A 55,787-nucleotide genomic window follows, 5' to 3' on the forward strand; every position below is an offset into this window, starting at 1 on the left:
TTTGTCCGGCCCGTCTCTGCAGGCCCTTTTTCATATGGTGTAGCCGATTTTCAGGGGAAAGACCATAGATCCGCGTCGGCGGCGCGGCGCCGGTCCGCGCTTTCCCGCCGGTGGCGCGCTCAGTGCACGTGACGGCGCAGCGCGGCCGGCAGGCGCACCGGGTGGCCCTCGGTGGTCACGCAGACGGCGGTGACCTCGGCGCGGAACACGCAATCCTCGTCGCGCATGACCTCCTGTCCCATGACCAGCCGCACGCCGGTCAGGCTGCGCACCGTGGTGCGGACTTCCAGCGCCTCGTCATATTTCGCGGGCAACAGGTAGTCGGCCTCGATCCGGCGCACGACGAAGACGATGCCGTCGCGCTCGCGCATGGCGTTCTGGTCGAGCCCCTGCGCCTTGACCCAGTCCGAGCGCGCACGCTCGATGAATTTCAGGTAGTTGGCGTGATAGACGATCCCCGCCATGTCGGTGTCTTCGTAATAGACGCGGATCGGGAAACGATGGGTCATGGCGCTCTCCGTGCAACACGGCCGCGACCCTATGCGTACGGGGCCGGACGGGCAACCAGAGGGGCCGGCCGTGGACCTCACACCACCTCGATCACCGATGTGTCGATCGCCTGCCCACCGCGTCCGGCAAGTCCGATTACCACGGGTATGCGGGCAACACGGCCACGGAGAGCTGGGACCGGTTCGACCGGGAAATGGCGCGCATCTTTCCGGGCTGAACGGCCAGGTCCGGGCCGCAAGCCGCTTCGAAGCGGCTTGGATCAAGCGGCTTCGAAGCCGCTTTCCACGCGATTTGCAAATCGCGTCAGTCAAGACCTTTCGAAAGGTCTTGCCGCCCCGTGCCACGGTCCTGCCAGGCCCCGCCCGCTCAGGCCAGCGCGCCGATGACCGCGTCGGTGCGGGTGACGAGGGCGACGTTCTGCATGGCGTAGTCGATGCTGGCGCGGTGCCAGTCGGCATTCATGGTCGAGCAGCCATCCTCGGGGATGACCATGACATAGCCCTTGTCGGCGCCGGTGCGGGCGGTGTGCTCGATCGACATGTTGGTCCAGGCGCCGGTCTCGATCAGGATGTCGCGGCCTTCGGCGCGCAGCACCGTCTCGAGCGAGGTGCCCTCCCAGGCGCTCATGCGCATCTTCTCGACCACGTGGTCGCCGGGCTGGGGCTCCAACCCCTCGACAGGCGCGCCACCCCAGGTGCCGCGCACCAGCGCATTCTCGTCGATCACCCCTTCGAAAAGCGGCGCGTTCAGGGTGAAGCCCGGCGCGCCGGGATGGACGAGGAAATGCACGTGGATCACCGGCACGCCAAGCTCACGGCAGCGCGCCGCCAGCCGGGCGATATTGGCGATGGCGTTCTGCTCGCGGCAATGGGCCGGGCTGCCGGAGGCGGCAAAGGCGCCGCCCTCGATCACCACGTCGTTCTGCATGTCCTGGATGATCAGCGCGCAGCGCGATGCGTCCAGCCGCAGCGCCTCGTCGCCCCCCGATGGCGCTGGCGCGCGGGCGGGCGGACGGGCGCGCATGAAGGGCTCGCCCCGCGGGCCGATCTTTACCGGGATCGCGTAGACGCTGGTCGAGGCCGCCACGTAGAGCGTGCGCCAGTCCGCCCCGCCCCAGTGCAGGTTGGCGGATTTCTCGGGGATCGCCACCTTGCCGATCAGCCGCCCCGACGGCGCATAGACCCAGAGCCCGCCGGGCGCGGTGACCCAGACATTGCCGGCCTGGTCGCATTTCATCCCGTCGGGCACGCCCTCTTTCAGGCTGTCGCGGATGCCGCTGGCAAAGATGCGCCCGTTGGACAGCCGGCCGCCCGCGCCCACGTCGTAGACGCGGATATTGGCCTGCTCGGTATCGTTGACATACAGCAGCGACTCGTCCGGCGAAAAGCACAGCCCGTTGGGCATGGTAAAGAGGTAGCGGTCCACGACCAGCTGCGGATCGTCGCCGGGGCGGTGGTTCGGGGGCAGGCGGAACACGCCCTGCCAGCCCAGATCGCGCGGGCGCTCGATGCCGAAGCCGGGCATGCGTCCGTACCACGGATCGGTGAACCAGACCGAGCCGTCGGATTTCACCACGATGTCATTGGGCGAGTTCAGCTCGCGCCCCTCGAAATGCGAGGCCAGCACCTCGCGCGTGCCGTCCGGGCGAAAGCGCGTCACGCTCGAGGTGGAGTGCTCGCAGACCAGCAGGTTCAGATCGGCATCATAGGTCATGCCGTTGCCCTTGTGCGAGGGGCGCAGCACCTCGCGCACGCCGGACGTGTCCAGCCGCCGGCGCACGTCACCCGGCATGTCCGAGAACAGCAGGTAGTGATCGGTCGGATGCCAGATCGGGCCCTCGGTGAAGGTGAAGCCGGACCCGGCCTGCCGGACGGGGGCATGTTCGTCGATCAGGTCGCGGAACGCGGGGTCGAGCGCCTCATGTGCCATCTGCGTCCTCCTCAGGCCGGGAACCAGTCGCGGCGCGGCACCGACTGCACCACCGGGCCGGGGATCTCCATGCCCAGCCGGCCGGTGACCCGGCCCTGCTCGACCCGGGCGGGCGCATCATGAATGGGCAGCAGGAATTTCGCGCCGGAATACATCAGCTTGCGGATCGCGCCCTTCTCCATCCGCTTGGAGTTCCCGTGATTGCCGGTGACCTGGTATTCCTCGGGGCCGAAGGTGCGGACGGGCTCGATGATCTGGTCGTTGAAATCGTAGATCACGTCGCCGCAGATCGTCGCGCGGCCCTCGTCTGTGTCCACATGCACGTTCATCGAGCCCTCGGTATGCGCGCCCGCCTCTTCGAGATAGACCCCGGGGATCAGCTCCACCGGCCCCGAGATCGCCAGATCCTCCAGCCGCAGCGCGCCGGGGTGGTGCAGCCGCTCGACAAGGTGGATGATGTCGGGCTTGGGATATTGCGGGTGCATCAGCCCCGAGACGGAATATTCCAGCTCGCGCCGGTTGATGACCACGGTGGTGTTCATCGGGAAATGGTCGTCCTTGCCGGCATGGTCGATATGCAGGTGCGTGTGCAGCACGTAGCGCACGTCGCCCGGCTTGACCCCGTGATTGGCCAGCTGGCGTTCGATCATGTTCTCGTGGAACTGCAACCCGCGCATGCCCAGCGTTTCCATGATGGCATTGTCGCGATAGCCGGTGTCCACGACGATGGGATAGGTCCCGCCGAGGATCAGGAAGCCGTAGACCGGCACGCGGCGGGTGCGCCCGCAATCCCGGCCGAGCACGAGAAAGCTGCTCTCCAGCTCGATATCCCCGTAGTCGAGTATCTTGATTTCCAGTCCCATCATGTCCTCCCCTTCAGGTCAGCCGGTAGACCCGGCATGCCGTATCGTTGAAAATGGCCTGCCGCTCGGCCGCGCTCAGACCGCCCGCGGCGGCGCGGTGCGCCGCGATCAGGGCGTCGTAGCCGGTCCAGAGCTTCTCGATGGGGAAATTCGATCCCCAGAGGCAGCGCTCGGCCCCGAACAGCGTGACCGTCTCGGTGGTCAGCCAGGCGATCAGCTCGGGATCCAGCCGGTGCTGGAAGGTGCCGAAGCCCGAGAGCTTGCTGACCACGTTGGGCCGCGCGGCCAGCTGCGCCATCGCGTCCCGCCAAGCTGCGCGGCCGGGCTCGGAGGTATCCTCCAGCATGCCGGCATGTTGCAGCACGAAGGTCACGTCCGGGCAGGCCGCGGCCAGCTCGGCGGCACCGTCCATCTGCCCGGCAAAGACCTGCAGGTCGAAGACCAACCCGTATTCGGCCAGCCGCCCGATATTGCGCTGCACCCGTGGATCGCAGCACAGGTCGGGATCGCTGGCAAAGCGGTACTCGGGCACCGCGTGCCAGTGGAATTGCTGGCGGATGCCGCGCAGATGCGGGAAGCGCATCAGCCGGTCCAGCGCCGGGCGCACATCCTCGGCCGTCATGTCGGCATAGGCCACGATGCCATGCGGCCAGCCGGTCTCGACGATCTGCCCCTCGATCCACTCGGCCTCGTCCTCGGCGCGGTCGACCGGCCAGTTGGCCTGGACGTAGACCGCCCGGTCGACGCCCGAGCCCGCGATGTCTGCCAAGTATTCGTGGATCGGGTAGTCGCGGCGGATCGCCTCGTAGGGGCCGAAGATGCGCGGCTGCATCGGGCCCGTGAGCCAGGGCAGGTCGTCCTGCCGCCAGACGTGGAAATGCGCATCGACGGTCACGGCCGGGCCCCTTTCGAGAAGTCGAGGATCTCGGCCGCCAGCGCGGGCGGCGTGTGGCCCGCGCCCAGCCGGTCGAGCATGGGCAGGATCGCCCGCATCGCGCCGGTCTCGGGCCGATAGGCGGGATCGGCCGCCAGCGGCGACAGCCACAGCACCGACCAGGCCAGCGCGGACAGGCGCATCATCGCCGCGGTCAGCGCTTCGGGCCCGCCGCGTTCCAGCCCGTCCGAGACGACGATCACCAGCGCGCCGCGGGCATGGGCGGCAAAGCGCGGCACCGACAGGAACATGGCCAGCGCCTCGCCCAGCCGCGTGCCGCCATCCCAGTCCGCCACCAGACCCGAGGCCAGCATCAGCGCCTGGTCGCGGTTGCGATGGCGCAGCGCGCGGGTGACCCGGGTCAACCGCGTGCCGAGGGTAAAGCATTCGGCCCGCTCGGCGCCCTGCACCAGCGCATGGGCCAGCCGCAGCGCGCCGTCGGTGCTGTCCTTCATGCTGCCCGAGACGTCGATCAGCAGCAGCACCCGGCGCTGGCGGGCCAGCCGTCGCCGCGTCGGCAGGCGGGTGACCTCGCCGTCACGGCGCAGCATCTCGCGGAAGGTGCGCCGCGCATCGGCCAGCCGCCCCTTGCCCGGCGCCATCCGGCGCGAGCGACGCCGGGGCAGATGGGACGGCAGCGCCCGGCGAAAGCGGCGCAGCACCGCATCCTCGTCCCCCGCGGCCAGCTCGCGCGCGAAGAGCCGCTCGGCCGCCGTCGCCTCGCCGCCCGAGGGATCCTCGTCCTCGGGGAGGATCTGCTCTTCGAGCCCGGCCGCGTCATAGCTCGCGGGCAGCTCTTCGGGCTCGCCCGCGGCGGGGGCCGGCAGGGCGCGCCCCAGAAAGACCATGTCGAACACCGCATCGAACATCTCGGCCCGCTCGGGGCCCGGGCCATAGACCGCGTGGGCGGCGCGGCGGATGTCACCGATCGCGCGCGGACCCAGCAGGCCCACGGCGGCGAGGAAGGTCTCGGTCCGGTCGGGCGAGGCCGGGTAGCCCGCCGCCCGCAACGCCTGCGGGAAGGCCAGGAAGGGGTCGAGCGCGCGCGGGATCATGCCACCCCCTCGGCCAGCAGCGCCTCGAGCCGCGGCGCGATATAGTCGAGATCGTCCTGATCCTTGAGCACCACCCCGATGGCGCGGGCAAAGGCGCGCGGCCAGGCCACGCCCTGGCTGTTGAGCAGCGTCGCCGCCTCGGCCCATTCCACCGTCTCGGCCACGCCGGGCGGCTTGGCCAGCGGCTTGGCCCGCAGCGCGCCCACGGCCCGCACCACGCGGCGCGCGGTGTCCTCGGCCACGGTCGAGGCGCGCATGGTCACGATCCGCGCCTCGAGCGCCGGGTCGGGATAGTCGATCCAGTGATATATGCAGCGTCGCCGCAGCGCCTCGTGCAGCTCGCGCGTGCGGTTCGAGGTCAGCACCACGATGGGCGGCGTGCCGGCGCGCACGGTGCCGCGCTCGGGGATGGACAGGGTGAAATCCGACAGGAATTCCAGCAGGAAGGCCTCGAACTCGTGATCGGCGCGGTCGATCTCGTCGATCAGCAGCACCCGGTCGCGCGGCGCCTCGAGCGCCTGCAGGATCGGCCGGGCGATCAGGAAGCGGTCCTCGTAGAGATTGACGTACTCGTCCCCCGCCTGCCGGATCGCCAGCATCTGCCGGGGAAAGTTCCACTCGTACATGGCCGCGGCCGCGTCGATCCCCTCGTAGCATTGCAGGCGCACCAGCTCGCGCCCCAGCACCGAGGCGATGGCCTTGGCGGCCTCGGTCTTGCCGACGCCGGGCGCGCCTTCCAGCAGCAGAGGCTTGCCCAGCGCAAGCGCAAGGTAGGCGGCCGTGGCCAGCCCCTCGTCGGCGATGTACTGGGCATCGCCCATGGCGCGGGCTAGCGGATCGGGCCCGTCGATGCCCTGTATCTCGCGCCGCACCGCCATCAGAGCGCCTGCCGCGGCCGCGCCCCGCCCTGCGCCTGCAGGCCGCGCAGCACCTTCTCCGGGGTCACGGGCAATTCGTCGATGCGCACGCCGACGGCGTCGTAGACCGCGTTCACCACCGCGGGCAGGACGGGGTTGGCGCACATCTCGCCCGGGCCCTTGCCGCCATAGGGGCCGTCCTCGGCCGGGCGTTCGAGGATCGAGATATGGTGCGGCGCGAGGTCTCCGGGCCCCGGCATGAGGTAGGTGTTGAAATCCTCGGGACCGTGATCGCGCGACGGGTAATAGGGCTCGGTCGTCTCCCATGCCGCGTGGCTCATCCCCATCCACGCGCCGCCGCGCAGCTGCTGCTCCACCAGCTTGGGGTTCAGCGCGCGGCCGACCTCGTAGGCCGATTGCATGTCGGTCACCGTGACCTCGCCGGTCTCGTCGTCGACCTCGACCGTGACCAGCATGGCGGCATGGGCAAAGGTGGTGACGGGCGACATCTCGCCCGTCTCGGGATCGACCTCCGACAGCGGGATCAGGAAGATGCCGCGCCCCGCGATGGTGCGGCCCTGCCGGAACTGCGCCGCTTGCGCCGCGGCCATGGTGGTGATCGTGCGCGACGGCGCGCCCTTCACGTGGATATTGCCGCGGCCGTCGGTCACGAGGTCGCCGGCGTCGACCTCCAGTTCCTCGGCGGCGGCCTCGAGCATGACCTGCCGGGCCTCCTCGCTGGCGCGGATCACCGCGTTGCCCATCCGGTGCGTGCCGCGCGACGCGAAAGAGCCCATGTCATGCGGGCCGGTATCGCTGTCGGCGGTGTCGACATAGACATCCTCGATCGGCACGCCCAGCGTCTCGGCCGCGATCTGGCGGGTAACGGATTTCATCCCCTGGCCCAGGTCGATAGCCGACAGCGCCACGGTGAACTTGCCGTCGGGGTTGGAATGCACCAGCGCCTGGCTGGGATCGCCGCCAAGGTTCATGCCGATGGGATAGTTGATCGCCGCGAAGCCGCGGCCGCGATGCACGGTCATCAGCGCCTCCGGAAGCCGGACAGGGAGGAAAAACGCATCGCCCCGCTGCGCGCCGGCTTCTTTGTCGCTTGCTCGGGCGCAGGCTCGGGCCGCGCGGACGCGGACGGGGCCGGCTGGGACGGGGCGGGCGGCGAGGGCCGGGACGCCGCCGGGGGCGGGCTGGCCGGGCGCGGCGGCGGCGCGGTGGTGGGCGGGCTGTCGCCGCCCCCCTTGCGGGCATAGCTGGTGGCGGTGAACCCCTCGACCCGGCCCTCCTGATCGGTGGCGGTGTGGCGCGGCAGCTCGGCCCGGGCGCCGCCGCCGTCGCGCAGCGACGAGGCCGCCTTCATCTGCGGCGACAGCGTGACGCCCGCCTTCTCGGCCACGACCTGCGCGCATTCGATCAGCGCACAGTTCTTGGCCAGCCGCCGATGCGCCTTCATGTCGCCGTCACGATAGGCGTTGAGGATGCGTAGCTCCACGGGGTTGAGCCCCACCGTCTCGGCCACCTTGTCCATATGCGCCTCGATCGCGAAATCGACCCCGGTGATGCCGAAGCCGCGCATCGCCGTGGCCGGCGTGCGGTTGGTGTAGACGCAGTAGACATCGGCATGGACGTTGGGGATCGTGTAGGGCCCGGGCAGGTGCCCCACCCCCTTGATGATCGCGTAGGAGGACAGCCGCGTATAGGCGCCGGCATCGAAATAGCCGGTGAACTTGCGCGCCACGATGCGCCCATCGGCCATCACGCCGTCGGTGATGTACCAGCGCTCGGCCCCGCGCGGCGCGCCGACCTGCATCTCCTCGGCGCGGTCCCAGGCGTATTTCACCGGCCGCCCCGTCAGCATGGCGCCGAGGATCGCCAGCGGCTCATGCACCGAATCCACCTTGCCGCCAAAGCCGCCGCCCACCGTACCGCCAATGAAATGCAGCCGCGAGGACGGCATGGACAGCACCTTGGCCGCCGTGCCCAGCGAGAAGAACAGCGCCTGTGTCGAGGTATAGCAGACATAGCGGTCGTTTTGCTCGGGCGCGGCGATGGCACCGCAGGTCTCGATCGGGGCCTGCTCGATGGGCGACATCTGGTAGCGCCCCTCGACCACGTGATCGGCCTCGGCCAAGGCGCGGTCCACGTCGCCATAGCGCAGCTTCTGGTGGTCGTACTTGCCGTGATAGACGAACTTGTTCTCGGGGTAGATCTCCAGCACCGCCGGAGCACCGGGCTTGATCGCCTCTTCCACGTCCAGCACGTGGGGCAGAACCTCCCAGTCGACCTGCACCGCGGCGGCGGCGGCACGGGCTTGGGCCTCGGTCTCGGCGATGACGGCGGCCACCGGCTCGCCGCGATAGGCGGTCTTGTTCTCGGACAGGATCGGCTCGTCATCAAGGCCGAAATCCAGCAGCGACAGCAGCGTGTTGAGGTTCACCGGCACGTCGCGCCCGGTCAGCACGCGCACCACGCCGGGCATGCGCTCGGCGGCCGAGGTGTCGATGCGCCGGATGCGCGCGTGGTGATGCGGGCTGCGCGCGCAGCGCAGGTGCAGCAGCCCGTCGAAGAGATGGTCGTCGAAGAAGGGCGAACGCCCCGTCACATGGCCGAGGATATCCTGCCGCCGGGTCGGCTTGCCCACCTCGTTGAGATTGTCGTCCCGCTCGTCGGCAAAGAGATCCTTGCGGAACTCGACCATGGGACCGTCTGACGTCATGTCCCTCATGCGCGGGCCCTCCCCTCGGCCACCGACAGGATCGCGGCGATGATCGGTTCGTAGCCGGTGCAGCGGCACAGGTTGCCCGAGATCGCCTCGACCACCTCGTCGCGCGTGGGCCGCGGGTTGCGGTCCAGCAGCGCCCGCGCCGAGATCAGCATCCCGGCGGTGCAATAGCCGCATTGCGCGGCGAAATGGTCCATGAAGGCCTCTTGCAGCGGGTCCAGCTGCGCCCCCCGGGCCAGCCCCGAGGCGGTGCCCACATCGCGCCCCTCGACCGTCTGGGCCAACACAAGGCAGGCCAAATGCGTCTCGCCATCGACGGTGACGGTGCAGGCGCCGCAAGTGCCCTGCCCGCAGCCGAACTTGGGGCTGAGATCGCCCACATCGCGGCGCAGGAACTCCAGCAGGTTCTGGCCAGGATCGGCGAAGGCGGCGCGCGGGCTGCCGTTCAGCGTGAAACTCACCGGTGTCTTTGCCATCAGCCTTGCTCCATCCGGGTCAGAAGGCGCCGCAGGTGCACGCCCGCCACCTCGCGCCGGTACCATTCGGTGGCGATCTGGTCGGTGAACGGGGCCAGCCCCTCGCAGGCGGCGGCGGCAGCGCGGTCGATCGTGGCGGTGTCCAGCGCGTGGCCCTCAAGCGCGCGCTCGGCGCCACTCGATCGCAGCGGCGTGGGCCCCATGGCGCCGAAGACGACGCGGGGATCGCGGATGCGGCCGCCCTCGCGCGGCAGGTGCACCGCGATGGACAGGACCGAGACGCCCTTGGGCTTGACCCGGCTGACCTTGTGAAAGGCAAAGGCGCGCGGATCGCGCGGGCGCGGCACCTCGATCGCCTCGACAAGGCCGGCACTGTCGCGCGCCTTCAGCACGTCCTCGACGGGCCGGGCGCTGCCCTGCCCCGCCAGCACCACCAGCGCGCCCAACGCCAGAAGCGCCGCGGCGAAATCGCCGTAAGGATGCGCGGCAAAGAGATTGCCGGCCACGGTGCCCATGTTGCGCACCTGCGGGCCGCCGATCAGCCGGGCGACCGGGTGCAGCACCTCCAGCTCGCGGCTGGCCAGCACCCCGGCCATGGTCACGCCCGCGCCCAGCCGCACGCCGTCGCCGGTGGTCTGCACGCGGGTCAGGCCCGGATCGCTGACCCGGATCAGCCGCGCGGGCCCGGCGCCCTCGTTGACATCGCGCATCAGCAGCGTGCCGCCCGCCATGTAGGCCGCGTCGCGCCCCATGGCGCGGGCCGCCTCGGCCAGGGTCGGATAGGTCTCGACGATGGTCATGCCGCCTCCAGTCCCATATGGGCGCGGATCGCGTCGAACCCGCCCTGGTAGATGTTCTCGGCCACCATGGTCTGCAGCTCCGTCTCGCGCCCTTTCGGCGTGTCGAAACGGCTCTCCCACAGCCAGAAGGTCCGGTCGCCATCGGTGACCGGCGCCAGCCGCACATGCGCCACGTAGTTGAGCAGCGGCACCGGCGTCTCGAGCAGGCAATAGCTGAAGGCCATGTCCGCATCCGACAGCGTCAGCAGCTGCTCGCGCAGCTCCGAGCCGTCGACGAGGTGGAAGCGGCGCACGCAACCCACCTTGTCCGAGGGCTGGCGGCGGTCGATCACGCTGTCGGCCACGGCCGGGTGCCACTGGTCATGGCCGTTGAAATCGCGCAGCACCGCCCAGACCTCCTCCACGGGGGCGTCCAGAACCGTGCTCTTGACCACCTTGACCATCTCAACGCACCAGGCTGCGTTGCAGCGCGGCAAAGCCCGCCTGGAAGACATCCGTGCCGATGCCCGTGACCAGCCCCTCGGCATCCTCCTCGGCGCAGTCGAACTCGGCCGTCCACTCGGCAAAGGTCCGGTCGCCATCGGTGATCGGCGTCAGCCGCAGCGTGGCCACGTAATCGGTCAGCGGCATCGGGCTTTCGAGGATCGCGTAGGTGCAGAACAGGTCGTAGTCGGACAGGCCCAGAAGCTGCTCGCGGATGCGGTCGCCGTTCTGCAGGTGGAAATCTCGGATGCAGCCCACCTTGTCCGACGGCTCGCCATTCTCGATGCGGCTGTCGCGGATGCGCGGATGCCAGCGCGGCAGGGCGTTGAAGTCGCGCACTCGGTCCCAGACCTTCGCGGCCGGTGCGTCGATCACCGATGAGATATACACGCGGGGCATCTATTTCTTGTCCCCGCTGTCCTGGCCGCCCTCGGAGCGGGGCGCATCGCCCCCGCCGCCCGCATCCTTGCCTGCAGATTTCTCCACCGCGCCGGCGATGCGCTGCATGTCCGAGGCCTCGCGGATCAGCCCGCCCTGCTTGGCAAGCCCGCCCCCCTCGATGCCGATATCCGACAGCAGCGAGTCGATCAGGGGCGCCTGCACGCGGTAGCGCAGGGCCGAGTTGATGACCTCGTCCGTCGGGCTGCCATCGCTGGCGCCACCGCCGCCGGTGACACCGTCCAGCTGCATGATGCGGATGTCCTGGATCTTCTCCAGAGGCTTGACCGAGGCGGACACGATCCCCTCGACATGCTCCAGCAGCTTGCGACGGAATAGCGAGGCGCGCGCCGGGTCGGTAAGCACGTTCTCGGCCTCGTTGATGAGCTTCTGGGCCTCGGCCTCGACGGCGGTGCGCACCTTCTCGCCCTCGGCAATCGCCTTGGCCTCGGCCGCGGCCTTCTCGGCCATGGTCACGTCGATCGACTTGCGGCGGTTGGCGGCCTCGGTCTCGCGCACGGTCTTGACCTTTTCCTCGGCCTCGGCGGCACGGGCGCGGGCGGCATCCGCCTCGGCCCGGGCGGCGCTCTCCTCGAGCGATTTCTGGTAGAGCGCGATGGCCTTGTCCATCTGCGCGGTCTCGACCTCGCGCTCGCGGCCCACTTCCAGCCGCCGGCGCACGGTCTCGTGGTCGATCCGGATCTCGTCCAGTCCGCGTTCCGAGGCGACGCGCGCGCGCTCGATCTCTTCCTGGCTGGCGATCTCGGCCTCGCGCAGGGTCTGCACGCGGGCGACCTCGAGCTGTTCCAGCGCGCGGCGGCGTTCCACGCGGGCAGCTTCCAGCGCGCGCTCGCGTTCGATCTCGGCCTTCTCGACGGCACGCCGGGCCATGACCTCGGCCTCCTGCACGTTGGCCTCGGCGGCGGCGCGCTCGGCCTTGGTCTCGGCCAGCTGGATCACGCGGGCCTCCTCGGCCGCCTCGACATTGCGGCGCCGCTCGATATCGGCGACCTCGCGGGTCTTCTGGCTGGCGATGCGCTCCTGCTCCAGCGCCAGTTCCGAGGCGACGCGCGCGGTCTCGACCGCCTCGCGCCGGGCGATCTCGGCCGCCTCGAGCTCCTGCTCCTTGGCGATCTCGCGGGCGCGCGTGTCCTGCTCGGCGGTGATGCGCTCGGCATCGAGCGCGCGCTTCTGCGAGATGCGCGCCTGCTCCACCGCCTCGTCGGCGGCGACACGCGCCTCGTCGATGGCCTTGTTGCGGGCGATCTCGCGCGACGAGGTGGCCTCGTCGGCCTCGATCCGCGATGCGGCGATCTGCTTCTCGCGGGCGATGCGGGCGGATTCCACCGCCTCGTGCGCGGCGATCTCGGCCGCCTCGACGGCCTGCTTGCGCGAGATTTCCAGTTCGCGGATGCGCTGATCCTCGGAGATGCGCGCCTCGCTGATCTGGGCGTCCTGCAGCACGCGCATGCGCTCCACCGCTTCGCGCGCGGCGATCTCGGCCTCGTCCAGCGCCTTCTGCCGGGCGATCTCGCGCTGGCGGATATCCTCCTCGCCCTTGATGCGGGTCTGCGCCAGCACGAGGTCCTGCGCCATGCGGCGGCGTTCATTGGCCTCGTTCGCGGCGATCTCGGCATCGCGGATCGACTGCTGGCGCTCGATCTCCAGCGCCTGCGTCTCGCGCTCGCGGGCGATGCGCGCCTCGGCCAGCGCCTTCTCCTGCGCGATGCGGGCGCGTTCGGTGGCTTCGCGCGCCTCGATCTCGGCCTCTTCGATGGCCCGCTTGGCGGCGATGTCGCGCGCCTCGGTCTCCTGCTCGTTCTGGATGCGCGCCTCGCGGACGGTGCGCTCCTGCAGGATGCGGGCGGTCTCGGTCGCCTCGCGGGCCGAGATCTCCTCGGCCTCGATCTCGCGCTGGCGGGCGATCTCGCGGGCGCGGATCAGCCGTTCCGAGGCGATGCGCGCCTCGGAGACCGCCTGTTCATTGGCGATGCGGGCGCGCTCGATGGCCTCCTGGCTGAGGTAGCGCGCGGTCTCGGCCTCGGTCTCGCGCTCGGCACGTTCGCGGGCCAGCTCGGCGCGCTGCTGGGCGCGGCGATACTCGATGTCGCGCTCCTGCAGCAGCTGGGCCTCCTCGCTCTCGCGCTCGATATCCAGCACCTGCTTCTCGGCCTCGAGATTGCGCGAGCGGATGCGGATCATCGAATCCTGCTCGATGTCGTTGCGCAGCTTGCGGCGCTCCTCGATATCCTTGATCAGCGAGGTCAGGCCCTCGGCGTCGAACCGGTTCGAGGGGTTGAAGAATTCCAGCGCGGTCTGGTCGATATCCAGGATCGCGACGCTTTCCAGCTCCAGCCCGTTCTTCTCGAGATCCTCCTGCGCGCGTTCCTGCACCCGCGCCACATAGGCGCTGCGGTTCTCGTGCATCTCGCCCATGGACATCTCGGCGGCGACGCCGCGCATGGCGCTTTCGAACTTGCCGGCCAATAGCCCGTGCAGGTTCGAGGTCTCCAGCGTGCGCCGGCCCAGCGTCGAAGCCGCCCGCGCCACCGACACCTTGTCCGACCGGACGCGGACATAGAACTCGGCCTCGACATCGACGCGCATGCGGTCCTTGGTGATCAGCGCCTCGTCCCGGCTGCGCTCCACCGTCAGGGGCAGCGTGTTCATGTTCACCGGCGTGATGTCGTGGATGATCGGCCAGACGAAAGCACCGCCGTCGATCACCACCTTCTCGCCCAGGAACCCGGTCCGGACAAAGGCGATTTCCTTGGTCGAGCGGCGGTAGAGCCACTGCATCACCCAGTAGATGATGGCGATGGCGACGACCGCCACGATGAGCCACAGGATCAATTCCCCGATCAGCTGGCCTGTCATCATGTCCTTTTCCCTCCCCGCGTGGCGTCAGCGGCCCGTGATGGCCTTGAACGCCCTTGTCTGTTCCGTCAGCGCCACTTCCGTCGGCAGCCGCTCCATCGAGGAGGCGCCGTAGAACCCGTGGCACCGGGACGTGTTCTTCAGTACGAATTCGGCATCTTCGGGCATGGCGACCGGCCCGCCATGCACCAGAACGATGGCCTCCGGATTGACCTTCAGCGCCGCATCGGCCCAGGCATCGACCAGCGCCGGGCAGTCCTGCAGGGTCAGCGCCGTCTCGGCCCCGATCGAGCCGCCGGTGGTCAGGCCCAGGTGGCAGACGATGATGTCGGCCCCGGCCTCGGCCATCGCCGTGGCGCTGGCCTCGTCGAAGACGTAAGGTGTCGTCAGCAGCCCCTTCTCGCGGGCCAGCCGGATCATGTCGACCTCAAGCGCGTAGCCCATCCCCGTCTCTTCGAGATTGGCGCGGAAGGTGCCGTCGATCAGCCCCACCGTGGGGAAGTTCTGCACCCCCGCAAAGCCGATGTGCTTGAGGTCGTCCAGGAACCTGTCCATCAGCCGGAACGGGTCGGTGGCGCAGACCCCGGCCAGCACGGGGGTGTGGCGCACGACCGGCAGCACCTCGGCGGCCATCTCGACCACGATGGCATTGGCGTCGCCATAGGGCATCAGCCCGGCGAGGCTGCCGCACCCGGCCATGCGGTAGCGGCCCGAGTTGTAGATCACGATCAGGTCGATCCCGCCGGCCTCTTCGCACTTGGCCGAAAGCCCGGTGCCGGCGCCGCCGCCGACGATGGGCTCTCCCTTGGCGACCATGTCGCGGAACCTGGCCAGGATGGAGTCGCGGTCGGTCATCGGCGTGCCCTTCTTCGGTTGCTGGGTCGGTCGGTGGGTCGCGCGCCGTGCAACTCGCGGAAGGCGTCGGTCACGGCGGCGGCGAAAGCGGGGTCGTTGATGTTCCCGGGCAGGCGGATCAGCTTGCGCGTGGCGGTCTGGCGCACCGTGTCCTCGAGCGCGGTGAACAGCGCATGGCTGGCCTGCGCATCCTCGAAGGGCTGGCCCGGCGCATCCAGCGCCGAGACGCCGCCCTCGGGCAGGAAGAAGCGCACCGGCCCCTCCATCCGGTTCAGCCGCTCGCCGATCCAGCGCCCCATCTGCGCGTTCTCGTCGGGCGTTGTGCGCATCAGCGTGACCTGCGGGTTGTGCTGGTAGAACAGCCGGTCGGCATAGCGCTCGGGCACCGTCTCGGGCGCGCCGAAATTCACCATGTCCAGCGCGCCCACCGAGCCGATATAGGGCATGCGGCAGCGGATCACGGCGCCGAACCGGTCCTCGGTCGCCGGGAAGACGCCGCCGAAAAGCATGTCGCAGACCTCGGTCGTGGTCAGGTCGAGCACGCCGCCGATCTTGCCGCTGTCGATCAGCTTCTCCATCGACTGCCCGCCGATGCCCGTGGCGTGGAAGACAAGACAGTCGAAATCCTCGTGCAGCGCCGCGGTGACCTGCTGCACCGCGGGCGTGGTGACGCCGAACATGGTCAGCCCGATGGCGGGCTTGGCGGCGGCGGCGCGCGGTGCGGCCTCGCGCCGGGCGCGGACCATGCCCACCATGGCGTGGGCGGCGTTGGACAGCACCTCCTCGGTGATGGCGTTCAGCCCCTGCACGTCGGCCACCGAATGCATCATCGTGATGTCCGAGGGGCCCACGTATTTCGACACCTCGCCCGAGGCGACAGTCGAGACGATCAGCTTGGGCACCCCGACGGGCAGCGCGCGCATGGCCGGCGAGACGATGGCCGTGCCGCCCGAGCCACCGGCCGAGAGCACGCCCAGGATCCCCTCCTGCCGGGCCATCCAGCGGGTGAAGGCGGTGGTCATCCCCGCGACCGAGGCACCGCGATCGCCGGTGAAGACCCCGGCCGCGCCGCGCGGGTGGAAGGCCGCGATGTGATGCGCCTGCACGTCGGCGCCGGAATGTCCGCCGGTGGTCGACAGGTCGGCCAGGCGCACCGGCAGCCCGGCGGCGCGCACGAGGTCGCGCATGTAGCGCAGTTCCACCCCCTTGGTGTCCAGCGTGCCGGCGATCAGCACCACGGCCTGCCCCGAGGGCGCCAAAGGACGGATCTCGGCCTGCAGGTCGGCGGAGGCCGGCGCGGTCGTGGTCACGACGCGGGCCGCGCGTTCCAGCTGCGGCACCGGGACCGGTTTCGACCAGCGCGTCGGCGGGGACGGGTTGGACATGTAGATCTTGACCGGCGCGGCGGTCTCGGCCGTGGCGGGGCCGTCCTGTGGTTCGGGCGCGGCCTCGGGCGTGTCGTCATGGGCGTGGCGGCCCACGCCCAGCAGGCGCTGCTGCAGGTCGCGATCGGCGGCCAGTTCGCGCGCGGGCACAAGGCGGTTGATCTGGCCGTTGACCATGATCGCGACCCGGTCGGCCACGGCGCAGGCCACGCCGATATTCTGCTCGATCACGAGCACGTCCATGTCGCCCTCGTCGGCGAGGCGCAGCAGCATCTCCTCGACCTGGGCGACGATGACCGGGGCCAGCCCCTCGGTCGGCTCGTCCATGATCAGAAGGCGCGGATTGGCCAGCAACGCCCGGGCGATGGCCAGCATCTGCTGCTCGCCGCCCGACAGCTGCGCGCCGCCGTTGCGCCGCCGCTCGGCGAGACGCGGGAAGGTGGAATAGATCCGCTCCGAGGTCCAGGCGCCGCCCTTCTGCTCGACCATCTTGAGATGCTCGTCGACGCTGAGCGAGCGCCAGAGCCGCCGCCCCTGCGGCACGTAGCCCACGCCCATGCGCGCGATCTCGGCCGCGCTGCGGCCCAGCACCGGCTGGCCGCCCACGCTGATCGACCCGGACGAGGCCGGCACCAGCCCCATCACCGCCTTGCAGAGCGTCGTCTTGCCCATGCCGTTGCGGCCCACGACCGACAGCACGCCCTTGCCCAGCGTCAGGTCCACCCCCTGAAGCGCGTGGCTGGCACCGTAATAGACGTTGAGCCCGCGGATCTCGAGCGCGGCCGGCCCGGCGCGCGATGCCTCGGCACGATCACGCATGGCCGTCCCCCAGGTAGAGTTCCTGGACCTCCTGGTCGTTCTCGATCTCTTCCGGCGTGCCTTCCTTGAAGATGGTGCCGTTGTGCATCATCGTCACGCTCTCGGCGACGCGCAGCGCCACGTCCATGTCATGCTCGATGATGATGTAGCCGATATGGCCCGGCAGCCCTTGCAGGATGGCGATCAGCTCGGAGCGCTCGGTGGGCGACAGCCCGGCGGCCGGCTCGTCGAACAGGATCAACCGCGGCGCGCCGGCCAGCGCCAGCGCGATCTCCAGCTGGCGCTGCTGGCCATAGCTGAGATTGGCGACCGAGATGTCGCGCCAGTCCTGCAGGTGCACCGCGGCGATCAGCTCGTCGGCGCGGGCGATCAGCGCGTCGCTCTCGCGCGGGCGCAGGAAGGAGAACCGCCCCCGCGACACGCCGCGGCAGGCCAGGTAGACATTGTCGGCCACGGTCAGCCCGTTGAACAGCAGGCTGATCTGGTAGGTCCGGCGCAGCCCGCGGCGGATGCGTTCATAGGCGGGAAAGCGGGTCACGTCCTCGCCGAACAGGCGGATCGTGCCGCCGGTGGGCAGGAAATCCCCGGTCACGCAGTTGAACAGCGTGGTCTTGCCCGCCCCGTTGGAGCCCAGCACCGCCCGCCGCTCGCCCGAGCGCACGGTCAGGGTGATGTCGCTGATCGCGGCCAGCGCACCGAACATCTTGGTCACGCCGCGCAGCTCCAGCGCATTGCCGGAACTGACCGAGCTCAGCCGGCCGGCGGGGACGGTCTCGGTCATGGTCATTCCTCGCCCCCCGTCAGCGGGTCGCGGCGGCGGGCGCGACGGGCGCGCCAGCGCTCCCACAGTCCCAGCACGCCGTCGGGCGAGAAGAAGACCAGCGCGAGAAAGCCCAGCCCCACCAGCAGCTTGAAGCGTTCCCCCGAGAGGCCGAAGGCCAGCAGCACGTCCGGCGAGAAGGTGCGCAGCAGCACGTAGATCAACGCCCCGATGAAGGGGCCGATGGGCCGGGTGATGCCGCCGATCACCGCGATCACGAGGATGTCGATCACCGCCGGGATGCCGGCCGTGCCCGGTGCGATCTGGGCGTTCTGCCAGACCAGCAGGATGCCCCCGATCGACGCGATCACGCTGGCGAAAGTATATGAGGCGACGCGATGCGCGGTCACGTTGAAGCCCAGCGCCGCCATGCGCCGCGGATTGTCCCGCACGCCCTGCAGCGCCAGCCCGAAGGGCGCGCGCGAGACATAGACCACCGCGCCGTAGCACAGCCCCGCGCAGCCCAGCGTCAGGTAGTAGAAGGGCATCGGCTGGCGCCAGTCCACCCCGAAGAGCTGCGGCGGCACCACGAGGTTGAAGCCCGAGTAGCCGTTGAAGATCGTGTAGTTCTGCCGCGTGAAGTAGAAGAAGGCCGAGGCGATCGCGAGCGTGATCATGATCGTGTAGATGCCCTCGGTCCGCACGGCGAGCGCACCCACCACGGTGCCGAAGATCGCCGCGATCACGATGGCGATGGGGATGTAGAGCCACCAGGGCAGGCCCATGCTGATATCGCCCACGCCCGAGGCGCCGAAAATCGCCACCATGTAGCCCGCCATCGCGGCCACCGACATCTGGATCAGGCTGACCATGCCGCCATAGCCGGCAAGGAACATCAGCGACAGCGCGATCATGCCCAGCACGAAGGTCCAGCCCATCACCTGGAACAGGATGAAATCATTGGCCCAGGCCGGCATGGTCAGCAGCACCAGCAGAAGCGCCCACCAGATGGCCGGGATGCGCTCGACCCAGGTGGGCTGCACGGCGCTTTTTCGGGGTTCCGCCAGGGCCATCTAGCGACGCTCGCCCAGAAGGCCCTGCGGCCGGAAGGCCAGCACCGCCGCCATGATCAGGAAGGTGAACACGACCGAGTAGGTCGGCGCGTAGACCAGGCCCAGCTGTTCGGACAGGCCGATGATCAGCGCGCCGATCGCCGCGCCGGGGATCGAACCCATGCCGCCCACGATGACCACCACGAGACTGGCCAGAAGGAAGCGCGTGTCCTCGCCCGGTGACAGCGACTGGAAGGTGCCGCCGACAATGCCCGCCATGCCCGCCAGCCCCGCGCCGAAGGCGAAGACGGCAAGGAACACGTACTGGATGCGCACGCCCGAGGCTGCCAGCATCTCGCGGTCATCGACGCCCGCGCGGATCAGCATGCCCAGCCGGGTCTTGTTCAACACCAGCCACATGCCCACCCCGATCACGATCGCGGCGAACAGGATTGCCATGCGCACGGCGGGGTATTTCAGGTAGACGATCTCGCCGCTGTCGCGCACCGAGGAGATCACCGGCAGGGTCATCGGGCCGAACAGCATGTCGGGGGCGTAGATCGTGTAGCTCTGCCCGCCCCATCGCCACAGCATGAGGTCGGCGATCACCACCGAAAGGCCGATGGTCACCATGGTTTGGCGCAGCTCCTCGCCCTCCATCCGGCGGAACACCTGGTTCTGCAGGATCAGCCCGACCACGGCGACGATCACGAAGACCACCGGGAAGGCCAGGAACCACGAGCCCGACCATTCCGACACCTCGAAGCCGATATAGCCGCCCAGCAGGTAGAGCGAGCCATGCGCGAGGTTCACGTTGCGCATCAGCCCGAAGATCAGGGTAAAGCCCGAGGCCACGAGGAAATACAGCGCGCCCAGCGTGATGCCGCCGAAGATCGCGTTGAGGAAGACACGCTTGCGGCCCAAGACCTCTTCTAGTTCGTCCGACCAGGGCGCAAAGACCAGCCACAGCAGCACCGCCACGACCAGCGCGATGAGAAGCGACCAGACCGGATTGCGCTGAATGAAGCCTTGCATGGGGTCCCGTTCGTCCACACCCGCGGCAGGGCGGGCCCGGAAACTCTAGCCCCCGATCCGCCGCGCGATGATACCCGAGCGTCTGATCGTGGTGCCGAGAGTCGAAAAACCCGCCCCTCGGCCCCCAGCCCTTGGCGTTTCGTAGCGCAACTCGTGGTCAAGCGCCCTGCGGGCCTAACACTATGTCCAACAAAGCGCCCCGAAGAAATTTTAAGGAAGCCCGCGCGCCGGAGGTCGACTTGGCGGACCTTCCCGGCGTTCGTTACGCTTGCCGCATGTCAGCCAGCCGGGAATGGCCATGCGCAGGACGCTTCCGACCGGTTCTCTGCTATGGATCGGCGGACCCGCGTCACCTTCGCGATGTCACTTGCGCGATACCGTTCGCGACAATGGTTCTCCCCTATGGCCCTATGCCCCCCCGAGGTGCAAGGTGTTAAAGCAGATCTACGAACGGCACAAAGAAGTCCCGCGCCCTCATCTGCCGGCGCGCGCCAAAATTACCTCTTTCAAATCATCGAAATGGGAGCGCAGCTGTTCATGGATCTGCCCCCCGCAGGCTGATGCTTTTGATTGTACCTGCCCCAACATTGCAGCCTATAGTTATGGCTGGTTTTGTTGCAGAACTCTGACGTCGGATGATTCACTTCGCGAATCCATGGAGTTAGACGCGTCGAGCGCGCCAACCGCACGCTGCAGGATCGGCTGGTGAAGGAGCTGCGCCTGGCGGGCATCTGCGACATGGCGGCGGCAAATGCGTTCCTGCCGGGCTTCATCGCGCGCTACAACGCGACGTTCGCCAAGGTCCCGCGCCGCCCGGATGACCTGCATCGCGCGCTGAATGTCGAGCCGCACCGCTTGCGCGACATCCTGTGCTGGCGAGACGAGCGCTATGTCAGCAACCAGCTGGCGTTCTGCTACGACCGGCTGCGGATCATCCTGCAGGAAAACGAGATCACCTGCGGCCTGCCGGGCAAGTCCATCGACACCTTCGAGTATTCCGACGGCCGGCTCGAGTTCCGCTGGCAAGGCGTGGCGCTGCCCCACACCGTCTTCGACAAGGACCAGCACGTCACCCACGCGGCGATCACCGAGAACAAGCACCCCAGCGCGGTGCTCGCCCACATCAAGGCCGCGCAGGACAAGGCGCCTCCGAAAAAGCGCCGTGCCGGCAAACAGCGGACGCAATACACGCCGACCGGCCGCCGCAACACCGGTTGGAACATCGCCGCGCCGACGGGCCGCTGAACCTGCTCGTGGACAGCACCGGGATCAAGTTCCTGGGCGATGGCGAATGGCAGACCCGCAAGCACGGGCCACAGGGCCGGCGCCAGTGGCGCAAGGTCCATCTGGCCATGGACCGCGCGACGTCCGACATCCGCGCTGTTGAGTTCACACCCAGCCGCGACGGCGATAGCCCCGTGCTGCCGGACTTGCTCGGCCAGATCCCGGAAGGCGAACCGATCGGCACAGTGACCGCGGACGGCGCCTACGACACGCGCCGCTGCTACAAGGCCATCATCGAGCGTGACGCGGTTCCGATCATTCCGATCCGCAAGAACGGGCGGCTATGGAAGGATGACTGCCCCGCGGCACGCACCCGAAACGACACCCTGCGTGCCACCCGACCTACGGGCGGACGTTCTGGAAACGCTGGACAGGCTACCATGCCCGCGGCCGGATCGAGGCAAGAATGCGTTGCCTGAAAGCCTTCGGCGAGCGCATCATGGCCGTTCGCCATTGTCGCTCGGACCAATGGCGCGTCAATGGCTCACCCCCGACCGCCAGGCCGCCAAAATCCACATCCGGATCGCTCTCATGAACCGCTTCAGCGCCCTCGGCACCACCGACATCGTCCGCGCGGCATGAAGTCAGTGGGGAAGGAGCAGTCGCGCCTCAGGCGAGCGTTGCGCAACGACGCCGCCTTCATGAAAGAACTACGAGACCTGTCCGACCAACAGGAAACCATTCAAGAAGCCTGATCGATGCTTCGGGCAGTATGGCACCCGATGACGAAGAGGTCGTTTTGGCCATCGTTCAGTCTCAGGCCCGGGCACCTTTGTCGCGCAGCAACGCCTGAGCGGCCGGCCGCTCAGACCACCAGCGCGCGCAGCGAACGGTCCCGCGCGCTGTCGAGGTGATGGGCCAGCGCGCGCTTTGCTCCCTCAACATCGCCGGCGGCCAGCCGGTCGAGCACCGCCATGTGCTCGTCCAGCGCCGGGCCGCTTTCCAGCAGTGAAGGCGGCAGGTTGAGCCGCGCCAGCAGCATGATCGTCTCGTTGCGGCGATGCACCTCGGCCACGAGGTCATTGTCCAGCGCGGCCACGATCTGGCGGTGCAGATCGTGGTCGGTCTCGATCCGGCGCACGGTATGGTCGGGCCCCAGCGCGCCGCGGCGCTGCTCGTCGATCAAGGCCTGGGTGCGCACGCGGATCTCGTCGATCTGCTGCGGCGTGGCGCGCGCGGCGAAGGCGTCCAGCGCCTGCAGCTCGATCAGGCTGCGCAGCTCGTAGCTCTCGGCCACCTCCTTGCGGGTGATCTCGCGGAACTCGATGCCGCGCTTGGGGATCAGCCGCACGACGCTTTCCGCCTCCAGCCATTTCAGCGCCTCGCGGATCGAGGACAGGCTGCAGCCGGTCTCGGCCGCGATCTCGCGCTGGCTGATCAGGCGGCCGGGACGGATGCGCCGGCTCATCAGCGCCTCGATGATCTGCTCGTAGGCGACGCGGCGCAGGTTGCCCTCGGCCGCCTGCCCCTCCTTTTCGGTGCGCGCACCGTCCTGTGCCTGCTCCATCGCTGCTGCCATCCCCTGTCCTGACGCGCCGGACCCCGTGGCCCGGCCGGTGGAAAATTCCCGAAACCATGTTGACAGACCGGCGCGCGAATGAAAAGGCTTAGTTGCGCGCCTAACTAAGCGCTCAGTTGAAACACCAGATAGCCGAGCCAGCCCAAATGCCCTCTTCGATCCCGCAAACCAGCGCGCCGACCGCCCTGTCGGGCTATCGCCGTGGCGATGGCCGGATCGGGTGCCGCGCGCATCTGCTGGTGCTGAACGCCACCGGGCTGACCGACCGCATCGCCCGCCGCATCGCCGCCGCGGTGCCGGGCACGGTGCTGACCAGCTATCCCTATGGCATGGGCGTGCTGGGCCCCGATGCCGATGCCGCGCGCCGCGCCCTGCGCGGGCTGGCCAACCATCCCAATACCGGCGCGGTGCTCCTGCTCAGCGCCGACCGTTCGCGGCTGGACGAGGTGGCCGAGGCGCTGGACCCCGCCCGCCCCTTCGAGGCCCTCGCGCTGGACAGCGCCGATCACGACGCGCTGCGCCTGACCGCGCTGGGGACCGCCGCGGCGATGCGGCTGCGGCGCGCGGCCTCGCGGCAGGCGCGCGACGCGGTGACGCCCGCTGCGCTTTGCGTGGCGCTGGAATGCGGCCTGTCCGACCCGACCTCGGGCATCGCGGCCAACCCGCTGATCGGCCATGTCGCCGACCGGATCGTCGACGCGGGCGGTACCGTGATCCTGGGCGAGACGCTGGAATGGCTGGGCGTCGAGGACCAGCTGGCCCGCCGCGCCCGCACACCCGAGATCGCCCGTCGCATCACCGAGGCCGTCACGCGGCGCGAGGCGCTGGCGGTGGCGAACGGGGTCGATCTGCTGGGGCTGAACCCCAACCGCCGCAATATCGAGGAAGGGCTGACCACGATCGAGGAGAAGGCCTCGGGCTCGGTCGCGAAATCCGGCAGCCGCCCGATCGAGGGCGTGCTGGACTATGCCGAAGCGCCGCCCCGCCCGGGGCTGTGGCTGATGGACGGGCCCAGCTACACGCCCGAGTCGGTGACCGGCATGGTCGCGGCCGGCGCGCAGGTCGCGCTGTTCTCGACCGGCAGCGGCAACAGCTATGCCAGCGCGCTTTGCCCGACGCTCAAGATCTCGGCCAATGCGCGCACCGTCGCGGCGCTGGACACCCAGATCGACATCGACGCCTCGGCCCTGATGGGCGGGCAGGACGCGGCCGCCATGGCCGGGCCCGTGCTGGACGAGATCGCGGCCGTCTTCGGCGGCGCGCTGACCTGGGGCGAGGTGACGGACGAGGGCAACGAGGTCATCAGCCGCTACGGAGAAGCCCTGTGACCGACGCGCTCTGCCTGTCCGCCGGCGATGATGTCGCCAACCTGCTGGGCGATGTGCGCGCCGGCGACACGATCCGCCTGCGGCCCGATGGCACCACGCTGGTCGCGGCCGGCGACATCCCCTGCCACCACAAGATCGCGCTGCGGGCGCTGGCCCCGGGCGCGGTCGTGACCCGCAACGGCATCGCCATCGGCACGGCGACCTGCGCCATCGCCGCCGGCGCGCATGTGCATATCCACAACCTGCGGTCGCTGCGCGCGCGGCCCGCCTCGCAAAAGGACATCCGCTCGTGACACAGCTGACCCCCACCCTGGCCAAGGGCCACCTGTTCCGCCGCAAGCTGCGCGAGGGACAGATGGTCAGCGGCGCCTGGTCCACCCTGGGCTCGCCCGAGATTGCCTGCCTGATGGCGCGCGCGGGGCTGGACTACCTGCTGGTGGATCTCGAACACGGGCGCGGCGGGCTGGAGGGGCTGGCCGCGCAGGTGCAGGCGCTGGCGGGGTTCGACACGGCCGTCATGGTGCGCCTGCCCGATCACGACGCCGGCAGCATCAAGCGCATCCTCGACATCGGCGCCAACGCGCTGCTGGTGCCGCAGGTGGACAGCGCCGAGCAGGCGCGCCAAGTGCTGGACGCGGCGCTCTTCCCGACCGAGGGGCGGCGCGGCGTGGCCGTGGGCGCGATTGCCGCGGCCGATTGGGGCTATGCGCCGGCCGCCTATTTCGAGCACGCCAATGACGCGCTGACGGTGATCGCGCAGATCGAGTCGCCCCAGGCGGTCGCGGCGCTGGACGACATCCTGGCGCTGTCGCGGCTCGACGGGCTGTTCGTCGGGCCGAACGACCTGTCGGCCTCGATGGGGCTGTTCCGCCAGTTCGACGCGCCCGCCTTCGTCGAGACATTCGAGCAGGTGATGACCCGCACGCTGGCGGCGGACAAGGTCTTCGGCGCGCTGCCGGTGCCGGGGCTCGGGCTGGAGGAGCTTGCCGCGCGCGGCGCGCAGGTGGTGCCGGCCGGATCGGACCAGACGGTGCTGCGCGCCGGGGCGCAGGGCCTCGTCGCCGCCACCCGCGCCGCCGCTGCACAGACAGGAGAGACGACATGACCCAGGCTGCCCGCCCCCTTGCACCCGAAGACGCCGCGCAGCCGGCCACGCTGCCCGCCCCCGACACCGCGCAGGGTGCGACCTTCGAGACGCGCGACCCCGCGGCGCGCGGCCGGATCGTGGCGCGCTACCAGTCGGCCACGGAAGGTGAATGCGCCCGGATCCTCGACCTCGCGCGGCAGGGCTTTGCCGCCTGGTCGGCGCTGACCACCAATGCGCGCTGCGACGCGCTGGCCGCCTGGCTGTCGGTGATCGAGGCGCAGGCCGAGGCGCTGGCCGTCGAGATGACCGACGAGCAGGGCAAGCCGCTGGCCGAATCCCGAGCCGAGATCGGCAAGAGCCTGCGCGAGGCGCGCCAGATGCTGGGCTTTGCCCGGGCCCATGGCGGCGCCACGCTGCCCGGCCGCGCGCCGGGCTGGACCAACACGATCCTGCGCCGCCCGCGCGGCGTGGTGCTGGCGATCACGCCATGGAACTTCCCCGTGCTGACGCCGCTGCGCAAGCTGGTGCCGGCGCTGGCCACGGGCAACGCGGTGGTGCTGAAACCCTCGGAATTCACCCCGGCCGCAGCGATGCGGCTGGTGCGCGCGGCCCAAGGGATCCTGCCCGAAGGCGCGCTCTGCCTCGTGAACGGTGACGGCGCGGTGGCCGCCGGGCTGGTCGCCGCCGAGACGGTCGACGCGATTTCCTTCACCGGCTCGGTGCCCACCGGGCGCAAGATCGGCGCGGTGGCGGGCGGCAACCTCGTGCCCGTCTCGCTGGAGCTGGGCGGCAAGAACGCGGCCATCGTGGATGACGTGGCCGACCTGGACGCGGCGCTGGACGCCATCACCGGCGCGGCCATGCAATGTTCCGGCCAGCGCTGCACCGCGATTTCCCGCGTGATCGTGCACGCGGCGGCTTATGACCGGGCCTGCGCCGGGCTGACCGCGCGGCTGGACGCGCTGACCCCCGGGCCGGGACAGGCCGAAGGCACGACGCTGGGCCCGATCACCACGCAGGCCCAGCTGGACCGCGTGCTGCACCTTGTCCGCGCGGCCGAGCTGGAGGGCGCGCGGGTGCTGACCGGCGGCCACCGGATCGCGCCCGAGAGCGCCCCCGAGGGGCTGTTCTTCGCACCCACCCTGCTGGCCAGCGACGACCCCGCGAACCCCGCCAACCGCGACGAGATCTTCGGCCCGGTGCTGACCATCTCGCGTTACGGCAATGACGACGACGCGCTGCGCCAGGCCAATGCCACGCGCTACGGGCTGACAAGCGCGGTCTTCACCGACCGGCTGGGCTTTGCCAACCGCGCGCTGCGCGAGCTGCAGACCGGCATGATCCACGTCAACCACGGCACCGCGCCCGACGACAACATGCCCTTTGTCGGGATCCGCGACAGCGGGCTGGGCACCGGCTCGGTCGGGCCGTCCACGCTTGATTTCTACACGACCGAACACGCCGCCTACCAGGCCGGGTGAAGGAGCAGACATGAAGTTCACGAATATCGAGATCCGCGCCTGCCGGCACGAGCCGGAACAGGCCTACAAGCTGAAGGACGGCAAGCCGATCGATTTCGAGTTCCTCGCCATGCGCTTCGACACCGACGAAGGGCTGAGCGTGGAAACCTTCGGCTTTGCCGGGCGCAGCGCGCTGGCCATGGGGGCGGTCTCGGCGGAGCTGCTGCGCCCCTTCTTCCTGGGCCGCGATCCCGATTACCGCGAGACGCACTGGCACGAGTACCGCCGCTTCAACCGGGCGTGGAACTTCACCCCCGGCTATGCCTATGCGCCCTATGACATCGCCTGCCACCTTGTGCAGGCCACCGCCGCCGGCCTGCCGCTCTACAAGCAGCTGGGCGCGGTGCGCGACAGCGTGCCGATCTACGGCTCGTCGCTGACCCTGCCCACGGCCGAGGCCTATGCCGCCGAGGCGCGCGAGCTTCAGGCGCGTGGCTGGGCCGCCTACAAGCTGCACCCGCCCGCCGATCTGGAGGTCGCCTTCGAGGCGCACCGCGCCTGCCGCGAGGCGGTGGGCCCCGATTTCCGGCTGATGTCGGACCCGGTCAACAGTTTCAACTTCCAGCAGAACATCCATTTCGGCCGGATGCTGGAAGAGCTGAACTACTACTGGCTCGAAGAGCCGATGTTCGACGAATGCCACGGATCGCTGCGGGCGCTGCGCGACACGCTGAAGATCCCCATCGTCGGCGGCGAGACGGCCGAGAACCACCCCGCCGGCGTGGCCGAGCTGGTGGCCTCGCGCGCCATCGACATCGTGCGCGGCGACGCGTCCTGGTCGGGCGGGATCACCGGGCTGATGAAGACCGCGCATCTGGCCGAGGCGCATGGCATGAACTGCGAGATCCATACCGCGATCTATCACCCGCTGGAGCTGGTGAACCTGCATTGCGCCGCGGCCATCCGCAACAACGAGTTCTTCGAGGTGCTGGTGCCCGAGCATCTCTTTGCCATCGGGCTGAAGGACCCGATCGACATCCGCGACGGCCACGCCCACCTGCCGCAGGCGCCGGGGCTGGGCATCGCGCTGGACTGGGATTTCATCGACAACGCCACGCTGAAGGTTCTGTGACATGACCGATGCCGCAGCCCCCCGCCACGTGGTCGACGAGGAACGCCAGCGCCGCTGGCGGCAGGCGGCGATCTATGCCGCGCTGGCGCTCGTGACCTTCGTCATGGTCTTCCCGGTGCTCTGGATGATCTCGGTCTCGCTGAAACCCACGACCGAGACCTTCTCGCTGCCGCCGCGCCTGCTGCCCGACGACCTGCACTGGGGCGGCTATGCCAAGGTGCTGACCGACCCGAAATTCCGCACCTTCCTGCTCAACAGCTACCTTGTCGGGCTGGCGGTGACGGGGCTGTCGCTGGTGATCGGCACGCTGGCCGCCTTCGGCTTCTCGCGCTACCGCTTCTTCGGCGACCGGGTGGCCAAGCTCTTTGTCATCACCACCCAGATGGTGCCCACGATCACCCTGCTGATCCCCTATTTCGGCGTCATCGTGTTCCTGGGGCTCTACGACACGCTCTGGGGTCTGGTGCTGACCTACCTGACCTTTTCGCTGCCCTACGCGATCATCATGATGAACGGCTATCTCGACACGATCCCCAAGGATTTCGACGAGGCTGCGACGATCGACGGCTGCACCCCGCTGGGCGTGCTGGTCCGCGTGCTGCTGCCGGTGGCGCTGCCGGGGATCATCTCGACCGCGGTCTACACCTTCCTGCTGGCCTGGAACGAGTTCCTCTTCGCGCTTGCCCTGACGCGCTCGATGGACATGCGCACGGTGCCGGTGGGGATTTCCATGATGGTGGGCGAGTTCGGCCTGAAATGGGACGAGATGATGGCCTTCTCGGTGATCGGATCGCTGCCCGTGCTGATCCTGTTCATGCTCGTCCAGAGATTTGTCGTCAGCGGCCTCGCCGCCGGGGGCGTCAAGGGGTGAGAGCCCGCAAGACGGGGCCGACCGCCCCGCCATCCAACTGAGGAGGAGAAGCACCATGACACGACACCTGCCCGCCTGGGCGCTGGCCGCCGCCACCTCGGCCGCCGCGCTGATGCCCGCATCGCTGCACGCCGCCGAGATCGAGTGGCTGCAATGGTTCGCCGCCGAGAACACCGGCGGCTTCTACGAGGAACTGGTCGCCGATTTCGAGGCGCAGCACCCCGACATCACCGTAAAGCTGGTCACCCAGCCCTTCGGCAAGGTGCGCGAGAGCATCGTGACCGACAACGCCATCGGCGTAGGCTCGGACGTGCTGGGGCTGAACATGCCCTGGACGACCGAGTTCCTCGAGATCGGCATCCTCGAGCCGCTGGACGACTACCTGGCCCGTGACGACAACAGCTTCGAGACCGACCAGCTGGTCGAGGCGCCGCTGGGCAAGATCGACGGCAAGACCTGGATGGTGCCGCTGAACGCCTTCCCCTTCGTCATGCATGTCAACATGGGGCTGGTGGAACAGGCCGGCTTTGACGCGCCGCCCAGCAGCTGGGACGCGCTGGCCGAACAGGCCGCCGCGATCTCGGCGCTGGGGGACGGGACCTCGGGGCTGGGCATGCCGTTCAGCTCGCAGCCGCCGTCCAACGGGCCGATCCTGACCTTCCTGCCGCTGCTCTATGCCAATGGCGGGCGCATCATGGACGGCACCACGCCCGATTTCGACAATCCAAAGGTGGTCGAGACGCTGGAATTCCTGCAGCAGCTGGAACAGTCCGGCGCGCTGGCCCCGGGCGCGGCCTCGCGCACCGGCGGTGTCGATCTTGAAGAGTTCATCGCCGGGCGCACCGGCTTCCTGATCTCGCCCGGCGTGCATTCCAGTTCCATCACCAGCCGCAACCCGGAGCTGGACTACACGCTGGTGCGCGTGCCCTCGAACGGGGCCGAGGCCTACCGCGTGCATGGCTGGGAGATCGGCATCTCGGCCGACAGCGACAACAAGGAAGCCGCCTGGACCTTCGTCGACTACCTGCTCTCGCCCGAGGTCAATGCCCGCGTGGCCAAGGCGTCGAACGCGCTGCCCGGCAACCTGGCGGCGCTGGACACGGTGCGCGCCGATGCCGACGCGACGCTGGTCAAGCAGATGGACATCCTGTCCGGCGACACGCCGGTCGAGGAGATGCGCCAGTCGCCCAAGGCCGCGGCCAGCTGGTCGCTGATGACCGAGGAGCTGCAGTCCATGCTGCGCGGTGACCAGACGCCCGCCGAGGCCGCGAGCGCCGTGCAGGCGCGCTGGATGGACCTCATCCAGTGACGCCCATGGGACGGGCGTGCCCACCGCGCCCGTCCCGACGCCCACCCCTGACAAGGAAGACGCCGTGACCCCTTCGTTCCGCCTGCCGACCGCCGCCGGCACGCCCTACCTGTTCCTGCTGCCGGGGCTGGTGATCCTGGGCGCGCTGTTGTCGGTGCCGCTCTACAAGGTCGTGGAATACTCGCTGTATGACAATGTCATCGTCGAGCGGAACCCGACCTTCGTGGGGCTCGACAATTACCGCGACATCCTGGGCGATCCGGGCTACTGGAGCGCCGGGTTCAACACGATCGTCTTCACCGTGGGCTCGGTCATCGGCCACATGATCGTGGGCATCGGGCTGGCGCTGCTGGTCAATGCCGACATCCACCCCCGCGCGCGCACCTTCTTCCGCTCGATGCTGGTGCTGCCCTGGATCTTCACCGCCGTGGTCGTGGCGCTGAACTGGCAGCTGCTGCTGAACCCGTTCGGCCTGCTCAACTACGTGCTGGACTGGCTGGGCCTGATCACCGAGCCGCTGGACTGGCTGGGCAATCCCGACCTGGCGATGTGGTCGCTGCTGGTGATCTCGACCTGGCGCGGCTACCCGTTCATCATGGTCAGCTTCCTGTCGGGGCTGCAGACCGTGCCGAAGGAACTCTACGAGGCGGCCGAGATCGACGGCGCGGGGTTCTGGCACAAGTTCTGGCACGTCACCCTGCCGCAGCTGAAACCGGTGATCTTCGGCGTGGCGCTGCTGGACCTGATCTGGACCTTCCAGCTGTTCCCGCTGGTCTGGCTGACCACCGGCGGCGGCCCCGGCCGCGCGACCGAGGTGCTGTCCACGCTGACCTTCCGCCTTGCCTTCGTCGATTTCGAATTTGCCCGGGCGGCCACCGTCGCCGTCTCGATCCTCATCATCTCGGCAGCCTTCACCGTGCTCTACCTGCGCAACGAAGCGCGGCGCCTGTAACGCCCCGGAGACCCCCTCATGTCCCGCATCGAAATCTCGAACCTCGTCAAGATGTATGGCAGCCACAAGGCGCTGCACGGCATCGACATCTCGATCCAGCCCGGCGAGTTCTGCGTGCTGGTCGGCCCCTCGGGCTGCGGCAAGTCCACCACCCTGCGCATGGTCGCGGGGCTCGAGACCATCTCGGGCGGCGAGATCGCCATCGGCGACCGCGTGGTGAACGGGCTGCGCCCCAAGGAACGCGGCATCGCCATGGTGTTCCAGAACTATGCGCTCTACCCGGCCAAGACGGTCCGCGGCAACATGGCCTTCTCGCTGAAGCTGTCCAAGATGCCCAAGGCCGAGATCGACCGCCGCGTGAACGAGGTGGCCGAGATCCTGGAACTGACGCCGCTTCTGGACCGCAAGCCCGCCGCCCTGTCGGGCGGCCAGCGCCAGCGCGTCGCCATGGGCCGGGCCATCGTGCGCGACCCCGAGGTCTTTCTCTTCGACGAGCCGCTGTCCAACCTCGACGCCAAGCTGCGCGGCCAGATGCGCGCCGAGATCAAGCGCCTGCACCAGCGGCTGGAGAACACGATCATCTATGTCACCCATGACCAGGTCGAGGCGATGACGCTGGCCGACCGCATCGTCATCATGCGCGACGGACGGATCGAGCAGCAGGGCACGCCCGACGCGGTGTTTCACGATCCCGACACGGTCTTCGTCGCAGGCTTCATGGGCAGCCCGCCGATGAACCTGGTCGACTGCATGGTCACGCCGGGCGGGCTGCGGCTGGGCGGGACGGAGCTCGCCTGCACCCTGCCCGAGGGGCTGCGCGCCGGCGATCGGGTGACCTTCGGCATCCGCCCCGACGACATCCGCCCGGCCGCCGACCTGCCCGGCGGCGTGCCCGTCACCCTGCCGGTGGACCTGATCGAGCAGCTGGGCACCGAGAAGCTGGTCCATTTCCGCGCCGGCCCGCACGAGCTGATCGGCAAGACCGGCGGCCGGGTCGATCTGGCCGAGGGCACCGAGCAGCGTCTGGCCTTCGACATGGCGCATGCCTTCTTCTTCGACGCCGAGACCGGGCAGCGCATCCGATGAGCCCCGTGAAACCGGTCGGGCTGGGCTTCGGCCTCCTGGGCACCACCAATACCGCGCCCATTTCCGACGCTCAGGCCGAGGAGATGTTCGCCGCCGCCTGGGAGATGGGCCTGCGCCGCTTCGACACCGCGCCGCTTTATGGCGGGCGGTTGTCCGAGGAACGGCTGGGCCGGCTGCTGCGCGGGCACCCGCGCGACGCCTGCGTCCTGTCGACCAAGGTCGGCCGCTACCGCGCCTATGCCGCGCATGTGGTGAACCCCAAGGACAATCCCGGCGACTGGCATGATTACACGCGCGAGATGACCCTGCGCTCGGTCGAGGAGAGCCTGCGCCTGCTGGGCACCGATCACCTCGACATCGTCTTTGTCCATGATTGCGACGCGTATCTGGACGCGGCGCGCGACGGCGCCCTGCCCGCGCTGGCCGAATTGAAGGCGCAGGGCGTGATCGGCGCGGTGGGCTGCGGCAGCAACAGCGCGGCCACCCACGCGGCCCTGCTGCGCGACAGTGATCTGGACGTGCTGATGGTCGCGGGGCGCTTCACCCTGCTGGACCAGAGCGCGGCCGATACGCTCTTGCCGCTCTGCCTGTCGCGCGGCGTGCAGGTCGAGCTGGCCGCGCCCTTCAACTCGGGCATTCTCGCCACCGGGCCGGATGTGGCGGCCACGCGCTTCGACTACCAGCCGCCCGATGCGGCCCTGCGCGACCGGGTGCGCGCCATCCAGGCCGCCTGCCAAGCCGAGGGCGTGGCCCTCAAACGCGCCGCGCTGCACTATGCCGCCGCCCACCCGGCCGTGACGCGGCTGGTGCTGGGGCTGATCCATGCCGACGGGCTGCGCTCGAACCTCGACGACCTCTCCGCCCCGGTGCCCGACACGCTCTGGCCCGCGCTGGCGCGGCTGGACATTCCCAACCCCACGAGCCTCACATCATGACCACAGCCATCGACGCCCATGTCCATATCTGGGACCGCAGCCGCGGCGAGACCTTCATTGCCGAGACACAGTTTCCCGTGCTGACCGGCCGGGCCTTCCTGCCCGCCGATCTTGTCCCCGTGCTGGAGGAGACGCGCGCCGAGAGCGCGGTGCTGGTGCACGGGCCGGCCACGGTGAAACACGCGCATTACTGCCTTGAGCTTTGCCGCCAGCACGCGATCTTCCGCTCGGTCGTCGGCTGGGTCGACCTGCGCGATCCCGACGCCGCGGCGCAGCTTGCGCTGCAGGCCGGCGACCCGGCCTTTCGCGGCGTGCGCTTCACGCCCATGCTGGATGCCGACCCCGAGGGCTACCTGCGCAGCGCGGGCGCGCAGTCGGTCTGCGCCGCCCTGCAAGGCAATGGCCAGCTGGTCGAGATCCTCGCGCCGCAACCGCTCTTCGGCGCCGTCGCGGATCTTGCGCGCGCCTTTCCCGACCTGCCCGTGGTGCTGGCCCATTTCGGCCTGCCCGACGGCACGCCCGAGACGTTGGAGACGTGGCGGCAGGCCATGGCCGGGCTGGCCGGCCTGCCCAATATCCATGTCAAGCTGTCCGGCCTGCCCCTGACCGCCGATCCCGCCCGCGACCGTGCCATGGCCCGCGACCATGTGGGTGCGATGCTGGATCTCTTCGGCACCGGGCGGCTCATGTATGCCAGCAACTGGCCCGTCGCCACCGCCCTTGCCAGCCCCCGCCACTGGCGCGTTTTGCTGGACGAGACGCTGGAGGCGGCAAAGCTGGGCGCCCCGGAGCGGGACGCCCTCTATCGTGGCAATGCGCTGCGGCTCTACTGAGCCTCAGCGCCCCATCCAGCCGCCATCGACGACCAGCAGCTCGCCATTGACATAATCCGAGGCGGCGGAGGCCAGGAAGACCACGGGGCCCGCGAAATCCTGCGGCTTGCCCCAGCGGCCCTGAGGGATCCGATCGAGGATCGCCTTGGAGCGGTCGGGATCGTCCTGCAGGGCCTGCGTGTTGTCGGTGGCGATATAGCCCGGCGCCAGCGCGTTCACGTTCACGCCCTTGCCGGCCCATTCATTGGCCAGCGCCTTGGTCAGCTGCGCGATCCCGCCCTTCGAGGCGGAATAGCCCGGCACGGTGATCCCGCCCTGGAAGCTGAGCAGCGAGGCGGTGAAGATGATCTTGCCCCGCCCGCGGGCGACCATGCCGCGGCCGATCTCGCGGCTGAGCACGAACTGCGCCGACAAGTTGACCTCGATCACCTCGTCCCACCAGGCATCGGGATGTTCGGCCGCGGGCTTGCGCTTGATCGTGCCGGCATTGTTGACGAGGATGTCGGGCACGATGCCCTCGGCCTCGATCCGCTGGGCCAGCGCATGCACCGCCGCCCGGTCCGTGAAATCGCATTTCAGCGGCGTGAACCGGCGCCCCAGGGCGGTGACCGCCTGTTCCACCTCCGAGCCCGGTTCGAGCGAGGCGCTGACGCCCACGATATCGGCGCCGGCCTCGGCCAGCGCCTCGGCCATGCCGCGCCCGATGCCGCGCTTGGCGCCGGTGACGATCGCGGTCTGGCCGCTCAGGTCGAAGGATTTCAATACGCTCATGCCACGTCTCCCACCTTGATCAGGCTTTTCAGGGCGGTCGGGCTGGCATCCAGCGCCTCGAAGGCCGCCTGGATCTCGGAGAGCGGGCTGACATCGGTGATCACCGTGTCGGCGTCGATCTGCCCCTCGGCCACCAGCGCGATCGCCTTTTCGTAATCCTCGGGTTCGTACACCCGCGCCCCGATCATCTGCAACTCGCGCCAGAAGAACTGGAACAGGTCCACCTGCGGCTTCTTGGCATGGATCGCCACCATGACGATGCGCGCCCGGGTCGCCGCCACGGCGGTCATCGCGTCGACGCCGGGCTGCGTGCCCGAGACCTCGAAGACCACGTCGGCCCCCTTGGATCCGGTGCGGGCCTCGATCTCGGCCTTCAGGTCGGCCTCGGCCGGGTTGACCGTGTCGAAGCCCAGCTTGCCGGCGATCGCCAGCCGGTGCGGATTGACCTCGGAGATCACCACCGTGCCGCCGGCGGCGCGCGCCACCATGGCCACGAGGATGCCGATCGGCCCGCCGCCGATCACCACCACGTCCTCGCCCGGCTGCAGCCGCGACAGCCGCACGTCATGGCAGGCCACGGCCACCGGCTCGATCAGCGCGGCATGGTCCAGCCGCAGCCCCTCGGGCAGGCGGTGCAGGGTGAAGGCCGGCACGTTCCACAGCTGCTGCAGGGCGCCGTCGGTGTCCAGCCCGATGAACTTGAGATTGTGGCTGACATGGGGATAGCCCGCCTCGGTCGCGGGGTTGGGCGCGCCGGGATCGAGCGGGCGCACCACGATGGCATCGCCTTGCGCCCAGCCCTCGACGCCCTCGCCCACCGCGGCGATCCGGCCCGACATCTCGTGGCCGAGGATGCGCTCGAACCCCACGCGCGCGTCCATGTTGCCGTGATAGGCATGCATGTCGGTACCGCAGATGCCGCAATAGGCCACCTGCACCTGCACCTCGCCCGGGCCGGGCGGCTGCGCCTCGATCCGGGCGACCTCGAAGGTCTTGTTGCCGCGGTAATAGGCGGCGGTGATGGTGCTCATCCGTGCATCTCCTCATGCGCTGCTTGCAATCTGTCCCAGTCGAAGACCACGCCGATGCCGGGCGTGTCGGGCGCCACGGCGCGGTGATCCTCGATCACAAGGGGACGGGTGGTGTAGGTGTCGATGGGGAAGGAATGGACCTCGATCCAGCCGGCCCCCTGCCCCGACACGAGGCTGACATGCAGCTCCTGCATGCCGTGGCTGCAGACCGTGATCCCGTGCCGGCGCCCCAGCGCGGCGGCCTGCAGCCAGCCGGTGATGCCGCCGCAATTCGACGCGTCGGGCTGCAGATAGCTCAGCCGCGCATCCGCGACCGCGTATTCGAACTCGTGGATCGTGTGCAGGTTCTCGCCCATGGCCAACGGCATGCCGGTCGCCTCGGCGATCCGGCCATAGCCCTTGTAGTCGTCCGGGATGATCGGCTCTTCGAACCAGGTCAGGTCAAAGGGGGCAAAGGCACGCGCCGCCGCGATGGCCTGGTCGCGGGACATGGAATAGTTGGCATCCACCATGAAGGTCACGTCCGGGCCGATCAGGTCGCGCACCGCCTTCACCCGGGCCACGTCCTCTTCCAGCGTGGGCTGGCCCACCTTGATCTTCACCGCGTCGAAGCCGCGATCGAGATAGCCGCGGATGTTGTCCAGAAGCTTGGGCAGGGGGAAGTTCAGGTCGATCCCGCCGGCATAGGCGCGGCAGCGATCCCCCGCGCCGCCCGCCATGCGCCAGAGCGGCTGGCCCGTGCGCGTCCCGCGCAGGTCCCACAGGGCGATGTCCACCGCCGAGATCGCGAAGGACGCAATGCCGCCGCGGCCCACGTAATGCACATGCCACTGCATCGCCTCGTAGAGCGCCTCGACATCCGTGGCCGACCGGCCCAGCAGGACGGGCGCGAGGTCATGTTCGATCAGCGCGGCCACGGCCCGCCCGCCGCGCCCGCCGGTATAGGTGTATCCCGTGCCCGTGCTGCCATCGGCCAGCGTGACGGTCGCGGTGACGAGTTCGAAATGCGTGTGATCGCCATGCTTGGCATCGCTCAGCACCTCGGCGAGGGGCACGTCGAAGCGGCGCACCTGCACGGAGGCGATGCACGAGGCGGGATCAGGATCGGTCACGGCGGGCCCCTCGGCTGTTTTGATCATACCATTTTTCCGGCATAAGGCGGCATGCCGCGGTGTTTGTCAATAATTGCTTCTCGTTTTCTTGTTTTCGTCGTACCAAAAATGCGTAAATTGACTTCTGCGCCGGGTCTGGTCCAATGGCCGGGAGCGGACGGACGGACCAGGAGGCAGCGGCGCGACATGGACAAGGTGGACGAGACGGGCCGCGCGGCGGATCGCGTGGTGCGCAGCCTGGCCGACCAGATCCGCAGCGGCGCGCTGGCCGATGGCCAGCCCCTGCCGCCCGAGCGCGACCTGATGGAGGCCTTCGGCATCTCGCGCACGGTGGTGCGCGAGGCGGTGCGCACCCTGTCCTCGCGCGGGCTGATCGAGGCGCGGCCCCGTCACCGCCCGGTGGTGCGCAAGCCCGGATACGACGCCGCCTTCGACGCGGTGGGCAGCATCGTGACGCATCTGCTGGGCGAACCCGGCGGGGTCAAGAACCTGTTCGACACGCGCATCATGGTCGAGGCCGCGCTGGTCCGGCAGGCCGCGCAGGAAGCCGGGCGGGGCGACATCGCGGCGCTGAAGGACGCGCTTGCGGCCAATGGCGCGGCGATTGCCGACAGCGATGCCTTCTACCGCACCGACAACGCCTTTCACGGCGTGCTCTACGACATCCCGCGCAACCCGGTCCTGCCGGCGATCCACCGCGCCTATACCACGTGGCTGGCGCCGCAATGGTCGCGCATGCCCCGCCTGCCCGACCGCAACCGCGCCAATTACGAGGCGCATGCGGCGATCTTCGAGGCGATCCTGATGCGCGACCCCGACGCCGCCGAGACCTGCCTGCGCGATCACCTGGACCGCGCCTGGGCGCAGGTGCGCGAGACCTTCGGCGACGTCTGAACCGTGGCCGTCAATACGCCTGGTAGACGGTGCGCTTCTGCAGGTAGCCCTCGATCCCGTGGGTGCCGTCCTCGCCGCCGAGGCCCGAGAGCTTGTGGCCGTTGTGATAGCCCTGCACCAGCCCGGTGATCCCGGAATTGAGGAAGATCGTCCCGGTCTCCAGCCGCTGGATCGCGTCCATGTAGATGCCGGGATCCTGCGTCCAGAGATAGGCCGACAGCCCGTCGGGGCGGGCATTGGCGATGGCCAGCGCCGCTTCGTAATCCTTCACGCGCACCACGGGCAGGACGGGGCCGAAGATCTCTTCGCGCACGGCGGCGGTGTCGGGGGTGGCGCCGGTCAGCACGGTCGGCTCGTACCAGTTGCCGGGGCCCATGGATTCGGCCCGCCGGCCGCCAAGTGCGACCTTGGCCCCGCCCTCGACCGAGGCGGCGACGATCCGTTCGACCCGCTCCAGCGCGTCGGCCGTGGTGATCGGGCCCATGCCGCCATCGGTGGCCGGGTCGCCCAGCGTTACCCGGCCCGCATGGTCCAGCAGCTTCTCGGTGAACGCGTCGGCCACGGCCTCTTCGACCAGCACCGTTTCCGAGCAGATGCAGACCTGCCCGGCATTAGCGAAGCGCGCCTGGGCACAGGCCGCCGCCGCACGGTCGAGGTCGGCATCCTTGAGCACGATGAAGGGCGCTGAGCCGCCCAGTTCCAGCGACAGCGCGGTGATGTTCTGCGCCGCCGCCCGCGCGATGGCCTGCCCGGCGCGGATCGAGCCGGTCAGCGTGATCAGCCGCACCACCGGGCTTTCGACCAGCGGCGCGCCCACCTCGGCGCCGGTGCCGGTCACCATGTTGACGACGCCCGGCGGCAGACCGGCCTCCTGCACCACCCGGCAGAAGACCGAGGCGGTGACCGGCGTCGCCTCGTGCGGCTTGAGGATCATCGTGTTGCCGGTGACCAGCGCCGGGCCGACCTTGCGGCCGATCAGCGCCAGCGGGTAGTTGTAGGCGCACAGGCCCAGCGTGACGCCGTAGGGCACCTTGTAGATGAAGAGCTGCTCGCGCGGATTGTCCGAGGGCAGGATGTCGCCGGTGATCCGGCGCGCGGCCTCGGCGGCATAGGTGATGTAGCGGATCGTGTCCGTGACCTCGCCCGCCGCCTCGGCGCGCGGCTTGCCCTGTTCGCGCACCAGCAGGTCCTCGAACTCGTCGCGCGCGGCGGCGATCCCCTCGGCGATGCGATGCAGGTAGCCGGCCCGCTCGACCGGGGGCAGCATCTGCCACGCCTTCTGCGCGCGGGCGGAACTGTCCAGCGCGCGGTCCACCTCGGCGCGGGTGCAGGCGGGCACCTAGGCCCAGGTCTCGCCGGTGGCGGGGTTGGTCACGGGCATGCGCGCCCCGTCCGACGCCTCGACCCAGTCATTGTCGATGAAGCACTTGTAGAACACGTGGGTTTCCTTCAGGTCGCGTGACCGGCCCCGGCCATGTCGGCCAGCATCCGGTCCTTGTCGAAATGGGGATAGCTGTAATCCTGCACGGTGCGCCCCTCGAAGAGGGTCAGCACCCGGTCGCCCAGCATCAGCACCTCGTCGATCTCGTAGGACAGGATCAGGATGGCGACGCCGCGCTCTGCCAGGTCCTCGATGATGCGGTAGATGTCGGCCTTGGCATGCACGTCGATGCCGCGGGTGGGCTCCAGCAGGATCAGCAGTTTCAGATCCTCGTCCAGCCAGCGCGAGAAGCAGATCTTCTGCTTGTTGCCGCCCGAGAGGAAGCGGATCTCCTGCGCCGGCGAGGCGGTCTTGGTCGAGGTGTCGCGGATCGCCTTGTCGACGATCCCGTCGACGCGGGCCCCGTCGATCAGCCCGGCGGTGACCGATTTCTCGAGGAAGGGCAGCGCGATATTGTCGCGCACCGACAGCGGCGGCAGGATGCCGTTCTTGTCGCGGTTCTCGGTCACCAGCCCCATGCCCTGCCGCACCGCCACGGCCGGCCCGCGGCCCGGTGTCAGCGTCCGGCCCATGTAGCGCACCGTGCCCGTGTAATCCGGGTCCAGCCCGAACACCGCCTTGGCCAGGTCCGGCGCGCCGCAGCCGCGCAGCCCGGTCAGCACCACGATCTCGCCGGCATGCACGTCCAGCGAGACGCCCTCATACTTGCCGGGGCTGGAGAGGTCTTCGACCGACAGCACCACCTCGCCGGTGATCTGCTTGTGCGGCTTGACGAACTGGTCCAGCTCGGCGCCGGTCATCGACTTGATGACCGCGTCCTCGGTGGTCTCGCCGGTGCGTTCGGACAGCACGATCCGGCCGTCGCGCATCACCGTCACCTGCTCGGCGATGCTGAAGATCTCGGGCATGTGGTGCGAGATGTAGATGATCGCGATGCCCTCGGCCTTCATCCGGCGGATGAAGTCGAACAGCATTTCCTTGTCCTCTTCGGACAGGGCCGAGGTCGGCTCGTCCATGACGATCAGCCAGGCATCGGACATCAGCGCGCGGATGATCTCGACGATCTGCTTCTCGCCCGAGTTCAGCTCGCGCACGGGCTTGTGCGGATCGAGGGACAGCCCGAACCGGTCCAGCTGGGCGCGCACCGCCCGGGCCATGCCCGCCTTGTCCAGGAAGGGCGTGCGCCCGCGCCGGATTTCGCGGCCGAGAAAGATGTTGGCCGCCACGGTCAGTTCGTTGATCAGCGACAGCTCCTGGTGGATCATCGCGATGCCGTGGCGCCCGGCATCGGCGGGCGCGGTGATTTCCACCGTCTGGCCGTCGATCAGGATCTCGCCCTCGTCGCGCTGGTAGACGCCGCCGAGGATCTTCATCAGGGTCGACTTGCCCGCGCCGTTGAGGCCGACCAGCGCGTGCACCTCGCCCGCGATGCAGGTGAAATCCACATTGTCCAGCGCGCGGGTGGCGAAGAAGCTCTTGCCGATGCCGTGCATGTCCAGCCGTCGGGTCATTGCGCCTTCCTCCGCTGCACGAGCGTGTCCAGCAGCACCACCCCCAGCAGGATCAGCCCCTTGATCAGGCTCTGCAGGTAGGGGTTGGTGCCGGTCAGCACGAGCCCGTTGATGATGATGCCGTAAAGCAGCACGCCCAGGATCGTGCCCAGCAGGCGCCCGCGCCCGCCGAACAGCGAGGTGCCGCCCAGGATCACCGCGGTGATCGCGTCGAATTCCAGGTAAAGCCCGGTCCAGGGCTGACCCGAGGAGACGCGCCCCACGGTGATGATCGCCGACAGCCCCGCCAGCGCGCCGGACAGGACATAGACCCAGACCAGCGTGCGCTGCGGCATCCGGCCCAGCACGAAGGCGGTGTTGAAATTCGACCCCGCCGCGTAGACGTCGCGCCCGAAAGGCGCGCGGTAGAGCAGCACCGACAGCGCGACGAAGACCAGCGCCACGAAGGGGATCACCACCGGCAGGCTACCCCAGCTCTGCCCGCCCAGCCACAGGAAGGCCGCGTTCGAGACATTGATCGAATCCGCGTCATAGATCACCAGCGCCAGCCCGCGGGCCAGCGCGAAGGTGGCCAGCGTCACCATGAAGGCCGACAGGCGCAGCCGCCCGATGAAGACGCCGTTGATCGCGCCGATGGCCATGCCGGCCAGGATGGCGGCGACGAACCCCAGCGCCGCGCTGTCCGTGGCGGTCAGGGCGATCACGCCGACCCCGCCGGCAAAGGCCACGTTGGAGCCGACCGACAGGTCGATGCCGCCGGTCAGCATGATGAAGGTCATGCCCATGGACACCAGGAACAGCACCGCGATCGAGCGCAGCAGGATGCCGATATTGGCGAGCGAATAGAAATTCTCGTTGGCGATGCCGAACCCGACCGAGGCGATCACGATCAGCCCGACCAGCACGAGATATCGCTGGGTCAGGCTGTCCATCGCCCGTCGCGGGCGCGCAGGCGCTGCGGCCGTGCTCATTGTCATGGGTCTCTCTTCTCGCGAAATCCGGGGCGGCGGCAGAGGGGGCGCCGCCGCCCGCCTGCCTGCCTTACTTCACCGAGTCGGGGCCGAACTCGAGATAGCCGTTCGCGGCCACGTCCAGCGCCTGGTCGACATAGTAGACCTCGACATCCTCGGGGAAGCCGTTCTCGAGCGCGATCTTGTGGTTCTCCTCGGTCATCACCAGCGGGGTGTAGAAGTCATAGACCTTGTCCGGCGTCTCGCCCTTGTGGATGCGATAAGCCATCTGCACGAAGTTCCAGCCCTCGCGCGTGCCCGACAGCAGGATGTCGGCCTTGACCGGGCCGTCCTTCATCTGCTGCAGGATCGGGATGTCGCCGTCATAGCCGAAGAAATCCAGATCCTTGCCGCTGTTGGTGGCGATGGCGATCGAGGGGTACATGTAGGCGTCGGTCACGCCCGAGATCGCGTCGAGATCCTCGAACTGGGTCAGCCAGTTCTCGGCGATGGACTGCGCCTTGACCGTGTCCCAGTCGGCCGGCTGCTCGGCCACGACCTCGACATTGTCGCAGGTGGCGATGCCCTTCAGGATGCCCTCGCGGCGCGCCTCGCCCGAGGGGTTGCCGGCCTGGCCCAGCATCACGCCCACCTTGTAGGGCTCGCCGCCCGAGAGCGCGCAGATCGCCATGCCCTGGTTGGTGCCGTTCACCACGTCGCCCAGGGTAAAGCTGTAATCGGCGCTCTCCATCGGCGAATGCACGGCGATCCAGGTGATGCCGGCCTCCTGCGCCTTGGCGACCAGCGGCTCGAACGCGTCGACATTGATCGCGTTGACGAACATCACGTCGGGGCCTTCGTTGATCGTCACCTCGGTCTGCTGGATCATCTTCTCCAGCGAACCTTCGGCCGACAGCCAGCGGCCGGTGATCTCGGTGTCCTCGAAGGCCTCGTCATAGGCCTCGATCGCGTCCTCGAACCCTTTCAGCCATGCGACGTGATAGGGCGCCACGTGGCCGTCATTGATGAACACGATGTCCAGCGTGTCCTCTTGCGCCCATGCCGGGGCGCCCAGCGTGGCCAGCGCGGTGGCTGCCATCAGCCCTGTCTTGAAAGTCATGTCTTGGTCTCCTCCGAGTTGGTAATTCTGCCCGTGTCCCGGCGGCGGCGCGTCAATGCGCCTCCACCTGTCGCGATTGCCAGAGCAGCCAGTTGGCCCCCAGCGCCGCGAGGATGACCGCGCCCTTGAACACCTGGTGCCAGACGTCCTCGACGTTCAGCAGGTTGAGCGCGTTGTTGATGATGCCGATGAAGAGCAGCCCCCAGAAGGCGCCGCCGATGGTGCCGCGCCCGCCCAGGATCAGCGTGCCGCCGATGATGATCGCGGCGATCCCGTCCAGCAGCAGCCCGTTGCCGTCCAGCCCCGGCTGCACGAAGCCCATGCGCGAGGACAGCATGATGCCGGCAAAGCCGCTGCACAGGCCCGAGACCATGAAGACGCCGATCTTGACCCGGTCCACGTTCACGCCGGCCAGGCGGGCGTTTTCCTCGGAATTGCCCACCGCGATCACCGCCGCGCCCCAGCTGGTGTGGTTGTAGACCACCCAGGCCAGCGCGAAGAGCGCCAGCAGGAACAGGAAGGACCAGTAGAGGCCCAGGAAGGTCTCGGCCCCGATGAAGCGGAAGAAATCGCCCATCAGGAAGATCTGCTGCCCGCGCGGGATGATCAGCCCCGACAGCCCCTGCGCCGAGAACAGCATCGACAGGGTGACGATGAAGGCGGGCAGCCCCAGCTTGGCCACCAGCACGCCGTTGAAGAACCCCAGCGCCAGCGAGCAGACGATCACCGCCACGATCCCCAGCGCGACCCCCCCGGTCAGGCCGAAGAACACGCCCAGCACGATGGCGAACAGGACCGAGCCCATGCCCATGGACAGGTCGATATTGCCCGAGACCACGACGAAGAACTGCCCCAGCGCGATCAGCCCGATCGGCACGATCTGGCGCGAGATGGCCGACATGTTGTCGAGGCTCAGGAAGCGCGGGCTGATCAGGTAGAACACCAGGCACAGCGCCAGGGTGACGAAGATGATGTTCCGTTCGCGCATGACGCGGGACAGGTCTGGCATGGGGTGTGTCCCTTTTGGTCTTACCAAATTAAAGCTATTCCGCATATATCGACCGACCATGTCAACATGATTCCGCGGATATCTGCGTCTATCGGCGGGTATTCCGCTATTTTAGACGTACCAAAAACTACAGCTCGCCCTGCACCATCGCGGCGCAGCGGTCGCCCAGCACCATGGCGGGCGCATTGGTGTTGCCGGCCGGGATCTCGGGCACGGCGGACATGTCGCAGACCCGCAGCCCGGTGACCCCGCGCACCCGCATCCTCGCGTCCAGCACCGCCATCGCGTCGCCCTCGGCCCCCATCTTCGCGGTGCCGGCGGGGTGGAAGTTGGTCTTGACCACGTCCCGGCAATGCGCGGCCAGCGCGGCGTCGGACCAGTCGGTCGGCGCCACCACCTGTTCGATCCGGTCGGCCAGCGGGCGGGTCTGCATGGTCTGGCGGAAATAGCGCAGCCCCTTGACCATCTCGGCCAGGTCCTGCGGATCGGACAGGAAGTTGGGGTTCACCTCGGGCCGCGCGGCCGGATCGGCAGAGGCCAGCCGCACCGTTCCGCGCGAGCGCGGCTTGAGCAGCACGATCTGGATCGACACGCCATGCCCCTCGGCGATGGTCTTCGCCTGCTCGGGGTTCAGGTACATCACCGGGATGCAATAGGCCTCATGCGTGGGCAGCGCCTCGGGGTCGGTCGGGTTGACGAAACAGGCCGCCTCCAGCCCCGTGGTGGTGATGCGCCCGCGCCCGAACAGCTTGAATTCCAGCCCGTTGCGCAGCATGGGCAAGCCGCGATCCTGTCCGTGATAGCCATAAGGCCCGTTGGCCCGCGCCACGATGGACACGTCGGGGTGATCCTGAAGGTTCGCCCCCACCCCGGGCAGGTCGGCCGCCACCGCGATGTCATGGGCGCGCAGGTGATCGGCCGGGCCCAGCCCCGACAGCATCAGCAGCTTGGGCGTGACGAAGGCCCCGGCGGAGAGCAGGATCTCACCCTTTGCGCGGGCCTCGTGCCGCGCGCCCTTTGCGTCGCGCCAGGTCACGCCCACGGCGCGGCCGTCCTCGATCACGATCCGCTCGACCCGCGCCTGCAGGCGCAAGGCAAGGTTCGGATTGTCCTTGAGCGGATCGAGAAACGCATAGGCGGCCGAGATGCGCTGCCCGCGATCATAGGTGAACTGGAAGAACCCGACCCCGCGCTGGCGTTCCCCGTTGAAGTCCGGGTTGAAGGGCTCGCCCTGTGCCTGCAGCGCCTGCACGAACCAGCGCGCCATGTCGTCGACATGGCCGGGGTCCGAGACCACCAGCGGGCCGTCGCACCCATGATAGGCGTCGTTGAACTTGCGGTTGCCCTCCAGCCGCCGGAAATGCGGCAGCACATCCGCCCAGGCCCAGCTGACCCCGTCATTGTCGCCGCGCAGGATCTCGTGCCAGGCGTCGTAATCCTGCGGCCGACCGCGCACATAGGCCTGCCCGTTCACGGTGGAGCCGCCGCCCAGCACGTTGCCCTGCGGGATCTCGGTCTGGCGCCCGCCCAGCTGCGGCTGCGGCGTGCTCTTGTGGGTCTCGAAGAATTTCGAGCCGTTCTTGAGCAGCTTGAAGACGCCCGGCGGCATGTCCAGCAGCGGGTGGCGGTGGTGGTGGCCGCCCTCCAGCAGCAGCACACGCGCCCCGCCCTCGACCAGCCTTGCGGCGGCGACCGACCCGGCCGAGCCTCCGCCGACGACGATGTGATCGTATTCCTGCATCCGGCGCCTCCCCCTTGCGCTTTTGGTATGACCAAATATCCCGAGTACTGACACATCATGCGCGTTTCCCTGTCAATACGCGCGGAACGCCGCGCAGCTTGTCCGACAAGATCAGGGCGCCGCCTGCCCCAGCAGCAGGATCTTGCCAAAGGCGCCCCCGGCCGCCATCAGCGCCAGCGCATCCCCTGCCTGTGCCAGCGGAAAGCTGGCGGCGGTCAGCGCGTCGAAATCCACGGCGCCGGATTCGACCAGCTGCACCGCCGCTTCGAATTCGCGGTTGAACTGGAAGGAGCCGGTAATCTCGATCTCTTTCAGCATCACGAGGTGCAGCATCACCTGCGCATCGCGCGGCTGGATGTTGGACAGGATCGAGACGCGCCCCTTGGGCCGCACCGCCTTGAGCGCGGTGTTGACCGCCGGGATCGCGCCCGAGGCCTCGACCACCACGTCGAAGCGCTTCTCCAGCTCTGCCTCGTCGACCTGCCCGACGACGAACCCCGTCTCGGCCCCCGCCTTCCAAGCGACCTCGACCGCGCCGGGCCGCAGGTCCAGCGCGGTCACATGCGCGCCGCGCGCCGCTGCCCCGGCGATCGCCAGAAGCCCCATCGGCCCGCAGCCCGTCACCAGCACCTGCTGGCCGGCCGAGACGCCACCCTTGTTCAGGCTGTGCAGCGCGCAGGCCAGGGGCTCGGCAAAGGTCAGGTGGCGCGGGTTCACGCCGTCGGCCACCGGGCGGCAGCAGCGCGCCGGGTGGTCGATCACCTCGCGGAAGAACCCGTCGAGATGCGGCACGGTGGTGGCCGAGCCGGGAAACTTCTTGGCGGTGCAGAGGTTTTCCTCGCCCCGCTGACAGGCGACGCAGACCCCGCAATTCATGATCGGGTTCAGCGCGACCAGTTGCCCCGCCCGCAGGTCCGAGCCGTTGGGGTCCGTCACATAGGCGCAGGCCTCGTGGCCCAGCGTCACCGGGTTCTGCAACCGGAAGCCGGCATTGGCGAAATGCGCATAGTAATGCAGGTCGGTGCCGCAGAGGCTGGCCACGGCCAGGCGCAGCCGCACATGGCCCTCCGGGATCGGCCCGGCCTGTTGCGGCGCGGTATCGACGGTTTCGGCGGCGGTGAGTTTTGTCTGAAGCATGGGCGTCCTTTCAGAACCCGACCGCGTAGCCGCCATCGACCGGCAGGTTGACGCCGTTCACATAGGCCGCGCGGTCCGAGGCAAGGTAGAAGACGGCATCGGCCACATTGGCCGGCGTGCCGAACTGGTGAGAGGGGATGCGCCCCTCGATCCGCTCGCGCCGGGCCGGGTCCTTGGCCAGCACCGCGCGGGTCATGTCGGTGTCGATGAAGCCGGGGCTGACCGCGTTGCAGCGGATGCCGAAGGGCGCGGCATCCACGGCGACCGAGCGGGTCAGGCCCACGACGCCGGTCTTGGCGGTCACGTAGGCGGCGGCCGAGGGCAGCGCCATCACCGCCCCCATCGAGGCGATGTTGACGATGGCGCCGCCGGTGTCGCGATGCAGCGCGACATAGCGGCCGCAGGCCGCGAACATGGCGCGCAGGTTGATGTCGAGCACGCGGTCAAGCTCGTCCGGCGCCACGTCCCAGACCGGTTTCTTCAGGTGCACCCCGGCATTGTTGACCAGCGCCGCGATGGGGCCCACGCGCCCGTGCAGATCGGCCAGCCAGTCCGCGGCACGGTCGGCGGCGATGTCGCATTCGATGAACTGCGCGCCGGTCGTGTCGACCTCGGCGCGGCTGCGGGCAACGACATACACGTCAAACCCCGCCTCGATGAAGCGCTGCGTCTGGGCCAGGCCCAGCCCCTTGTTTCCCCCGGTGATGACGGCTGTGGGCATGGGTCAGGCCTCCTGCAGGTGATGGCGGTAGAGCATGTCGATCTGCCCGAGGAAGGCCTCCTCGGGGATCGGCTTGCGAAAGAAATCCGGCATGATGGCACAGACCGCGTCCACGAAGCCGAGGAACCAGGGCGCGCGCGGCCGGGTCCAGGCATTGTCGATCGTGTGGAACCCGTCCCGGAAAAAGCCGGCCTGCTGCGGATCCTCCGCCTGCGCCAGCCAGGTGTGGCGGTTGGCGGGCTGGCCGTTATGGGCCAGGTAGACCCCTGACTGCACCGGCTCGGACGTGATCCATTGCGCGAAGCGCAGCGCCGCCTCGGGTGCGCCGGTCCGGGCCGAGACGCCGATCCCCGCGCCGCCCAGGATCCCCCGCGGACGTGACGCCCCGGCGCAGAGCGGCAGGTCGAAATAGCGCACCGGGTGCGGGCGGAACCCCGGCCGGACGTAGTTCACATAGCCGAACAGGCAGGGCGAACAGGCAAACTCCTGCGTCGTGGTCAGCGCCTCCAGCACCCTGATCGGGTTCATGTCGACCTGTTCGTCGGGGCCCAGCCGGTAGAGCGCGCGCAGGATGCGCAGCGCGTAGGCGCCGTTTTCCGGGGACACGAAATGCCGGTCGTCATGGGGCAGATCCTCTTCGCCCCGGCCGGCCACCAGCGTCATCAGCATGTCGAAGGCATCCACCGGCAGCAACGGCGTCAGCGGGCGAAACCGCGCCGCGTCCTCGGCAAGGAACTCCTCCCAGGTCCGCGGCAGCGGCGTGCCCATGTCGGGCCGGTACGCGGCCATCTGGCAGGCCGCGTCCAGGGCATAGGCCCAGCATTGCCCTTGCCACAGGTAGCTTTCCGCCGAGCCGCCCAGCGAGGCCGCGGCATCCGCGGGCGCCGGCAGCGGCAGCAGCGCGCCGGTCTCGGCGATCTGGCCCACATGCGGATGGTCCAGCACGATGAAGTCATAGCGCGCGGCCAGATCCTCGATCGGCGCATCGGCGAAGGCCTGCAGAGAGCGCTTGTCCCAGGTGATCTCGACCCCGGTCTGCGCCGCGTAGGCCTGCGAGGCGGCCACCACCGGGTCGTAGCCGCGGGGATGATCCCAGGTCATGCCGGTCAGCTTCATGCGCCCTCCCTTCCGAACGTCCGAATCCTGCAATGGGCGCCACACTGCCGATTGCGCCGCCTGTTTTCAAGTATGCAAATTGTTTTGACATGTGGAATATCCGTGATAGGCCAGTGACCGGCAGTGGGCGCCATGGCCCGGATGCCGAGCTGATGGAGGAGGACATGATGACCATTCGCACCGGCCCCTGCGGCCGCCTGATCGCGGCTGCGCTGCTGGCCCTGACCCCGCTGGGCGCAAGCGCCGCCGACTACACGTTCCGCCTGGCCCACGTGACCTCGGACAAGGAGCCGGTTCACGAGGCGATGGAGCATTTCGTGCAGAAGGTCGCCGAGCGCACCGATGGCGCGGTCGAGATCCCGATCTTTCCCAATGCGCAGCTAGGCTCCAACCCCGAGGTGTTCGAGCAGATCCGCGCCGGCGCGCCGGTGATCTCGGTCTCGGATCCCGGCTACCTGTCGGATTTCGTGGCCGATTTCGGCGTGCTGGGCGGGCCCTACCTGATGGATGACCCGCGCGATTTCGCCAAGATCGTGGACAGCGACCTCTATGCCGAGCTCAAGGACCGGCTGCGCGAGGAGGCGGGGATCGAGCTTCTGGCGCTGAACTGGCTCTTCGGGTCGCGCCACATGCTGTCCGACAAACCGATCTCCAGCCCCGCCGACACCGCCGGCATGACCTTCCGCACGCCGCCCAACATCATGTGGGTCGAGACCTTCGACGCCATGGGCGCGCGGCCCACCCAGGTCGCCTGGGGCGAGGTCTATTCCGCGCTCTCCTCGGGCGTGGTGGACGGGGCCGAGGCGCCGCTGCCCTCGCTCTACGGTGCCAAGCTCTACGAGACCAAGGACACGATCTCGCTCACCGGGCATTTCAAGGGCTTCACCGGGCTGATCATGAATGCCGACACCTTCGCCGCCCTGCCCGCGGAGGTGCAGCAGGTCATGAACGAAAAGGCGATCGCCGCGGGCGTCTTCATGACCGACCTGATGCTCAACTCCGAAGAGGAATGGATCGCCAGGCTGGAAGCCGAGGGCGTAACCTTCAACCGCGACGTGGATGTCGCCGCCTTCCAGGAGGCCACCGCCGGGGTCTATGACAAGTTCCCCGAGTGGTCCGACGGTCTCTACGACCGCGTCCGCGCCATCCTCGACAACTGATCCCGGTGCAACCGACCCGGGCGCGCGCTGCGCCCGGGATGAAAGGAGCGATCATGCAACGCCTAGCGACATGGCTGCACCGCGCCAAAACGCTGGTCAGCTTCTCCGCCCTCGCCGTGCTGACCGGCTCCGTGCTCTGGGGCGTGCTGACCCGCTACGTCACCGAGAAGCCCGCCGTCTGGACCACCGAGCTGTCGGGCATCCTGTTCACCAGGGTGGTCTTCATCGGGGCCATGACCGCGCATCGGCAGGGCCGCCACATCCGCGTCACCCTGCTGGTCGACCTGCTGCCCGGCCGGGTGCGGCGCCTGCTGGGCCTGCTGGCCGATCTCGCCACGCTGGCCTTCCTGGCCTATGTCACCTGGCTGAGCGCGGTGATGATGCAGAAGGGCGCGACACGGCCCTCGCCGGTGCTGGATATCCCGTTTTCCTGGGTCTACCTCGCCGCGGTGATCGCCTTTGCCGGCATGGCCGTGACGCAGGCGCTGCGCCTGCTGGGGCTGAACGGGGCGGGCACGGGCGCGGCGGCGGAGACCGCGCCATGAGCACCCTGCCCGTCCTGATCCTGCTGCTGGGCATCGCCATCGGCATCCCGGTCGCGCTGGCCATCGGCATGGCGGCGCTGGTCTTCTTCCTGACCTCGGGCACGATGCCGCCCGAGATCTTCGTGCAGCGCATGGTGGCGGTGACCCATTCCTTTCCGCTGCTGGCCGTGCCGCTCTTCGTGATGACGGGCGTGGTGATGAACTTTGCCGGCATCACGCGGCGCATGATGGGCTTTGCCGAATCCATGACCGGCCATTGGCCGGGCGGGCTGGCGCAGGTCAACGTGCTGCTGTCGACCCTGATGGGCGGGGTGTCGGGCTCGGCCAATGCCGATGCGGCGATGCAGTCCAAGGTGCTGGTCCCGGAGATGACGCAGCGCGGCTATGACCCGGCCTTTTCCAGCGCGGTGACGGCCTGTTCGGCGATCATCTCGGTCATCATCCCGCCGGGGATCGGGCTGATCCTCTACGGTTTCATGGGCGATGTCTCGATCGGGCGGCTGTTCCTGGCCGGCGTGGTGCCGGGCGTGGTGATCTGCGCCGCGATGATGGGCGCGGTGGCGCTGCGCGCCCGCCAGCTGGGGCTGCGCCCGGCCTTCGACGCGCCTCTGGCCTGGTCTGCGCGGGCGGTGCGGTTCCGCGGCGCCTTCCTGGCGCTGCTGGTGCCGGTGGGCATCGTCATGGGCATCCGGCTGGGGTTCTTCACCCCGACCGAGGCGGGCGCCATGGCGGTGCTCTTCGCCGTGCTGGTGGGGCTGGCCCATGGCGAGCTGAAGCTGGCGCATCTGCGCCCCATCCTGGAACAGACCATGCAGGCCACCGCGGTGATCCTGCTGGTGATCTGCACCGCCAATGCCTTCGGCTTCTACATGACATGGGAGCAGATCCCCGCGCAGGTCGCCACGGCGATGCTGGCGCTGACCGACAACCCGCTGGCGCTGCTGCTGGTCATCAACCTGCTGCTGATCCTTGCCGGCATGTTCATCGAGGGCTCGGCCGCGCTGATCCTGCTGACCCCGATCCTGGTGCCCGTGGTGACGAAACTGGGCGTCGACCCGGTGCATTTCGGCATCGTCATGGTGTTCAACCTGACCGTGGCGGGCGTGACGCCGCCGCTGGGCACGCTGATGTTCACCACCTGCTCGGTCACCGGCACGCCGATCGGGCAGTTCATCCGCGCCGCCCTGCCCTTCTACGCGGTGCTCTTCGGGATGCTGATCGTGCTGACCTACCTGCCGCAGCTCTCGCTCTGGCTGCCCAACCTGCAATTCGACTGAGGCCCTCCCATGACCCAGACCCCCGACGGCGCGGTGCGCCTTGAGACCGACGGCCCCGTCGCCGAGATCGTGCTGGACCGCCCGGCCAAGCACAATGCGCTGACCCCCGCCATGTACCGCCAGATCGCCGCCGCCTGCGCCGAGGTGAACGAGACGCAAGCCGTCCACGCGGTGATCTTCCGCGGCGCGGGCGACCGTGCCTTCTGCGCGGGCTCGGACGTCAAGGCGCTGGAGGGCTACGCGGATTTCTGGGCTTGGCGCAACCGCTTCGACTACATCCCGCCCATCCTGTCGCTGCGCAAGCCCGCCATCGCGGCGGTCAAGGGCTGGGCGCTTGGCGGGGGCCTCGAGATCGCGCTGGCCTGCGACCTGCGCGTCGTGGCGCGGTCCGCCGTCTTCTCGGCCCCCGAGGTCACGCTGGGCTGGAACGGCGCGGGCGGCGCGGCGCAGCACCTGACCCGGCTCTGCGGGCCGGGACAGGCGATGAAATACCTGCTGACCGGCGACCGGTTCGATGCCGAGGAGGCCGCGCGCATGGGCATGATTGAGTACCTCGTCGACCCGGGCGAGGAGCTGACCCGCGCCCGCGCGCTCGCCGCGCAGATCGCCGGATATGCCCCGCATGCCACGCAGGCGGTCAAGGCGGCGGTGCGCGGCGCCATGGACCTGACGCTGGAACAGGGCCTGCGCAACGAGAACGAGCTCATGTCCCTCTGTTTCGCCAAGGCGGAACAGGCCAGACTGCGCGGGACGCAGCCAGGGGATGAGCCATGACCAAGCCCGACGAGACCAGGAAGAAATCCACCGTGCCGGCCGTCGAGAAGGCGCTCGACATACTGGAACTGCTGACGGACGCGCCCGCCGGCATGACCATGAACGAGATCGTCGACGCGCTGGGGCGCACCATGGGCGAGATCTACCGCGTGGTCATCTACCTGACCGAGCGCGGCTACCTGCGGCAGGACCCGCAGACCAGCCGCTATGCGCTGACGCTGAAACTGTTCGAGCTGTCGCATCGCCACGACCCGACCGAGCGGCTGATCCATGCCGCGCTGCCGCTGATGGAGCGGATCGCCGCGCGCACCAAGCAATCCTGCCACCTGGGCGTGCTCAACCGCGAGAACGTGCTGGTGCTGACATCGGTGCAAAGCCCCCTGCCCGCCGGCTACGCGGTGCGCACCGGCGCGCTGTTCCCGGTCGCCCAGACCAGTTCGGGTCACGTGATCCTGGCCTTCTCGGACGCCGACACGCAGGCGCGCCACATCGCCCGCCAGCCCGAGGATGCGCGCGAGGCGCTGCGCGACCGGCTGGCCCGGATCCGCGCCGACGGGTTCGAGGACGTGCCCAGCACGATGATCGCCGGGGTGCGCAACCTCTGCGTGCCGGTCTTCGACGCGCGCGGCGTGGTCGCGGCGATCACCTCGGGCTTCATCCGCCAGCTGGGCGAGGGCGCCACCGCCGAGGACACGCTGGCCACCATCCGTCTGACCGCGCTGGACCTGTCCCGCGCGCTTGGCTTCAACCCCGAGAGCAGCCCGCACGGGCCCGCGCTCACCTCCTGACAAGGACATCCCATGACCCCCGACACGACCGCCCTGCCGCTTGCCGGCCTTCGCGTTCTGGATTTCGCGCAATTCCTCGCCGGCCCGGTGGCGGCGCTGCGGCTGAGCGACCTGGGCGCCGAGGTGATCAAGGTCGAGCGCCCGCAGGGCGGCGACCTGTGCCGGTCCATGGTGGTCAACGACCAGCGGCTGGGGGGCGACAGCCTTGTCTTCCACACCTTCAACCGCGGCAAGAAGAGCGTCGCCGCCGATCTCAAGCAGCCCGCCGATCTCGACCGGGTGCGCGCGCTGGTCGCCGGGGCCGACGTGATGATCCACAATTTCCGCCCCGGCGTGATGGAGCGGATCGGGCTGGGCTTTGCCGAGGTGCAGGCGCTGAACCCGCGGCTGGTCTACGGCTCGGTGACCGGCTACGGCACCTCCGGCCCGTGGCGCGACAAGCCGGGGCAGGACCTGCTGGTGCAGGCGCTCTCGGGCATCGCCTGGCTGAACGGCAACGCGGCCGACGGGCCGGTGCCCACCGGTTTCGCCATGCTCGACGTGGCCACGGCGGGGCACCTGGTGCAGGGGATCCTCGCCTGCCTGGTGCGGCGCGGCATCACCGGGCGCGGCGGGCTGGTCGAGGTCGACCTGATGTCGGCCGCGCTCGACATGACCTTCGAACAGCTGACCTGTTTCCTGAACGACGACAGCGGCGCCGCCCCGATGCGCCACGCGCAGGGCAATGCCAACCCCTACCAGCCCGCCCCCTACGGCGTGTACCGCGCGGGCGATGGCTGGATGGCGCTGGCCATGGCGCCGCTGGCCCGGCTGGCCGAGCTGCTGGACGCGCCGCGGATCGCCGCATTCCCGCAGGACGACGCCTTTGCCCGGCTGGACGAGATCAAGGCCGTGGTCGGCGAGGTGCTGGCCACGCGGCCGGTGCAGCACTGGCTGGACATCCTCGAACCCGCAGGGATCTGGTGCGCCCCGGTGCTGGACTGGCCGGCCTTCACCCGGTCCGAGGGCTTCGCCGCGCTGGACCCGGTGCAGACAATCCGCACCGCAGAGGGCGACGAGGCCCGCACCACCCGCTGCCCCATCCGTATCGACGGAAGCACCCTGCAGAACCCCGCCGCCGCCCCGGCGCTCGGCGCCGATACCGACGCGCTGCTGACCGGCTGAGGTCGCGCGGCCCCTCTCACACGGGCCGCGCCCCGACCCGCCGGTCAGTAGGTGGCGCGGCCGCCGGAGAGGTCGAAGACGGCGCCGGTGGTGTAGGAGCATTCGGCGCTGCACATCCAGCCGACCATGGCGGCGATCTCTTCGACCGTGCCCATGCGGCCCATCGGAATCTTGGCCAGCATGTAGCCGATCTGTTCCTCGGTCACGTCCTCCAGCATCTCGGTCCGGATGACCGCCGGGCAGACCACGTTGACGCGGATGCCGCTTTGCGCCAGCTCCTTGCCGAGGCTCTTGGTCAGCGCGATCACCCCCGCCTTGGAGACCGAGTAGGCCGAGGCGTTGGGGTTGCCGTCCTTGCCCGCGATCGAGGCGATGTTGACGATGCGCCCGTAATCGGCCCGCGCCATGTAGGGCACCAGTGCGCGGCAGGTGTGGAAGATGCCGGTCAGGTTGACATTCATCACCGCGGCCCAGGTGTCGAGCGGGTAGTCGGTGACCGGCAGGTTCACCCCGGCGATCCCGGCGGAATTGACCAGCAGGTCGATCCCGCCCATGCGCCCGGCGGCGGCCTGCGCGCCCGCCTCGACCGAGGCGTAATCCGAGACATCGACCACGTCATGGCCCACCGGGCCGCGCCCGGCCAGCGCGGTCTCGGCCCGGGCAAGCGCGCCGGCGTTGATGTCCCAGAGCGTGACCGCGGCGCCGCTGTCCAGCAGGCGCTGCGCGATGGCAAAGCCCATGCCGCGGGCGCCGCCGGTGATGACGGCGCGCTTGCCGTCGAGATCCAGTTGGTTCATGTCCGGTGTCCTTGTGTGGTCTCAGGCGCGGCGCCGGGCCGCGAGGGTCTCGACCGCGGCGCCCTCCTCGGCGCGCGCGATGCGGCGCCCGGTTTCGGGATCGAAGACGCTCGCCTCGTCGATCTGCAGCGCCAGGGTGATCCGGCTGTCCTCGGCCGGGCGGTACTCGGCCGGGGTCACCGCGACCAGCGCGTGGCCCGCCATGTCCAGCACCAGCATCGTGTCGGGGCCGGTGGGCTCGACCACCTCGACGGTGCAGTCCAGCGGCAGCCCGTCGCCGCCGGGGCGCAGATGCTCGGGGCGGATGCCCAGCGTCACGCGGCGGCCGAGATACGGCGTCAGCTCGTCGCGCGTGGCGCCCAGCGGCAGGGTGACGGGGGACGGCCCCGGCAGCACCGCCGAGAGCTCGCCCGGCCGGCCGGTGATCTCGACATCGAGGAAGTTCATCGCGGGCGAGCCGATGAAGCCCGCCACGAACAGGTTCGCCGGCTTGCGGTAGATCGTGTCGGGATCGGCCACCTGCTGGATCTCGCCCCCGTTCATCACCACGATCCGGTCCGAGAGCGTCATCGCCTCGACCTGGTCATGGGTGACATAGACGATGGTCTGGCCCAGCCGCTTGTGCAGCTTCTTCATCTCGGTGCGCATCTCGACGCGCAGCTTGGCGTCGAGATTGGACAGCGGCTCGTCGAAGAGGAAGAGGTCGGGGTCGCGCACCAGCGCCCGGCCCATGGCGACGCGCTGGCGCTGCCCGCCCGAGAGCTGTGCCGGCTTGCGGTCCAGAAGCGGCTCGATCTGCAACAGCTTCGCCACCTCGGCCACGGCGCGGGCCTGTTCGTCCCTGGGCACGCGGCGGTTCTCCAGCCCGAAGGTGATGTTCTGGCGCACCGTCATCGTGGGGTAGAGCGCGTAGCTCTGGAAGACCAGCGCGATGTTGCGGTCCTTGGGCGACAGGTCGGTGACATCCCGCGCGCCCAGGTGCAGCGCCCCGTGGGACGTGTCCTCGAGCCCGGCGATGATCGACAGAAGGGTCGACTTGCCGCAGCCCGAGGGCCCGACCAGCACCACGA

General features: G+C 69.1%; 51 protein-coding genes and 2 pseudogenes (1 of these 53 running past the window's edge). 20 read left to right on the top strand and 33 right to left on the bottom strand.

Annotation, left to right across the window (positions count from 1 at the left end; genetic code table 11):
• Window positions 1-119: 119 nt before the first annotated feature.
• From ybgC to AVJ23_RS15460, 18 genes are all read right to left on the bottom strand, one after another.
• Entirely contained in the window at window positions 120-509 is a 390-nt protein-coding gene (ybgC, locus tag AVJ23_RS15375; RefSeq protein ID WP_058863102.1) for a tol-pal system-associated acyl-CoA thioesterase, read from the bottom strand.
• Between the two features lie 367 nt (window positions 510-876).
• Window positions 877-2,439, bottom strand: a complete 1,563-nt coding sequence (locus tag AVJ23_RS15380; RefSeq protein ID WP_058863103.1) for an isochorismatase family protein — start codon at window positions 2,437-2,439, stop codon at window positions 877-879.
• An 11-nt stretch (window positions 2,440-2,450) separates the two neighbouring features.
• On the bottom strand, window positions 2,451-3,305 hold the full coding sequence (locus tag AVJ23_RS15385) for an N-acyl homoserine lactonase family protein (protein ID WP_240484674.1): 855 nt from the start codon (window positions 3,303-3,305) through the stop codon (window positions 2,451-2,453).
• A gap of 10 nt (window positions 3,306-3,315) precedes the next feature.
• Complete coding sequence (locus tag AVJ23_RS15390) at window positions 3,316-4,197, bottom strand: amidohydrolase family protein (RefSeq protein ID WP_058863104.1); 882 nt, start codon at window positions 4,195-4,197, stop codon at window positions 3,316-3,318.
• On the bottom strand, window positions 4,194-5,291 hold the full coding sequence (locus tag AVJ23_RS15395; protein WP_058863105.1) for a vWA domain-containing protein: 1,098 nt from the start codon (window positions 5,289-5,291) through the stop codon (window positions 4,194-4,196). The genes AVJ23_RS15390 and AVJ23_RS15395 overlap by 4 nt, the downstream gene beginning before the upstream one ends.
• The gene (locus AVJ23_RS15400) at window positions 5,288-6,169 is read right to left on the bottom strand and encodes an AAA family ATPase (RefSeq protein ID WP_058863106.1); all 882 of its coding nucleotides are present in this window, start codon (window positions 6,167-6,169) and stop codon (window positions 5,288-5,290) included. The genes AVJ23_RS15395 and AVJ23_RS15400 overlap by 4 nt, the downstream gene beginning before the upstream one ends.
• The gene (locus AVJ23_RS15405; RefSeq protein ID WP_058863107.1) at window positions 6,169-7,191 is read right to left on the bottom strand and encodes a xanthine dehydrogenase family protein molybdopterin-binding subunit; all 1,023 of its coding nucleotides are present in this window, start codon (window positions 7,189-7,191) and stop codon (window positions 6,169-6,171) included. The genes AVJ23_RS15400 and AVJ23_RS15405 overlap by 1 nt, the downstream gene beginning before the upstream one ends.
• Window positions 7,191-8,876 (bottom strand): xanthine dehydrogenase family protein molybdopterin-binding subunit, encoded by a 1,686-nt coding sequence (locus tag AVJ23_RS15410; RefSeq protein WP_240484676.1) that lies wholly within the window; start codon window positions 8,874-8,876, stop codon window positions 7,191-7,193. The genes AVJ23_RS15405 and AVJ23_RS15410 overlap by 1 nt, the downstream gene beginning before the upstream one ends.
• A 5-nt stretch (window positions 8,877-8,881) precedes the next feature.
• The gene (locus tag AVJ23_RS15415; RefSeq protein ID WP_058863109.1) at window positions 8,882-9,358 is read right to left on the bottom strand and encodes a (2Fe-2S)-binding protein; all 477 of its coding nucleotides are present in this window, start codon (window positions 9,356-9,358) and stop codon (window positions 8,882-8,884) included.
• Window positions 9,358-10,158, bottom strand: coding sequence for an FAD binding domain-containing protein (locus tag AVJ23_RS15420; RefSeq protein WP_058863110.1), 801 nt, complete (start codon window positions 10,156-10,158; stop codon window positions 9,358-9,360). Before AVJ23_RS15420 ends, AVJ23_RS15415 begins: the two co-directional genes overlap by 1 nt.
• Entirely contained in the window at window positions 10,155-10,601 is a 447-nt protein-coding gene (locus AVJ23_RS15425; protein WP_058863111.1) for an SRPBCC family protein, read from the bottom strand. The genes AVJ23_RS15420 and AVJ23_RS15425 overlap by 4 nt, the downstream gene beginning before the upstream one ends.
• Window position 10,602: 1 nt before the next feature.
• The gene (locus AVJ23_RS15430) at window positions 10,603-11,040 is read right to left on the bottom strand and encodes an SRPBCC family protein (RefSeq protein WP_058863112.1); all 438 of its coding nucleotides are present in this window, start codon (window positions 11,038-11,040) and stop codon (window positions 10,603-10,605) included.
• Complete coding sequence (locus AVJ23_RS15435; protein ID WP_240484677.1) at window positions 11,041-13,959, bottom strand: flotillin family protein; 2,919 nt, start codon at window positions 13,957-13,959, stop codon at window positions 11,041-11,043.
• 24 nt (window positions 13,960-13,983) lie between these two features.
• Window positions 13,984-14,811: a phosphoenolpyruvate hydrolase family protein gene (locus AVJ23_RS15440; protein WP_058863113.1), complete on the bottom strand. Its 828-nt coding sequence runs from the start codon at window positions 14,809-14,811 to the stop codon at window positions 13,984-13,986.
• Window positions 14,808-17,015 carry an ABC transporter permease gene (locus AVJ23_RS15445; RefSeq protein ID WP_058863114.1) on the bottom strand — a complete coding sequence of 736 codons (2,208 nt, stop codon included), beginning with the start codon at window positions 17,013-17,015 and terminating at the stop codon, window positions 14,808-14,810. Before AVJ23_RS15445 ends, AVJ23_RS15440 begins: the two co-directional genes overlap by 4 nt.
• Window positions 17,008-17,796 (bottom strand): ABC transporter ATP-binding protein, encoded by a 789-nt coding sequence (locus AVJ23_RS15450; RefSeq protein ID WP_058863115.1) that lies wholly within the window; start codon window positions 17,794-17,796, stop codon window positions 17,008-17,010. Before AVJ23_RS15450 ends, AVJ23_RS15445 begins: the two co-directional genes overlap by 8 nt.
• Window positions 17,797-17,798: 2 nt before the next feature.
• Window positions 17,799-18,848, bottom strand: coding sequence for a branched-chain amino acid ABC transporter permease (locus AVJ23_RS15455; protein WP_058863116.1), 1,050 nt, complete (start codon window positions 18,846-18,848; stop codon window positions 17,799-17,801).
• Window positions 18,849-19,862, bottom strand: coding sequence for a branched-chain amino acid ABC transporter permease (locus tag AVJ23_RS15460; RefSeq protein WP_058863117.1), 1,014 nt, complete (start codon window positions 19,860-19,862; stop codon window positions 18,849-18,851). It lies immediately after the preceding gene.
• Window positions 19,863-20,528: 666 nt separating this feature from the next.
• Between AVJ23_RS15460 and AVJ23_RS15465 the strand changes: the two are divergent.
• Window positions 20,529-21,107 (top strand): annotated as a pseudogene (locus tag AVJ23_RS15465) (transposase family protein); the annotation flags it as partial.
• A pseudogene (locus AVJ23_RS22295) lies at window positions 21,074-21,728 on the top strand (IS5 family transposase); the annotation flags it as partial. The pseudogenes AVJ23_RS15465 and AVJ23_RS22295, both read left to right, overlap by 34 nt.
• 223 nt (window positions 21,729-21,951) lie before the next feature.
• Here AVJ23_RS22295 and AVJ23_RS15475 read toward each other — a convergent pair.
• Window positions 21,952-22,665, bottom strand: coding sequence for a GntR family transcriptional regulator (locus AVJ23_RS15475; RefSeq protein WP_084794639.1), 714 nt, complete (start codon window positions 22,663-22,665; stop codon window positions 21,952-21,954).
• Window positions 22,666-22,811: 146 nt separating this feature from the next.
• Between AVJ23_RS15475 and AVJ23_RS15480 the strand changes: the two genes are divergently transcribed.
• From AVJ23_RS15480 to AVJ23_RS15530, 11 genes are all read left to right on the top strand, one after another.
• Entirely contained in the window at window positions 22,812-23,993 is a 1,182-nt protein-coding gene (locus AVJ23_RS15480; RefSeq protein WP_058863119.1) for a UxaA family hydrolase, read from the top strand.
• Window positions 23,990-24,286, top strand: coding sequence for a UxaA family hydrolase (locus tag AVJ23_RS15485; protein WP_058863120.1), 297 nt, complete (start codon window positions 23,990-23,992; stop codon window positions 24,284-24,286). The genes AVJ23_RS15480 and AVJ23_RS15485 overlap by 4 nt, the downstream gene beginning before the upstream one ends.
• Complete coding sequence (locus AVJ23_RS15490; protein ID WP_058863121.1) at window positions 24,283-25,098, top strand: HpcH/HpaI aldolase family protein; 816 nt, start codon at window positions 24,283-24,285, stop codon at window positions 25,096-25,098. The genes AVJ23_RS15485 and AVJ23_RS15490 overlap by 4 nt, the downstream gene beginning before the upstream one ends.
• Window positions 25,095-26,561 carry an aldehyde dehydrogenase family protein gene (locus AVJ23_RS15495; protein ID WP_058863122.1) on the top strand — a complete coding sequence of 489 codons (1,467 nt, stop codon included), beginning with the start codon at window positions 25,095-25,097 and terminating at the stop codon, window positions 26,559-26,561. Before AVJ23_RS15490 ends, AVJ23_RS15495 begins: the two co-directional genes overlap by 4 nt.
• Window positions 26,562-26,571: 10 nt before the next feature.
• A complete protein-coding gene (locus tag AVJ23_RS15500) occupies window positions 26,572-27,672 on the top strand; it encodes an enolase C-terminal domain-like protein (RefSeq protein ID WP_058863123.1) in 1,101 nt (366 codons plus the stop codon).
• Window position 27,673: 1 nt separating this feature from the next.
• Window positions 27,674-28,543, top strand: coding sequence for a carbohydrate ABC transporter permease (locus AVJ23_RS15505; RefSeq protein ID WP_084794642.1), 870 nt, complete (start codon window positions 27,674-27,676; stop codon window positions 28,541-28,543).
• 55 nt (window positions 28,544-28,598) lie between these two features.
• Window positions 28,599-29,852 carry an ABC transporter substrate-binding protein gene (locus AVJ23_RS15510; protein WP_058863124.1) on the top strand — a complete coding sequence of 418 codons (1,254 nt, stop codon included), beginning with the start codon at window positions 28,599-28,601 and terminating at the stop codon, window positions 29,850-29,852.
• A 64-nt stretch (window positions 29,853-29,916) separates the two neighbouring features.
• Window positions 29,917-30,804 carry a carbohydrate ABC transporter permease gene (locus tag AVJ23_RS15515; protein ID WP_058863125.1) on the top strand — a complete coding sequence of 296 codons (888 nt, stop codon included), beginning with the start codon at window positions 29,917-29,919 and terminating at the stop codon, window positions 30,802-30,804.
• Window positions 30,805-30,822: 18 nt separating this feature from the next.
• Window positions 30,823-31,890, top strand: a complete 1,068-nt coding sequence (locus tag AVJ23_RS15520; RefSeq protein ID WP_058863126.1) for an ABC transporter ATP-binding protein — start codon at window positions 30,823-30,825, stop codon at window positions 31,888-31,890.
• Window positions 31,887-32,825, top strand: coding sequence for an aldo/keto reductase (locus AVJ23_RS15525; RefSeq protein WP_058863127.1), 939 nt, complete (start codon window positions 31,887-31,889; stop codon window positions 32,823-32,825). Before AVJ23_RS15520 ends, AVJ23_RS15525 begins: the two co-directional genes overlap by 4 nt.
• Window positions 32,822-33,658, top strand: coding sequence for an amidohydrolase family protein (locus AVJ23_RS15530; RefSeq protein WP_058863128.1), 837 nt, complete (start codon window positions 32,822-32,824; stop codon window positions 33,656-33,658). The genes AVJ23_RS15525 and AVJ23_RS15530 overlap by 4 nt, the downstream gene beginning before the upstream one ends.
• A 3-nt stretch (window positions 33,659-33,661) precedes the next feature.
• Here the strand turns inward: AVJ23_RS15530 and AVJ23_RS15535 are convergent, their stop codons facing one another.
• Genes AVJ23_RS15535 through AVJ23_RS15545 form a run of 3 tightly spaced genes read right to left on the bottom strand, consistent with a single transcriptional unit; the run spans window position 33,662 to window position 36,599 of the window.
• Complete coding sequence (locus AVJ23_RS15535; protein WP_058863129.1) at window positions 33,662-34,429, bottom strand: SDR family oxidoreductase; 768 nt, start codon at window positions 34,427-34,429, stop codon at window positions 33,662-33,664.
• Window positions 34,426-35,460, bottom strand: coding sequence for a zinc-dependent alcohol dehydrogenase (locus AVJ23_RS15540; RefSeq protein ID WP_084794644.1), 1,035 nt, complete (start codon window positions 35,458-35,460; stop codon window positions 34,426-34,428). The genes AVJ23_RS15535 and AVJ23_RS15540 overlap by 4 nt, the downstream gene beginning before the upstream one ends.
• Window positions 35,457-36,599 (bottom strand): mandelate racemase/muconate lactonizing enzyme family protein, encoded by a 1,143-nt coding sequence (locus AVJ23_RS15545; RefSeq protein ID WP_058863130.1) that lies wholly within the window; start codon window positions 36,597-36,599, stop codon window positions 35,457-35,459. Before AVJ23_RS15545 ends, AVJ23_RS15540 begins: the two co-directional genes overlap by 4 nt.
• A gap of 159 nt (window positions 36,600-36,758) precedes the next feature.
• On the opposite strand from AVJ23_RS15545, the gene AVJ23_RS15550 reads away from it, so the two are divergent.
• Complete coding sequence (locus tag AVJ23_RS15550) at window positions 36,759-37,466, top strand: FadR/GntR family transcriptional regulator (RefSeq protein WP_058863131.1); 708 nt, start codon at window positions 36,759-36,761, stop codon at window positions 37,464-37,466.
• A 10-nt stretch (window positions 37,467-37,476) separates the two neighbouring features.
• On the opposite strand, the gene AVJ23_RS15555 is transcribed toward AVJ23_RS15550, so the two are convergent.
• The 9 genes from AVJ23_RS15555 to AVJ23_RS15595 form a co-directional block, all read right to left on the bottom strand.
• On the bottom strand, window positions 37,477-38,805 hold the full coding sequence (locus AVJ23_RS15555) for an aldehyde dehydrogenase family protein (RefSeq protein ID WP_205626869.1): 1,329 nt from the start codon (window positions 38,803-38,805) through the stop codon (window positions 37,477-37,479).
• Between the two features lie 110 nt (window positions 38,806-38,915).
• Window positions 38,916-40,418: a sugar ABC transporter ATP-binding protein gene (locus tag AVJ23_RS15560; protein WP_058863132.1), complete on the bottom strand. Its 1,503-nt coding sequence runs from the start codon at window positions 40,416-40,418 to the stop codon at window positions 38,916-38,918.
• A complete protein-coding gene (locus AVJ23_RS15565) occupies window positions 40,415-41,395 on the bottom strand; it encodes an ABC transporter permease (RefSeq protein WP_084794646.1) in 981 nt (326 codons plus the stop codon). The genes AVJ23_RS15560 and AVJ23_RS15565 overlap by 4 nt, the downstream gene beginning before the upstream one ends.
• A gap of 64 nt (window positions 41,396-41,459) precedes the next feature.
• Window positions 41,460-42,488 (bottom strand): sugar ABC transporter substrate-binding protein, encoded by a 1,029-nt coding sequence (locus AVJ23_RS15570; RefSeq protein WP_058863134.1) that lies wholly within the window; start codon window positions 42,486-42,488, stop codon window positions 41,460-41,462.
• 52 nt (window positions 42,489-42,540) lie between these two features.
• Window positions 42,541-43,497, bottom strand: a complete 957-nt coding sequence (locus tag AVJ23_RS15575) for an ABC transporter permease (protein WP_058863135.1) — start codon at window positions 43,495-43,497, stop codon at window positions 42,541-42,543.
• 127 nt (window positions 43,498-43,624) lie between these two features.
• Entirely contained in the window at window positions 43,625-45,238 is a 1,614-nt protein-coding gene (locus tag AVJ23_RS15580; protein ID WP_058863136.1) for a GMC family oxidoreductase, read from the bottom strand.
• 111 nt (window positions 45,239-45,349) lie between these two features.
• Entirely contained in the window at window positions 45,350-46,375 is a 1,026-nt protein-coding gene (locus AVJ23_RS15585) for a zinc-binding dehydrogenase (RefSeq protein WP_058863137.1), read from the bottom strand.
• A gap of 10 nt (window positions 46,376-46,385) precedes the next feature.
• On the bottom strand, window positions 46,386-47,096 hold the full coding sequence (locus tag AVJ23_RS15590) for an SDR family NAD(P)-dependent oxidoreductase (RefSeq protein ID WP_058863138.1): 711 nt from the start codon (window positions 47,094-47,096) through the stop codon (window positions 46,386-46,388).
• Window positions 47,097-47,099: 3 nt separating this feature from the next.
• Window positions 47,100-48,212 carry an extracellular solute-binding protein gene (locus tag AVJ23_RS15595; protein ID WP_058863139.1) on the bottom strand — a complete coding sequence of 371 codons (1,113 nt, stop codon included), beginning with the start codon at window positions 48,210-48,212 and terminating at the stop codon, window positions 47,100-47,102.
• A gap of 113 nt (window positions 48,213-48,325) precedes the next feature.
• On the opposite strand from AVJ23_RS15595, the gene AVJ23_RS15600 reads away from it, so the two are divergent.
• From AVJ23_RS15600 to AVJ23_RS15625, 6 genes are read left to right on the top strand one after another with little or no spacing between them, the layout of a single operon-like run.
• Window positions 48,326-49,372: a C4-dicarboxylate TRAP transporter substrate-binding protein gene (locus AVJ23_RS15600; protein ID WP_240484678.1), complete on the top strand. Its 1,047-nt coding sequence runs from the start codon at window positions 48,326-48,328 to the stop codon at window positions 49,370-49,372.
• A 53-nt stretch (window positions 49,373-49,425) separates the two neighbouring features.
• Complete coding sequence (locus tag AVJ23_RS15605; protein WP_058863140.1) at window positions 49,426-49,917, top strand: TRAP transporter small permease; 492 nt, start codon at window positions 49,426-49,428, stop codon at window positions 49,915-49,917.
• Complete coding sequence (locus AVJ23_RS15610; RefSeq protein WP_058863141.1) at window positions 49,914-51,194, top strand: TRAP transporter large permease; 1,281 nt, start codon at window positions 49,914-49,916, stop codon at window positions 51,192-51,194. The genes AVJ23_RS15605 and AVJ23_RS15610 overlap by 4 nt, the downstream gene beginning before the upstream one ends.
• 9 nt (window positions 51,195-51,203) lie before the next feature.
• On the top strand, window positions 51,204-51,968 hold the full coding sequence (locus AVJ23_RS15615; RefSeq protein ID WP_058863142.1) for an enoyl-CoA hydratase/isomerase family protein: 765 nt from the start codon (window positions 51,204-51,206) through the stop codon (window positions 51,966-51,968).
• Window positions 51,965-52,756 carry an IclR family transcriptional regulator gene (locus AVJ23_RS15620; RefSeq protein ID WP_058863143.1) on the top strand — a complete coding sequence of 264 codons (792 nt, stop codon included), beginning with the start codon at window positions 51,965-51,967 and terminating at the stop codon, window positions 52,754-52,756. Before AVJ23_RS15615 ends, AVJ23_RS15620 begins: the two co-directional genes overlap by 4 nt.
• A 12-nt stretch (window positions 52,757-52,768) precedes the next feature.
• Entirely contained in the window at window positions 52,769-53,920 is a 1,152-nt protein-coding gene (locus tag AVJ23_RS15625; protein ID WP_058863144.1) for a CaiB/BaiF CoA transferase family protein, read from the top strand.
• A gap of 44 nt (window positions 53,921-53,964) precedes the next feature.
• Here the strand turns inward: AVJ23_RS15625 and AVJ23_RS15630 are convergent, their stop codons facing one another.
• Both AVJ23_RS15630 and AVJ23_RS15635 read right to left on the bottom strand, forming a co-directional pair.
• Window positions 53,965-54,717, bottom strand: coding sequence for an SDR family NAD(P)-dependent oxidoreductase (locus AVJ23_RS15630; protein WP_058863145.1), 753 nt, complete (start codon window positions 54,715-54,717; stop codon window positions 53,965-53,967).
• A gap of 21 nt (window positions 54,718-54,738) precedes the next feature.
• A protein-coding gene (locus tag AVJ23_RS15635; RefSeq protein ID WP_058863146.1) for an ABC transporter ATP-binding protein crosses the window boundary here: on the bottom strand, window positions 54,739-55,787 show its 3' portion. It continues 91 nt past the right edge of the window; the window shows 1,049 of its 1,140 coding nt (coding positions 92-1,140); the start codon falls outside the window, past its right edge — the gene reads right to left on this strand; it ends in the stop codon at window positions 54,739-54,741.

Source organism: Pseudoponticoccus marisrubri, from assembly GCF_001482405.1.
Taxonomy (GTDB): domain Bacteria; phylum Pseudomonadota; class Alphaproteobacteria; order Rhodobacterales; family Rhodobacteraceae; genus Pseudoponticoccus; species Pseudoponticoccus marisrubri.

What these genes read in the sequence shown, in the direction of transcription:
- AVJ23_RS15435 (WP_240484677.1), bottom strand. Translation starts at nt 13,959, where the DNA reads ATGATGACAGGCCAGCTGATCGGGGAATTGATCCTGTGGCTCATCGTG.
- AVJ23_RS15410 (WP_240484676.1), bottom strand. Translation starts at nt 8,876, where the DNA reads ATGACGTCAGACGGTCCCATGGTCGAGTTCCGCAAGGATCTCTTTGCC.
- AVJ23_RS15450 (WP_058863115.1), bottom strand. Translation starts at nt 17,796, where the DNA reads ATGACCGAGACCGTCCCCGCCGGCCGGCTGAGCTCGGTCAGTTCCGGC.
- AVJ23_RS15570 (WP_058863134.1), bottom strand. Translation starts at nt 42,488, where the DNA reads ATGACTTTCAAGACAGGGCTGATGGCAGCCACCGCGCTGGCCACGCTG.
- AVJ23_RS15455 (WP_058863116.1), bottom strand. Translation starts at nt 18,848, where the DNA reads ATGGCCCTGGCGGAACCCCGAAAAAGCGCCGTGCAGCCCACCTGGGTC.
- AVJ23_RS15630 (WP_058863145.1), bottom strand. Translation starts at nt 54,717, where the DNA reads ATGAACCAACTGGATCTCGACGGCAAGCGCGCCGTCATCACCGGCGGC.
- AVJ23_RS15535 (WP_058863129.1), bottom strand. Translation starts at nt 34,429, where the DNA reads ATGAGCGTATTGAAATCCTTCGACCTGAGCGGCCAGACCGCGATCGTC.
- AVJ23_RS15610 (WP_058863141.1), top strand. Translation starts at nt 49,914, where the DNA reads ATGAGCACCCTGCCCGTCCTGATCCTGCTGCTGGGCATCGCCATCGGC.
- AVJ23_RS15590 (WP_058863138.1), bottom strand. Translation starts at nt 47,096, where the DNA reads ATGCCCACAGCCGTCATCACCGGGGGAAACAAGGGGCTGGGCCTGGCC.
- AVJ23_RS15565 (WP_084794646.1), bottom strand. Translation starts at nt 41,395, where the DNA reads ATGACAATGAGCACGGCCGCAGCGCCTGCGCGCCCGCGACGGGCGATG.
- AVJ23_RS15425 (WP_058863111.1), bottom strand. Translation starts at nt 10,601, where the DNA reads ATGGTCAAGGTGGTCAAGAGCACGGTTCTGGACGCCCCCGTGGAGGAG.
- AVJ23_RS15615 (WP_058863142.1), top strand. Translation starts at nt 51,204, where the DNA reads ATGACCCAGACCCCCGACGGCGCGGTGCGCCTTGAGACCGACGGCCCC.
- AVJ23_RS15380 (WP_058863103.1), bottom strand. Translation starts at nt 2,439, where the DNA reads ATGGCACATGAGGCGCTCGACCCCGCGTTCCGCGACCTGATCGACGAA.
- AVJ23_RS15560 (WP_058863132.1), bottom strand. Translation starts at nt 40,418, where the DNA reads ATGACCCGACGGCTGGACATGCACGGCATCGGCAAGAGCTTCTTCGCC.
- AVJ23_RS15545 (WP_058863130.1), bottom strand. Translation starts at nt 36,599, where the DNA reads ATGATCAAAACAGCCGAGGGGCCCGCCGTGACCGATCCTGATCCCGCC.
- AVJ23_RS15625 (WP_058863144.1), top strand. Translation starts at nt 52,769, where the DNA reads ATGACCCCCGACACGACCGCCCTGCCGCTTGCCGGCCTTCGCGTTCTG.
- AVJ23_RS15495 (WP_058863122.1), top strand. Translation starts at nt 25,095, where the DNA reads ATGACCCAGGCTGCCCGCCCCCTTGCACCCGAAGACGCCGCGCAGCCG.
- AVJ23_RS15520 (WP_058863126.1), top strand. Translation starts at nt 30,823, where the DNA reads ATGTCCCGCATCGAAATCTCGAACCTCGTCAAGATGTATGGCAGCCAC.
- AVJ23_RS15550 (WP_058863131.1), top strand. Translation starts at nt 36,759, where the DNA reads ATGGACAAGGTGGACGAGACGGGCCGCGCGGCGGATCGCGTGGTGCGC.
- AVJ23_RS15530 (WP_058863128.1), top strand. Translation starts at nt 32,822, where the DNA reads ATGACCACAGCCATCGACGCCCATGTCCATATCTGGGACCGCAGCCGC.
- AVJ23_RS15500 (WP_058863123.1), top strand. Translation starts at nt 26,572, where the DNA reads ATGAAGTTCACGAATATCGAGATCCGCGCCTGCCGGCACGAGCCGGAA.
- AVJ23_RS15460 (WP_058863117.1), bottom strand. Translation starts at nt 19,862, where the DNA reads ATGCAAGGCTTCATTCAGCGCAATCCGGTCTGGTCGCTTCTCATCGCG.
- AVJ23_RS15385 (WP_240484674.1), bottom strand. Translation starts at nt 3,305, where the DNA reads ATGATGGGACTGGAAATCAAGATACTCGACTACGGGGATATCGAGCTG.
- AVJ23_RS15405 (WP_058863107.1), bottom strand. Translation starts at nt 7,191, where the DNA reads ATGACCGTGCATCGCGGCCGCGGCTTCGCGGCGATCAACTATCCCATC.
- AVJ23_RS15395 (WP_058863105.1), bottom strand. Translation starts at nt 5,291, where the DNA reads ATGATCCCGCGCGCGCTCGACCCCTTCCTGGCCTTCCCGCAGGCGTTG.
- AVJ23_RS15445 (WP_058863114.1), bottom strand. Translation starts at nt 17,015, where the DNA reads ATGCGTGATCGTGCCGAGGCATCGCGCGCCGGGCCGGCCGCGCTCGAG.
- ybgC (WP_058863102.1), bottom strand. Translation starts at nt 509, where the DNA reads ATGACCCATCGTTTCCCGATCCGCGTCTATTACGAAGACACCGACATG.
- AVJ23_RS15400 (WP_058863106.1), bottom strand. Translation starts at nt 6,169, where the DNA reads ATGGCGGTGCGGCGCGAGATACAGGGCATCGACGGGCCCGATCCGCTA.
- AVJ23_RS15510 (WP_058863124.1), top strand. Translation starts at nt 28,599, where the DNA reads ATGACACGACACCTGCCCGCCTGGGCGCTGGCCGCCGCCACCTCGGCC.
- AVJ23_RS15525 (WP_058863127.1), top strand. Translation starts at nt 31,887, where the DNA reads ATGAGCCCCGTGAAACCGGTCGGGCTGGGCTTCGGCCTCCTGGGCACC.
- AVJ23_RS15575 (WP_058863135.1), bottom strand. Translation starts at nt 43,497, where the DNA reads ATGCCAGACCTGTCCCGCGTCATGCGCGAACGGAACATCATCTTCGTC.
- AVJ23_RS15585 (WP_058863137.1), bottom strand. Translation starts at nt 46,375, where the DNA reads ATGCTTCAGACAAAACTCACCGCCGCCGAAACCGTCGATACCGCGCCG.
- AVJ23_RS15480 (WP_058863119.1), top strand. Translation starts at nt 22,812, where the DNA reads ATGCCCTCTTCGATCCCGCAAACCAGCGCGCCGACCGCCCTGTCGGGC.
- AVJ23_RS15580 (WP_058863136.1), bottom strand. Translation starts at nt 45,238, where the DNA reads ATGCAGGAATACGATCACATCGTCGTCGGCGGAGGCTCGGCCGGGTCG.
- AVJ23_RS15620 (WP_058863143.1), top strand. Translation starts at nt 51,965, where the DNA reads ATGACCAAGCCCGACGAGACCAGGAAGAAATCCACCGTGCCGGCCGTC.
- AVJ23_RS15605 (WP_058863140.1), top strand. Translation starts at nt 49,426, where the DNA reads ATGCAACGCCTAGCGACATGGCTGCACCGCGCCAAAACGCTGGTCAGC.
- AVJ23_RS15440 (WP_058863113.1), bottom strand. Translation starts at nt 14,811, where the DNA reads ATGACCGACCGCGACTCCATCCTGGCCAGGTTCCGCGACATGGTCGCC.
- AVJ23_RS15540 (WP_084794644.1), bottom strand. Translation starts at nt 35,460, where the DNA reads ATGAGCACCATCACCGCCGCCTATTACCGCGGCAACAAGACCTTCGAG.
- AVJ23_RS15430 (WP_058863112.1), bottom strand. Translation starts at nt 11,040, where the DNA reads ATGCCCCGCGTGTATATCTCATCGGTGATCGACGCACCGGCCGCGAAG.
- AVJ23_RS15415 (WP_058863109.1), bottom strand. Translation starts at nt 9,358, where the DNA reads ATGGCAAAGACACCGGTGAGTTTCACGCTGAACGGCAGCCCGCGCGCC.
- AVJ23_RS15595 (WP_058863139.1), bottom strand. Translation starts at nt 48,212, where the DNA reads ATGAAGCTGACCGGCATGACCTGGGATCATCCCCGCGGCTACGACCCG.
- AVJ23_RS15505 (WP_084794642.1), top strand. Translation starts at nt 27,674, where the DNA reads ATGACCGATGCCGCAGCCCCCCGCCACGTGGTCGACGAGGAACGCCAG.
- AVJ23_RS15475 (WP_084794639.1), bottom strand. Translation starts at nt 22,665, where the DNA reads ATGGCAGCAGCGATGGAGCAGGCACAGGACGGTGCGCGCACCGAAAAG.
- AVJ23_RS15420 (WP_058863110.1), bottom strand. Translation starts at nt 10,158, where the DNA reads ATGACCATCGTCGAGACCTATCCGACCCTGGCCGAGGCGGCCCGCGCC.